We start from the raw sequence: 55104 nt of genomic DNA, 5'->3' as shown, positions 1-55104 counted from the left end.
CCGGCTCGGCGTATTCCTTGCCCTGGCTGAAGCCCAGGACGTAGGAGAGCGCCGCCAGCACGATGAAGATGTTGTAGTTCCAGAAGATGAACTTCGACAGCCCCTCGCCGCCGAACAGGAACTGCCGGCTGGTGCGCTGCACCGAATACAGCGACGTCGCGAACAGGACGTTGCCGCCGAAGGCGAAGATCACGGCCGAGGTGTGCACCGGCCGCAGACGGCCGAAGCTGGTCCACTCCAGACCGAGGTTGAGGGCCGGAAACGCGAGCTGGAGCGCGATGAACACACCGGCGAGGAAGCCGATGACGCCCCAGAACACAGCCGCGATGACGAAGAGCCGAATGACGTCTTCGTAGTAACGGACGTCTTCCGACACCCGCTGGCTGCCCAGGGCGGCCCCTGGGGTCAGAGTCGCTGATGCCATACAATCTCTCCCGTTTGCCCCGGGCGGCTCGGGCGACGCCCGTGAGGATGCACTACCGCTGGGTCTTCGTTGAGGAGGGTGGAAGCCGCGCAAACGGCCGCGCACGCACGCGCCGAAACCCGGCTGCCACCAATGCGGGCACACTATGGAAGGCAATGGTTAAGAACATTGATCTACGTCAACGACCGGTTCGGCGTACCCGGCCATCGTTCGGCCTATGCTCCAGGTCTCGGAAGTGGGAATGGACGACGGATTCATCGCCAAACCCCTGGGAAAGCGCCAGATCGACCAGGCATTTCCCGTCGTGCGGGCGGTCCTCCCCGACCTCGGGGTGGAGCGATGGCGCGCTTTTGCCGCAGCCGTACTTGACCAAACTCAAGGCACGGCCGGCGCCGGTATGCCACGCACGGGCATCATGACCGTGCAGAACGAGCGCGGCTACATCCATGGGCTGTTCTCCTACGCCACCGAGGAGAACCTGCATCACGGCCGAATTCTCACGGTTGATAACTTCACCGTCCACGACCTGTTCAATCTTCAGGGCGCCGCGGCCGCGCTGCTGCGCGCCATGGACGGCATCGCCCGCGGTCTCGGCTGCGCGGCCATTCACACGAATCTGCCGCAGGCGTACTCGACCTCGGTGAATTACTGCAACCCGGTGCTGAATTGCTTCCGTGAGGAAGGGCACGCACTGGAAACACTGCGCCTGTGCAAGCCGCTGGACGGCGCCAACGACAACCGGTCCGCCCCGCTGCCGACCGCCCATGATGGTGAATGACGGGGCGTCCTTGACCCTGTGAGCCTACCGGGTGCGGCATTTTGCCCAGGGGCTTGAAGAACGCCCGCGCGACTCCGATTGCGCGCGGCGGCGGAGTCGCTAGGATGCGGCGCCATGACCGATACCGTGAAACTTCCGACCATCCGCCTGCACGCCGGCCGCCAGAAGCGCGTGCAGCACGGCCACCCCTGGATCTATTCCAACGAGGTCCAGATGGACCAGCCGGCCAAGGCCGTGCCGCCCGGCAGCGCCGTGCGGCTGGTCGACGCCGGCGGCACGCCGCTGGGGATCGCCACCTTCAACCCGCACACGCTGATCGCGGCGCGGCTGCTGACCCCCGACGCCGGCGCCGTCATCGACAGCGCCTGGCTGGCCGAGCGGCTGGCGCGCGCGGTGAAGCTGCGCGAGCGGCTGTTCGACCGCCCGTTCTACCGCGTCGTGCACGCCGAGGCCGACGGGCTGCCGGGGCTGATCGTCGACCGCTACGGCGACGTGGTGACGGTGCAGGCCAATTCGGTCTTCATGGACCGGCGCATCGACGACATCCTGGCCGCGCTCGACGCGGTGATCGCGCCCCGCGCCGTCATCCTGCGCAACGACAGCACCCAGCGCGCGCTGGAGGGGCTGGCCGAGGAGACGCGGCTGGCCAAGGGCGAGCTGGACGGCCCGCTGCGGCTGGAGGAGAACGGCAACGCCTTCTTCTGCGACCCGCTGGGCGGCCAGAAGACCGGCTGGTTCTACGACCAGCGCGACAACCGCGCGTACATCGCCGCGCTGTGCCAGGGCGCGCGGGTCATCGACTTCTTCAGCTACAACGGCGGCTTCGCGGTGACCTGCGCGACCAGGGGCGCGGCGTCGGTGGTGGCGGTGGACCGCTCGCAGCCGGCGCTCGACAACGCGACGCGGGCGGCCGAGGCCAACGGCGTCGCCGGCATCTTCGAGGCGCGCCGGGCCGAGGCGTTCCAGGAACTGGAGCGGCTGGCCAACGCCGGCGAGACCTTCGACGTGGTGATCGTCGATCCGCCGGCCTTCGTGAAGTCGAAGAAGGACTTGGCGGTCGGCTGCCGCGCCTACCGCAAGATGACGCGTCTGGCGGCGCGCATCACCGCGCCGGGCGGCTTCCTGCTGGCGGCGTCGTGCAGCCACAACGTGGACCCGCCGACCTTCGCCGAGCAGGTGGCCCGCGGCCTGGTGGACGCTAAGCGGACGGGGCGCATCCTGCGCTCGTCCGGCGCCGGGGCGGACCACCCGGTGCACCCGCACCTGCCGGAATCGGCGTACCTGAAGGCGATCACGTTGCAGCTGGATTGAGGTGGCCGAGGTACCCCCACCCTAACCCTCCCCCGCTGTCGCAGGGGAGGGAACTCCGTCGCCTTTCCCCCTCCCCTGCGAAGCGGGGGAGGGGTAGGGTGGGGGCAAGCGACACCCATCAGGCGGTCGCCAGCACCACGTGCGCCTGAAGCCGTCCCTCGATCGGCCCGCTCCCGAACCGCCGGGCCACCGCGTCGGTGACCCGCTCCGTCACCTCGTCCAGCCGGGCGGCATCGCGCGCCTCGATCTCGTGGCGGAGCGGCGAGCCCTGGCAGAAGCCGATCGCCGGGTCGGCCGCCGACGGCGCGCGGCCGGGAAGCGCCACCGTCTCGACCTCGACCCGCTCGAACCCGCCGGCGCGCAGGTCGTCGCGGATCCGCTCCACGTCATGATAGCCGTGCGGCGCGCGGGGCATGAATCCGGGCGGATCGTCCGGGAAGAACGCGGCCACCGCCTCGTGCACCGTCGCCGCGATGTCGTTCTCCGCCAGCCGGTCCCACGCGTTGAACAGGAAGCGGCCACCCGGCTTCAGCACCCGGCGCGCCTCGGCGAAGGCGGCGGACTTGTCGGGAAAGAACATCACGCCGAACTGGCAGACGACCGCGTCGAACCCGTCGTCCTCGAACGGCAGGTCGAGGGCGTTGGCCGGGCGCCACGCCACCCGCGGCGAGTCCAGACGCTGCGCCGCGAGGTCGAGCATCGGCTGGTTCAGGTCGGTGGCGGTGATCGCCGCGTCCGGCAGCGCGCCGGCCAGGGCGCGCGTGACGATGCCGGTGCCGGCCGCCGTCTCCAGCACCCGCTCCGCCGCGCCGAGGCGCCGCACCAGATCGGCGGCGTAGGGCGCGAACAGCATCGGCCCGAGGTGGCGGTCGTACAGGGCGGGGATCGACCCCGCGAAGGCCTTGTCGGCGCTGGTCATGGCACGTCCCCCGTGTGGTGACACGGTCAGCGTAGCCGTCGCCGACGACGCCCGGCGGCGCGCTTCGGAGGGGGCGGCGCACTCTTCCGATCACGGCCGCGCGAACACCCCGACCACCTCCACGTGCGCCGACCAGAGGAACTGGTCCACCGGGTAAACGCGCTTAAACGCATACCCCCCGTCCGCCAGGGTCCGCGCGTCGCGGGCGAAGCTGGCGGGGTTGCAGGACACCGCGACCACCAGCGGCACCTTGGACCCGGCCAGCGCCTTCGCCTGCTCGGCCGCTCCGGCGCGCGGCGGATCGAAGACGACGGCGTCGAAGCGCGCCAGCTCCTTGGGCGTCAGCGGGTCCTCGAACAGGTTGCGGCGCTCGGTGGTCAGGCGCAGGCCCTGCACGGCGCGGCCCAACGCCGCCACCGCCGCGGCGTCGCCCTCCACCGCGTGCACCGCCGCCGTCTGCGCCAGCGGGAGCGAGAAGGTGCCGAGGCCGGCGAACAGGTCGGCCACCTTGCCGGCCGAACCGACGTTCTCCAGCACCGCGGCGACCAGCGCGGCCTCGCCGGCGGCACTGGCCTGAAGGAAGGCCCCGGGCGGCGGCACGACGGGCACGCCGGCGAAGCGGACGACCACCGGGGCGCGGTGCGCCACCGGCTCCGCCGTGCCGCGGTCGTCCGGCTGCCAGGACAGGCGCGCCACCCCAGCCGATTCGGCAAACGCCACCAAACGCTCGCGCGCCGCGAGGTCGATCGTCCTGGGCCCGACCAGCAGCAGGTCCACCCCGCCCTCCAGGTCGGCGAGCACGGCGTCGCAGCCCTGCCCGTCCGGCAACACCTCGGCCAGCACGGCGCGCAGCGGGGCGAGCAGCGCCTCCAGCCGCGGCACCAGCACCGGGCAGGCGGCGACGTCGACCAGCCGGTGGCTGAGCCGCTCGTTGAAGCCGAGCCAGACCCTCTTCCCGCGCCGCAACGCCGCCAAACGCGCCCGGCGGCGGGCGGCGGGCGCGGTGCGGGCGAGCGGCGCGAAGGGCACCTCGTCCAGCTTCACCCGCGCCAGCGCGCCGCGCACCAGCCCGACCTTCCAGGCGGCGTAGGCGTCGTCGGCCATGTGCTGGAGCGTGCAGCCGCCGCAGGTGCCGAAGTGGCCGCAGGCCGGATCGCCTCGGCCGGGGCCGGGCTCCAGCACCTCCAGCAGTTCGCCGCGCACGCCGTCGCCCTTCGCCTCGCCGAGGCGGACGCGCACGCGCACGCGGTCGCCGGGCACGGTCAGCGGCACGAAGACGCGGGTACCCCCCGCCACGGCGAGGCCGTCGCCGCGGGCGCCGACCTCGGTGATGGTGAGGTCCACGGTGCGCGGGGGCCCCTGGGGCTTGGAGCGGCGGGGCTTCACGACACCCTCAGCACGGCCATCATGCCGGCCTCCTGGTGCTCCAGCACGTGGCAGTGGAGCATCCAGTCGCCGGCCTCCTCAGCGACGAAGGCGATCTCGGCGGTGCCCTGCGGCGGCAGCAGCTCGGTGTCGCGCCATTCGGCGCGGGCGACGGGTTCGCCGTTGCGCTTCAGCACCCGGAACGGGAACCCGTGCAGGTGCATGGGGTGCCACCACGCGGTGTCGTTGACGAACTGCATGGCCACCGTTTGGCCGCGTTTGACGGTGATGAGCGGCTTCATGGCATGCCCCAAAGGAGCCTCGCCGTTCAAGGCCCAGAACGGTCCCTCCGGCGTCATGCGCATGCCGTTGGGCAGCCGCCCCATGGCGCCGCCCTCGATCACCACGTCCTGGCGCACCGCGGCGGACAGGTCGGGCGCCGGCAGCGGGTTGGGCGCCAGCCGGATCGGCGCGTCGAGCGGCGACTCGCGCAGCGGCGCCTCCGCGCCATACACCAGCCGGGTCAGGCGGTAAGTCTGACGCGGGTAGAAGGAGTCCACCACGTCGAACCGCTCGCCGGGCTTGCCGGCCATGTCGAGGATCAGGTCGGCGCGCTGACCGGGTGCCAGCACCAGCTTGCCCGCCACCGGGTGCGGCTCGACCGGCTGGCCGTCCAGCGCGATCACCTGCGGCGTGTGGCCCTGGAAATCCAGGCCGAAGACCCGCGCGTTGGCGGTGTTGACGAGGCGCAGCCGCAGCCGCTCGCCGGCGCGCACCGGCACCTCCTCGACGATGGCGCCGTTCAGCGTCGGCGTGTTGCCGAGGCGGCCGGCGTGGCTGCCGTCCATCGGGTGGCCGAAGTCGCCGGTAAGCCTCGCCTGCTTGTCCAGCCGCCAGTCGCCGAGCACCCACAGCAGGTCGCGGTCGACGCGGGGCGGCTCGCGCTCCTCGACCACGAAGGCGCCGGACAGGCCGCGCGCCAGCTGCTGCGCGCTGTTCTGGTGCGGGTGGTACCAGAAGGTGCCGGCGTCCTTGAGGGCGAACTCGTAATGAAAGGTGCCGCCGGGCGGCACCACGGCCTGCGACAGGTGCGGCACGCCGTCCATGGCGTTGGGCACGCGCAGCCCGTGCCAGTGGATGGTGGTCGGCTCCGGCAGGCGGTTGGTGAAGGCGATGCGCGCGGTGTCGCCCTGGCGGAAGCGCAGCGCCGGCCCCGGCACCGTGCCGCCGTAGGCCCAGACGTCGGTCTCCGGATAGCCCTTGCCGACCAGCGCCAGCCGCGCCGGGGCGGCGGCCAGAGTCACCGCATTCCCGGCGCGCACCCCTCGCGGCAGCGCGGCGCAGGCGCCCAGCGCGGCGGTACCGGCCAGCAGGCGGCGGCGGGTGAGGATCATACCGGGACCAGATGTTCGGACAGCCCGGCGCGCAGCGCGGGCGGCAGCGGGGTGGGGCGGTGGGTGGCGGCGTCGACGATGACGCACACCGCCTCCTGCGTGGCGACGACGGCGTCGCCGTTGAACACCGCCGAGCCCAGCGTCACCGAGCTGTTGCCCAGACGCAGCACGCGCACGCCGATGCGGGCGGTGGCGGGGTACAGCAGTTCCGCCTTGTACTCGATGAGGCTGCGGGCGAGCACGACGCTCCATGGCGACTCGGAGCGGAAGCCGCCGCAGGATTCCATCAGGGCGACGCGGCCGCTCTCGAAATAGACGCCGATGGCGTTGTTGTTGACGTGGCCCAGCGCGTCGAGGTCGGCGAAGCGCACGCGCTCCTCGATCCAGAAACGGTAGGCGGCGGGGTCGGTGAGGACGGGGCTGGCGGTCATGCGGCCAATGTGGCGGGGCGGGTGGGCGCGCACAAGACCGGATCTCGGCCATGCGGGGGATCCCCTGAGAATTCGCGCGCCAACCCCGGTTTGGCGGTGTTATAGGGAGGGTGTCCACCACTCCCAACGGACCGATCCATGAGCAACGACAGCAACCAGACCGCCGAAGCCCTGTTCGACAAGGCGCTGAGCGTCGCCGAGAAGCACCTCGAGGCGGCGATCAAGGAGGGCGGTCCGCTCGGCCCCTACGTGGCCGTGGCGATGATCGAGGCGGCCGTCAACGCCGCGGTCGACGAGACCAGCCACGAGGACGTGGTCGACATGCTGCGCGACCTCGCCTCGCAGATCGAGCAGGACGCCGACGCGGACGACGACGAGTAACGTTTAGCGGCGTTTAGGTTCGGGGGTACTGCCCCCACCCCTGACCCCTCCCCCGCTTCGCAGGGGAGGGGAAAAAAACGGCGACAGCCCCCCTCCCCTGCGAAGCGGGGGAGGGATGGGGTGGGGGCAACAGCTCCCCTCAGTTCTCCAGCATGCGCCGCAGCAGCTCGACGTCCTCGGCGAAGGTCGAGTCGGTGGCGCGCAGCTCCTCCACCTTCTTCACCGCGTGCATCACCGTGGTGTGGTCGCGGCCGCCGAACTTGCGGCCGATCTCCGGCAGCGAGCGGGCGGTCAGCTGCTTGGCCAGGTACATCGCCACCTGACGCGGGCGCGCCACCGCGCGGGCGCGGCGGGCCGAGTGCATGTCGGCGACGCGGATGTTGAAGTGCTCCGCCACCCGCTTCTGGATCTCGTCGATGGTGACGCGGCGGTCGTTGGCGCGCAGCAGGTCGTGCAGCACCTCCTGCGTCGTCTCCAGCGTGATGGCGCGCCCGACCAGCTCGGAATGGGCGACGATGCGGTTCAGCGCCCCCTCCAGCTCGCGGACGTTGGAGGTGATCTTGTGCGCCAGGAACTCGCGCACCTTCAGCGGGATGTCGGCGCCCAGCGCGTCGGCCTTCGATTCGAGGATGCTCAGGCGCAGCTCGTAGGTGGTCGGGTGGATGTCGGCCACCAGCCCCCAGCCGAGGCGCGAGCGCAGCCGCTCCTCCATGCCCTCCAGGTCGGACGGGCTCTTGTCGGCCGAGACGATGACCTGCCGGTTCTGGTCCACCAGCGCGTTGAAGGTGTGGAAGAACTCCTCCTGCGTGGAGTCCTTGCCGCTGATGAACTGCACGTCGTCGATCATCAGCACGTCCACCGAGCGGAACTGCTGCTTGAAGGCCATGGTGTCCTTGAAGCGCAACGCGCGGATGAACTGGTACATGAACTTCTCGGCCGACAGGTAGATCACCTTGCGGCCCGGATCCTTCTTGCGGATCGCCCAGGCGATGGCGTGCATCAGGTGCGTCTTGCCCAAGCCGACGCCGCCGTAGAGGAACAGCGGGTTGAAGGGCACCGTGCTCGACTCGGCGACGCGCCGGGCGGCGGCGTAGGCCAGTTCGTTCGGCTTGCCGGGGACGAAGTTCTCGAAGGTGAAGCGCGGGTCGAGCAGCGCCGAGACGCCGTCGTCGGTGGCCACCAACTCGTCGGCCCCGGAATCGGCCCCGGCGTCGCCCATCGACTCGGAGACCGGCTCCGCCGGCACCCGCCCGAGCCGCGGGCGCAGCGGCGAGGAAGGGGCGGTGGCCACCAGCGCGGGAGCCGGAGCCACGGCAACCGGCTGCTCGTCGTTGTCGGCGGTGAGCACGGCGGGCACGGCGGCGGCGGCGACCACCACGTCGATGGACTGGACGGCCGGGTTCTCGCCCGACCACAGGGCGCGGATGCGGTCGGCGTAATGGGTGTTCACCCAGTCGCGCATGAAGCGGGTGGGCACGAGGATGCGCACCTCGCCCTCCTTGAGGCCGGCGACGGTCAGCGGCTGCAGCCAGCTGCGGTACGCGATCTCACCCACCTCGTCCTTGAGTCGGCCACGGATGCGAACCCACTGCTGATCCAAAGACGCGCCGACCGACATGCTTCCCAACTCCCGCTCCTGCCCCAAACCCCGGGCACACAGGCCCCGGGGTGACATCCACCAGACGGGAAAACGCCACCGCACCCCAGGCGATCGGCGCGCACCGGCACCCCCGGTCACACGCAAATCGACCCGCACCCGCGGGTGCGGGCGAGCGTCGTCATCCCGAACGTGGGTCTTCGCGACCCCGCCTGCGCCTCTCCGGAAGACTCCCGCAGATGGGCGCCCCCGAATCGACAGGCATGGCTAACCCCTCAGGCGAAATCATTTTCGCCAAGGACCTGCCCAATTTTTAAGTAAAAAACCGACTTTGGTGTGAGTCCTGACCCGCGTTACTTGTGCAACCTGCGTTTCAGCAGACTCTGCAACCACGAATTGACCGACAATTATCTGTATTCGATAACATCGCCCGATCCGGCTTGCTCATAAAGTCTACCCTCGCTGCCGCGCCCCCTGCAACTGGGACATAAGGTTAACGATCAAAAAGCAAAGATCGTGCGTGGAGGGGTTCACTAGACTTTATCAAGTTTTGAATCGAATATTCGCATATCGCGAACATTCGAGCCCATGCAAAAAGCCGCGCCCCATTCCGGGCGCGGCTTTTTGGGATCTTGGACCTCAGAGGGCCTTGATGCGGGCCGAGAGGCGGGAGATCTTGCGGGCGACCGTGTTGGCGTGCAGCACGCCCTTGGAGGTGCCGCGCATCATCTCGGGCTGGGCAGCCTTCAGGGCCTCGGCCGCGGCGGTCTTGTCGCCGGACTCGATGGCGCTCTCGACCTTCTTGACGAAGGTGCGGATGCGGCTGACGCGGGCACCGTTGATTTCGGTGCGGCGCGCGGTTTGACGGATGCGCTTCTCAGCGGACTTGTGGTTGGCCATAACGAACCTTGTTTCGAGACCCCGGACCCAAATGCGAGGGGGCCTTATATGATAACGAAGACCCTGAGTCAAGGCGCCGGCCCGGGGTTTTTCCACAGGCCGGCAATTGCCAAGACTCAGGCTTGACTCCCAATCGAAGGCGTTTGATGGGCTCCATCAAGCGCCTTCGATCCAACCCGGCAGCGCTTTGCCACAGGCAAAGTGCGAGAGGGTGATACGGACAAAGCCTTCAGGCGTCGTCCGTATCAGCGGTTCTTCCACACCGGCTTCCGCTTCTCGGCGAAGGCCGCCATGCCTTCCTTCTGATCCTCGACGGCGAAGGTGGAGTGGAACACGCGGCGCTCCAGCTTCACGCCCTCGGCCAGCGTGGTCTCGTAGGCGGCGTTGACCATGTCCTTGGCCATCATGACCACCGGGCGCGACAGCTCGGCGATCTTGGTGGCGGCCTTGACCGCCTCCTCGACCAGCTCGGCGGCCGGCACGACGCGGCTGACGAGGCCGCTGCGCTCCGCCTCGGCGGCGTCGATCATGCGGCCGGTCAGGACCATCTCCATGGCCTTCGACTTGCCGACGAAGCGGGTCAGGCGCTGCGTGCCGCCGGCGCCCGGGATGGTGCCGATGGTGATCTCCGGCTGGCCGAACTTGGCGGTGTCGGCGGCCAGGATGAAGTCGGCCATCATCGCCATCTCGCAGCCGCCGCCCAGCGCGAAGCCGGCCACCGCGGCGATGGTGGGCTTGCGGCACTTGGCCAGGCGCTCCCACTTCGCGGTGATGAAGTTGGAGGTGTAGACGTCCATGTAGCCGAAGCCGGCCATCTCCTTGATGTCGGCGCCGGCGGCGAAGGCCTTCTCGGAGCCGGTCACCACGATGGCGCCGATGGCGTCGTCGGCCTCCAGCGCGTCGAGCGCCTGCCCCAGCTCGGTCACCAGCTGGTCGTTCAGCGCGTTCAGCGCCTTCGGACGGTTCAGGGTGATCAGCCCGACGGGGCCGCGGGTTTCGACGAGAATCGTTTCGTAGGCCATGGTCCTGCTAGCTCCCGGAAATCTTTATGGTTGAGGATTATTTCGGCTTGAGAACGAACCGGACGGTCGTAAGGCCGGCCTTGGCCTCGCCGCCGGGGAACTCGAGGCGCAGTTCCTCGCCGTCGCGCACGAAGCGGCTGTTGCCGACCGGCTTCCAGCCGAGCTGCGGCATGGTCTGGGCGTAGAAGCCCAGCACCGCCTTGCGATCCACCGCGCCGTGCATCACCGATTCGACGATCCGCCCGCCGGGCTTGTCGAAGACCAGCGCGCCGTTCTCGGCCGAGGTCAGGCCGGGCATCGCCGGCACGTCGCCCATCCCGGTGACGAAGGAGGCGGGCTCCGCCGCCGCAGCCACGGCTGGGGCGGAGAGGAGGAGGGCGGCGGCGAGCGCCGCGCGCGCAAGGGCGGAATGGGCCGTCATGGGCGTCAGGTATATCAGCGTTGGCGGTGCGAACAATAGAAAGTGGAACGCCCGGACTGGACGATCCGCTGGATCCCCCCGGTCTTGGCGAGGTTGCAGGTGCAGCCCGGGCAGGGCTCGCCTTCGCGGTCGTAGACCGAGAACTGGTGCTGGAAGTAGCCGAGTTCCCCCGTCGCCTGCCGGTGGTCGCGCAGGGTCGAGCCGCCGGCCTCGATGGCGCGCGCCAGCACGTCGCGGATGCAGCGCGCGAGTCGCTCGGCCTTGGCGCCGGTCACCGTGGCGGCCATGCGGGTCGGGCTGAGGCCGGCGCAGAACAGCGCCTCCGACACGTAGATGTTGCCGAGGCCGGCGACGACGGTCTGGTCAAGCAGCACCGCCTTGATCGGGCTCATGCGGCCCGCCAGCCGCTCGGCCAGCACCGGACCGGAGAAGTCGTTGCCGAGCGGTTCCGGCCCCAGCGAGCGCAGCATCGGGTGCTCGGCCAGCGCGCCTTCCTCGGTGAGGTCCATCATGCCGAATCGGCGGGCGTCGTTGAAGGTGACGACGGTGCCCTCGTCGGTCTCGAAGATGACGTGGTCGTGGGTGGCGGGCTCCGGCGCCGGGGCGGGGCTGATGACCATGCGGCCCGACATGCCCAGATGCGCCAGCAGCACCGTGCCGTCGTCCAGGTGCATCAGGATGTACTTGGCCCGCCGCCGCACCGCCGCCACCCGGCGGCCGGTCAGCCGCTCGCAGAACTTCGGCGGAAAGGGAAAGCGCAGGTCCGGCCGGCGCTGCACCACGCGCGTCAGCACCCGCCCCTCCAGGTGGGGGGCAAGGCCGCGGCAGACGGTTTCCACTTCGGGCAGTTCCGGCATGGCCGATACGGTGGAGTATGCCGCGGCGCGGCGCAAGGGGGCTGATGAGGTACCGGCCGCCGTGGCCGTCAGGCGCTCCGCACCCGTCGGACTCAGGTGCTGCGCCCCCTATCGGACTCAGGTGCTGCGCACCTGCCGGACTCAGGTGCTCCGCACCTGCCGGATGAAGCGGTCCACCTCCGACGACAGCGTCTCGGAGTCGCGGAACAGCTCGCGGGCGGCCTCCAGCACCTCGCAGGCCGCCTTGCCGGTGCCCTCGGCGGCGTGCTGCACGCCGGCGATGTTGGTCGAGATCTCGTGCGTGCCGGCCGCCGCCTGCTGGACGTTGCGGGCGATCTCGCGGGTGGCGGCGTCCTGCTCCTCGATGGCCGCGGCGATGGCGGCGGCGATCTGGTTGATGTCGGCGATGGTGTGGGTGATCGCGCCGATCGCCCCCACCGCGTTGCCGGTCGCCTGCTGCATGGCCGCGATCTGCGCCGCGATCTCCTCCGTCGCCTTGCCGGTCTGATTGGCCAACGACTTCACCTCGCTCGCCACCACGGCGAAGCCCTTGCCCATCTCGCCGGCCCGCGCCGCCTCGATGGTGGCGTTGAGGGCCAGCAGGTTGGTCTGCCCGGCGATGGAGTTGATCAGCTGCACCACCTCGCCGATCCGCTGGGCCTGCTCGGCCAGCGCCTGGATGGTCCCGTTGGTGGTCTCGGCGTGCTCGGCGGCGCGGCGGGCGATGGTCGCCGATTCGTTGACCTGCCGGGTGATCTCGCCGATGGAGCTGGCCATCTGCTCGGACGAGGCGGCGACGGTCTGCACGTTGGCCGAGGTCTGCTCGGTGGCGGTCGCGACCGCGGTGGCCTGCGCCCGGCTTTCCTCGGCCATGGACGAGAGCGCCTGCGCGTTGCCCTGCATCTGCGTCGCCGCCGAGGACACCTGCGTCACCACGCCCCGAACCGTCGTTTCGAACTGGTCGGCGAGCCGTTCCATCGCCCGGTGCTTCTCGGCCTCCGTGTCGGCCTTGAGGCGGTCCTGCTCCGCCTCGATCCGCTGCTTCTCGATGGCGCTGTCCTTGAAGACCTGCACGGCGGCGGCCATCTGCCCGATCTCGTCCCGCTTGGCGAGCGCCGGGATGGCGACCGTCAGGTCGCCTTCGGCCAGCCGCCGCATGGTGGCCGTCATGCCGCGCACCGGCCCGACGACGCTCGACGCCGTCATCCAGGCGAGCAGCGCGCCCAGCAGCAGGGCACCCGCCGACAGCAGGATCTGGACGTTCCGGTTGGAGTCGGCGGTCGCCGCGACCTCCTGCTCGATCGCCGCCACGCTGCGCTTGCCGGCCGTCTTGATGATCTCCAGCGCGTCGGTCATCCGCTGGCCGTGGCCGGCGACCACCGTGGACACGGTGGCGTTCAGCTCGGCCTTCCGCTCGGCGAGGCGGCCGAACGCGGCGACGTATGTGCCGAGGATCTGCTGGATCTCCGCCGCCTCGGCGGTCTGCGCGGTCGCCTCCGCCGCCAGGACGGTCAGCGCCCGCTGCACCTCGGCCAGATCGTTCTGCAGCGTCAGCGCCGTGCGGGCGACGTCGCCGAAGTCGGCGACGAAGGATTCGATGGCGACGCGCACGCCAAGGAAGCGGTGCATGGCGGCCACCGACAGGAACACGATGTCCGCCTGCCCCTCGTCGGCGGCGTGCCGCACGAAGAACTCCAGCCGCTTGCCGAGGTCCGCGGCACCGGGGCGGATCTCGTCGGCCAGCACCGCATCGAAGGCGCGCCGCTGCCCGACCAGCGTCTCGAAGCCCTCCCGGTAGCGCCGGAAGGCGTCGGCCATGTCGCGCATCGCCCTGGCCGACTCCGGCTCGTCGATGCCGTCGAGGGCCTTCTGGACCTTGCCCTGCGCGGCGTTCAGGCCGGTGCGGACCTCGCCGATCCGCTTCTCCTCGCCGGTGAGGGCGAACTCGCGCGCGTGCCGGCTGATCCGCCCGATGTCGCCGTCGAGGTCGAGGGTGTTCACGGTCTCGGCCGCCTCGCGCGCCATCCGCCCCACATCGTTCCGGGCGCTTTGCAGCGCGCGGACGCCGAGGGCTGAGGTCACAAGGATCAGCGCGAGGACCAGGGCGAAACCCGCGTACACGCGCGTGCCGACCTTGAGGGAGGCGAGGGAGGGCAGCATGGGGGAGACCCGGCTCGTTCGGATTTATTAATATACTAATATGACAAATGCCCGAGCGGAACCGTATGCACAAGTACGAATTGTCGCAGGGCTCGTGACAAGCGCGCACCGCTACGCCCCCGCTGGCGGAAGCCGGAGCCCCGCGCTATGGTGCGCGCCATGAGCGAAACCACCCCACCCGACAAGCCCGGTGCTGGCCCCATTGTTTCTGGAAACGAAGGCCAGTGGTTCGGCTTCCGCCCCGTCGATCCGGACGCCAAGTCCGGCCTCGTGCGCGCCGTCTTCGGCAGCGTGGCGGGCAAGTACGACCTGATGAACGACCTGATGTCGGGCGGCATCCACCGGCTGTGGAAGGACACGCTCATCTCGCTGGTCGATCCGAAGCCGCACCAGACCCTGCTGGACGTGGCCGGCGGCACCGGCGACATCGCCTTCCGCTTCCTGGAGCGCGGCGGCGGGCGCGTGGTGGTCTGCGACATCACCGAGGCGATGCTGCGCGTCGGGCGCGACCGCTCGGTGGACCGCGGGCTGTTGTCGGGGCTGAGCTGGGTGGTCGGCGACGCCATGAAGCTGCCGGTCGCCCCGCGCTCGGTGGACAGCTACACCATCGCCTTCGGCCTGCGGAACGTCACCCACATCGACGAAGCCATCGCCGAGGCGCACCGCGTGCTGAAGCCCGGCGGCAAGTTCTTCGTGCTGGAGTTCAGCACCGTGGTGCTGCCGGTGCTGAAGGAGATCTACGACGTCTACTCCTTCCAGCTGCTGCCCCGGCTGGGCAAGCTGGTGGCGGGCGACGCCGAGTCGTACCAGTACCTCGTCGAGAGCATCCGCCGCTTCCCCGACCAGGCGTCGCTGGCCAGGCGCATCGAGGCGGCCGGCTTCGCGTCGGTGCGGGTGCGCAACCTGTCGGGCGGCATCGCGGCGATCCATTCCGGCTGGCGGGTCTAGGCGTTGTTCCGGCTGATCCGCAATCTGCTCCGCCTCTTGGTGATCGCGCGCACGCTGGCGCGCCACAACGCGATCCCCGAGGCATTCTCCGACATCGCGCCCGGCTTCACCTTCCTGTGGCGCGTCGTCGCGAGGAAGAACGTGCACGGCCGCGAGGGCCAGCGGCTGGCCGCCGCGCTGGCGGAGCTGGGGCCGACCTTCATCAAGCTGGGGCAGATGCTGTCCACCCGCTCCGACGTGGTGGGCGAGCGGATGGCGGCCGACCTCGCCGAGCTGCAGGACAAGCTGCCGCCCTTCCCCGGCGCCCAGGCCCGCGCCATCGTCGAGGCCGAGCTGGAGCAGCCCATCGCGGCGCTGTTCGCCAGCTTCGACGAGGTGCCGGTGGCCGCCGCCTCGATCGCGCAGGTGCACTTCGCCGTCACCACCGAAGGCGAGCCGGTGGCGGTCAAGGTGCTGCGCCCGAACATCGAGCGCGCCTTCGAGCGCGACATCGACCTGTTCTTCTGGCTGGCCGAGTGGGCCCAGCGCGTGCTGCCGAAGCTGAAGCGGCTGAAGCCGGTGGAGGTGGTGGACACCTTCGCCCGCACGTCCCGCCTGGAGATGGACCTGCGCATGGAGGCCGCCGCGGCGTCCGAGCTGCGCGACAACTTCGCCGGCGACCAGACCTTCCTCATCCCCAAGGTCAACTGGGACCGCACCGCCCAGCGCGTGCTGACGCTCCAGCGCATCGTCGGCTTCAAGGTGGACGAGGTGGAGAAGATCATCGCCGCCGGCTACGACCGCGACGAGATCCTGGCCAAGGCCTCGGCCTCCTTCTTCAATCAGGTGTTCCGCGACGGCTTCTTCCACGCCGACCTGCACCCGGGCAACCTGTTCGTGATCGAGGACGGCAACATCGCCGCCGTCGACTTCGGCATCATGGGGCGTCTGGACCGGGCGACGCGCACCTACCTCGCCGACATGCTGATCGGCTTCCTGACCGGCGATTACCGCCGGGTGGCGATGGTGCATTTCCAGGCCGGCTACGTGCCGGCGCACCAGTCCATCGAGCTGTTCACCCAGGCCTGCCGCGCCATCGGCGAGCCGTTGCAGGACAAGCCGCTGAACGAGATCTCGGTCGGCCGGCTGCTGGCCCAGCTGTTCGCGGTGACCGAGCAGTTCGACATGGAGACGCAGCCGCAGCTGCTGCTGCTTCAGAAGAGCATGCTGACCGCCGAGGGCGTCGGGCGCATCCTGAACCCCAGCATCAACATGTGGGAGCTGGCGCGCCCGTTGATCGAGGACTGGATGCGCGAGAACCGCGGCCCGGAGGCGCAGATCCTCGACGCCGGCGAGGCGGCGGTGCGCACCATCCGCCGCCTGCCCATGCTGGTCCGCGACGCCGAGCGGGTGGCCACGCAGATCGCCGACGCCGGCCTGCGCCTGCACCCGCAGACCACGCGCCACCTGATCGAGTCCTGGAACCGCCGCCGCACCTCCGACCGCGTCGCGCTGTGGGCCATCGTCGCGCTGCTGGCCTTCCTGGCGGTGGAACTGGCGCGGCTGTAGCGCCTCACTTGCCCGCGCCCTTGACCCTCCCCCTGCCCGGGGGCAGAGTCGAGGTTCCATCCGGGATCCCGCAGGGGCGGCCATGGCCTACGACATCCTCAACGCGATGCTGACCGCCAAGCACGTGGACGACTATCAGGCGTCCCGCACGGTGGAGCGCACACCGCCGCCGGTGGTCACCCTGGCGCGCGACCACGGCGCCGGCGGCGAGGAGATCGCCGCCAGGGTGGCCGGGCAACTGGGCGTGCGCGCCTACGACAAGGAAATCCTGGAGGCGGTCGTCAAGCAGGCGACCAGCGACCCGCAGCTGATGCGCCAGCTCGACGAGAAGCTGCCAGAGCGGGCCGGCATGTTCCTCTACGCCAGCCTGATGGGCCTGACCGACCCGCTGAACGAGTACCAGCGGCTGCTGACCCGCGTGGTCAACGGCGTGGCGTTCCAGGGCGGGGTGATCCTCGGCCGCGGCGCGCATCTGCTGCTGCGCGGCCAGCTGCGCTTCCGCGTGCGCGTCGTCGGGTCGGAGGACGTGTGCGCGCTGCGGCTGGCCGGCGGCGATCCCGCCGCCGTCCCGGCGAAGCTGGAGGAGGTGCGCACGGTCAACGCCGCGCGCGAGCGCTTCTTCAAGGAGACGTTCCAGCTCTCCAACCACGACGCCCTGCAGTACGACCTGATCGTCAACACCGACCGCTTCACCGACCTGGACGAGGTCGCCGACCTGATCGTCCAGGCCTACAGGGCGCACCGGCGTTAGGCGGCCGCCGTAACCACCTGTTCACGATGATCCGCTAAACATGCGAATCCGCCGCCACGGCGGGCACCGTGTGACCGGGTTGGGAATCGAACGGATGGAACGCCGTCAGATCGGTTTGAGGGCGATGGTGGCGCTGACCTGCGCCGCCCTGGTGATCGGCGTGTCGGTGATCCTCGCCGCGCTCACCGAGGTCCGCTCGCGCGAACGCCTGGAGGACGAGGTCGGCCGCTCCCTGGCCGAGATCGCCGGGCAGCTCGCCGACAAGCTCGACCGCTCCATGTGGGCGCGCTCCAGCGAGGTCGGGGTGCTGACGCAGCTCGTCGCCCGGCGCGAGGCGGCGAACCCGGTCGAGATGCGCCGGCTGCTGGACGAGTTCCAGGCGGCGTTCCCCACCGTGTCGTGGATGGGCTTCACCGATCCGAAGGGCCGCGTGCTGGCCGCCACCGGCGGCATCCTGCAGGGCGAGGACATCTCCCGCCGCCCGGTCTACATGAACGCGCGCGACGGCATGTTCATCGGCGACGTGCACGACGCCGTGCTGCTGGCCAAGCTGCTGCCGAATCCCAGCGGCGAGCCCATGAAGTTCGTCGACATCTCGGCGCCGGTGCACGACGCCGACGGCCGCCTGCTCGGCGTGCTCGCCGCGCACCTGAGCTGGGAGTGGATGCAGGACACCGAGCGCTCGCTGATGGAGGCGCTGCGCGGGCGCGAGGAGCTGACCCTGCACGTGGTCGCCGCCGACAGGACCGCCCTGGTCGGCCCCAAGGCAACGATCGGCTCCCGCCTCGACCTCGAGTCGGTCCGCCGCGCGCAGGCCGGCCGCGGCAGCGGCTGGCTGGTCGAGACCTGGCCGGACGGCCGGAGCGCGCTGACCGGCTACGCCTTCGGCAAGGGGGTGAACGACTACAAGGGGCTGGGCTGGACGGTGCTCGCCCGCCAGCCGCTCGACGTCGCCTTCGCCGCCGCCGACGCGCAGACCCGCGAGACGGTGGCGGCCGGCGCGGTCATGGCCCTGGTGTTCAGCGCTCTGGGCTGGGTCGCCGCGCGCCGGATCACCCGGCCGCTGCACCGCATCGCCAAGGCGGCCGAGCGCATCCGCGACGGCGAATGGAGCCACCGCATCCCGACGCTCGGCGGCACCCGCGAGATCCGCTCGCTGGCCGCCTCGCTGAACGACCTGGTGGAGAGCCTGACCAACCAGCGCACGGCGCTGACGCGGATGGAGGACATCGCCTACCAGGACCGCCTGACCACCCTGCCCAACCGCCGCTTCTTCGAGCAGTACCTGGAGGCCGCCACGGTGAGCGGCGGCGCCGGAGGCAGCGCGCTGACCTTCCTGTACATCGACCTGGACGGCTTCAAGCCGGTGAACGACCGCCTCGGCCACGACGCCGGGGACGCGGTGCTGCGGCAGGTCGGCGTGCGGCTCGCCGCGTGCTTCCGCGGCGACGACGTGGTGGCGCGGCTGGGCGGCGACGAGTTCGCCGCGGTGCTGGTCGGCGCGCCCGGCGACTCCGCCGCGCCGGACGCGGAGGCGCTGGCCGCGCGCATCATCGCCGCCGTCAACGAGCCGATCGCCGTGCCCGGCGACCGCGTGCGGGTGGGCTGCTCCATCGGCATCGCGCGCTGGCCGGCCGACGGCAAGGACCTGGCGAGCGCCATGCGGTGCGCCGACGAGGCGCTCTACGCCGCCAAGCGCGCCGGCAAGAACCGCGCGGTGGTCTGGGGTGCCGACGCCGCCGCGGAATGACGGGAGCTACTCCCGCCACCACGTCTCGGTCATCGCGCCGTACACCGGGGTGAGCGGCGGGCGCTGCACGCCGCTCCAGCGGGCGATGCGGTCGACGGGGGAGTGGAACAGCGGCACCATGTAGAAGCCCCACAGCAGCACCCGGTCCAGCGCCTTGACGCGCGCCTCCAGCTCCGGCCGGGTGCGGGCCGAGGCGATGGAGGCGGCAAGCGCGTCCACCGCCGGGTCCTTGATGCCGGCGTAGTTGCGGGTGCCCGGCGTGTCCGCCGCCTTGGAGCCGTAGTAGTAGACCTGTTCGTTGCCCGGCGACAGCGTCGACGACCACCAGCGCGACACCACGTCGTAGTCGTACTCGTCCAGCCGCGCCTGGAACTGCGCGCTGTCCACCGTGCGCACCTTGGCGGTGATCCCCAGCCGCTCCAGCCCGCGGGCGAACTCCAGCGCCGGGCGCTCGTCGGCCGGGTCGCCGAGCAGGATCTCGAAGACGAAGGGCCGCCCGGCGCCGTTCAGCAGCTTGCCGTTCTGGATCGTCCAGCCGGCCTCGGCGAGCAGGCGCAGCGCCTCGCGCTGGTTGGCGCGGCTGGCGTAGGGGCCGCTGCCGTCGGTCTGCGGCAGGGTGAAGGCGGTGGTGAACACCTCCGGCGGCAGGATCGGGCGGAACGGTTCCAGCACCTTCAGCTCGTCCGGCCCGGGCAGCCCGGTCGCCGCCAGCGCCGAGTTCGGGTAGAAGCTCGCCGTCCGCTTCAGCGCGCCGTGGTAGTGGGTGCGGTTGATCCACGCGAAGTCCACCGCGTAGCCCAGCGCCTGCCGCACCTTGCGGTCGCGGAACAGCGGCCGGCGGGCGTTGAGGATGAAGCCGCGCGCGTACTCCGGCCGGCCGGTCGCCAGCTCCTCCAGGACGATCTTCCCCGCGCGCAGCGCCGGCCCCTCGTAGCCGGTGGCCCACTTGCCGGGCTCCGACTCGCGCCGCACGTCGGCTTGGCCCGCCTTGAACGCCTCCAGCGCCACCGTGTCGTCGCGGTAGTAGTCGTAGACCAGCGCGTCGAAATTGTTCTGCCCGCGCCGCACCGGCAGATCGCGGCCCCAGTAGTCGGCCGCCCGCTCATAGACGATGCGGCGCCCCGGCTCGACCTGCCTGATGCGGTACGGGCCGCTGCCCGGCGGCGGGTCCAGCGTCGTGCGGTCGAAGGTGCGGCCCTGCCACCATGCCTTCTGCTGCACGCCCAAGAGGCCCATCAGCATGGGCATCTCGCGGTCGATGCCGCCGTCCGGCTCGCGCAGGAAGGCGAAGCGGACGGTGCGCCCGTCCAGCTTCTCGGCCAGCGCCACCTTGGCGTAGAACAGCCGGCGGTTCGGCGTGCCGTACTGCCGCTGCACCTCGTAGGAGAACAGCACGTCGTCGGCGGTCACCGGCGTGCCGTCGTGCCAGCGCGCCTTCGGGTTCAGGCGGAACACCACCGAGGAGCGGTCGTCCGGCACCTCCACGCTCTCCGCCAGCAGGCCGTAGAGCGAGAACGGCTCGTCCTGCGCGCGGGCCAGCAGCGTCTCGTACACGGCGCTCAGGCCCGAGGGCGGGATGCCCTTGACGATGTACGGGTTCAGCGTGTCGAAGGTGCCGACCACCGCCTGGCGCAGCGTGCCGCCGCGCGACGCGTCGGGGTTGACGTAGTCGTAGTGCTTGAAGCCCGCCGGGTACTTGAGATCGCCGTGCATGGCGATGCCGTGGGCGGGCTCGGCCGCGGCCGGCAGGGCGGAGGCGACGAGGATCAGGGCGGCAAGGATAGTTCGCATGGCACACCGACTGTCGCAGTGCAGCAAAATTTGCGCAAGCACCTTGGACTCCGCGGATGATCCGCCTAAACTCCGCCGCCATGGGCGCCGGGGACATAGGCCTTTCGGCCGGTCATCCCGGGCAATACAAAGACAAGGGACCGTTCTATGGATCTGAGCAAGGTTCCGGCGGGCAAGGCGCCGCCGTGGGACGTGAACGTGGTCATCGAGATCCCGTTGCGCGGTGAGCCGGTCAAGTACGAAGTCGACAAGGATTCGGGTGCCGTCTTCGTCGACCGCTTCATGCACACGGCGATGTACTACCCCTGCAACTACGGCTTCATCCCGCACACGCTGTCGGGCGACGGCGACCCGGTGGACGTCTGCGTCATCGGCCGCCACTCGGTGATCCCCGGCGCGGTCCTGCGCTCGCGCCCGATCGGCGTGCTGATCATGGAGGACGAGGCCGGCCTGGACGAGAAGCTGCTTGCCGTTCCGGTGGACAAGCTGCACCCGTTCTACAGCGACGTGAAGAACTACTCCGACCTGCCGTCGATCCTGACCGAGCAGATCGCCCACTTCTTCCAGCACTACAAGGACCTGGAGAAGGGCAAGTGGGTGAAGATCATCCGCTGGGGCGACGCCGAGGAGGCCGCGCGTCTGGTCGTCGAGGGGCTGGAGCGCGCCGTCGCCGAGAACAAGGGCAAGCCGGGGCCCGTGGTCTGATGAGCCCCGCGGCGACCCGGGTGAGCGTCGTCGAAGGCGACCTCACGCGGGTCGCCGTGGACGCGGTCGTCAACGCCGCCAACAGCGCCCTGAAGCGCGGCGGCGGCGTCGACGGCGCGATCCACGCCGCCGCCGGCCCCGGGCTGCAGGCCGAGCTGGACCAGATCGGCGGCTGCCCGACCGGCGAGTGCCGGATCACCCGCGGCCACCGCCTGCCCGCCCCGTGGATCATCCACGCCGTCGGCCCAGTGTGGCGCGGCGGCGCGGCGAACGAGGATTCCCTGCTGGAATCCTGCTACCGCACCGCCTTCGCGCTCGCCCGCCGGCACGGCCTGGCGAGCCTCGCCTTCCCGGCGATCAGCACGGGCATCTACGGCTTTCCCAAGGACCGCGCGGTGCGCATCGCCGTGGCCGCGGCGCTGGACGAGCTGTCCAGGGACGACGCGGTCGCCGACGTGCGCTTCGTCTGCTTCGACGCGGAGACGGCGGCGCTGTACCGGGCGGAGCTGGCCGGGCGCTGAACCCCCGCGCTCAGTGCGTCTGCTGCACCCGGCTGAGATCCTCGGTGAGGGTGTCGAGACAGCGGATCAGCTTGGCTTCGTCCTTGCGCTCGATCTGCCCCCGGCGCTGGGCGAGATGCAGGGCCGCTTGCGCCTCTTCCAGGCAGTCCAGCGTGTGGCGCAGGTAGTCGTGATCCATCCGTCGATCCCCCTTTGCTATATGCCTTCAGGGCGCAAACAGGGGACGTGGGAGAAGCGTTCCACGAAAAACCTTTGCGATTCATCCATTCCGCTTGAACAACAATTGCTTTGGATCAAGGCTTTCCGCAACGGATTGCGACTGATTCACACTGTCGCACCCGGCCGCAAAAACGGCTAGGATTCGTGTGCAGCGCAACATGAGCGGCGTTTGGTCGCGTTTACGGGGGTATGGTATCGGGTCCACCCCTGTTGCCGCATCCGTCAACCCGCTTACCCACGCCAGATCGGAACCGGTCATGACCGTTCGCAACCTCGACCGCATGTTCAAGCCCGCCTCCATCGCGCTGGTCGGGGCCAGCCGCAAGGCGGGCACGATCGGCGCGCTGGTGGCGCGCAACCTGTTCCACGCCGGCTTCGACGGCCCGATCATGCCGGTGAGCCCCACCGAACGCGCGGTCGAGGGGGTGCTGACCTACAAGACCATCGCCGACCTGCCGATCACCCCCGACCTCGCGGTGATCTGCAACCCGGCCGACCAGGTGCCCGGCATCCTGGAGCAGCTCGGCCAGAAGGGCACCAAGGCGGCGATGGTGCTCTCCGGCGGCTTCACGCCGGAGCAGATGCGGAAGGTCTACGAGGCGGCCAGCCCGCACCTGATCCGCCTGCTCGGCCCCAACAGCCTGGGCGCCATGGTGCCGGGGCGCGGGCTGAACGCCAGCTTCGGCCCGGTGTCGCCGAAGAAGGGCGACGTGGCGCTGGTGGCGCAGTCGTCGATGGTGGTGACCTCCATCGTCGATTGGGCGACGGCGCGCGGCATCGGCTTCTCGCACCTGATCTCGCTGGGCGAGAAGGCGGACGTCGATTTCGGCGACCTGCTGGACTATCTGGCCGCCGACGGCGGGGTGCGGGCCATCCTGCTGTACATCGAATCGATCAACGACGCGCGCAAGTTCATGTCGGCCGCCCGCTCGGCCGCCCGCCAGAAGCCGGTCATCGTCATCAAGGCCGGCCGCTCGGAGGAGGCGATCGAGGCCGCCAGCTCACACACCGGGGCGCTCGCGGTGTCGGACGCCGTCTACGACGCCGCCTTCCGCCGCGCCGGCCTGCTGCGCGTCGATGAGCTGGACGAGCTGTTCGACGCGGTGAACACGCTGGCCACCGGCGTGCCGGCGATCTCCGGCGACCGGCTGATGATCCTGACCAACGGCGGCGGCATGGGCGTGATGGCCACCGACAGCCTGGTCAAGGCCGGCGGCCGGCTGGCCGCGCTGTCGGAGGAGACGCAGGCCAAGCTGGACGCGGCGCTCGGCGCCTCCACGGCGCCGCGCGGCAACCCGCTGCGCATCGGCGCCGACGCGCCGCCCAAGCGTTACGCCGACGCGCTGGAGGCGCTGCTCGCCGACACCGGCAACGACGCCATCCTGGTGCTGAACTGCCCGAACGCCACCACCGATTCGACGGCGGTGGCGCAGGCCGTCGTCGAGACGATCCACAAGGCGACCGGCCGCCGCCACCCGGTGCTGACCAGCTGGCTGGGCGACACCTCGGCCGCCGAGGCGCGCCGGCGCTTCGCCGGCAACCGCGTCCCCACCTACGACACGCCGAGCCACGCGGTGAAGGCGTTCATGCACCTGGTCGAGTACCGGCGGAACCAGGAACTGCTGATGGAGACGCCGCCGTCGGTGCCGAACGACTTCGCGCCGGACGGCATCATGGTGCGCAAGATCATCGCCCGCGCCATCGCCGAGAAGCGCGACTGGCTGACCGAGTACGAGGCCAAGCGCGTGCTCGCCGCCTACAACATCCCGGTGGTCGACACCCGCCGCGCCGAGACGCCGGAGGAGGCCGCGCGCTGCGCCGAGGCGATCGGCGGCCCGGTGGCGCTGAAGATCCTGTCGCCGGACATCTCGCACAAGTCGGACGTCGGCGGGGTGGCGCTGCACCTGACCGACGGTTCGGAAGTGCGCGTCGAGGCCGAGGCGATGCTGGCCCGCGTGCGCGCGCTCGCCCCCGACGCCGCCATCGAGGGCTTCACCGTGCAGGAGATGGCGGTCCGCCCCGACGCCTACGAACTCATCGTCGGCATGACCGAGAACGAGCTGTTCGGCCCGGTCCTGCTGTTCGGCGAGGGCGGCATCGGGGTGGAGGTGGTGGAGGACTACGCGCTGGCGCTGCCGCCCCTGAACATGCGCCTCGCCACCGAGCTGATGGGGCGCACGCGCATCTGGCGGCGGCTGCAGGGCTACCGCTCGATGAAGGCGGTGGACATCGACGCGGTGGCGCTGACGCTCAACAAGATCTCGCAGCTGATCGTCGATTTCCCGGAGATCGCCGAGCTGGACGTCAACCCGCTGCTCGCCGACCACGAGGGGGTGCTGGCGCTCGACGCCGCGATCCGCATCGCGGTGCCGGAGCTGCCGGGCGCCAAGCGCCTCGCCATCCGCCCCTACCCGAAGTCGCTGGAGGGCGACATCCGGATCAAGGACGGCCGGCAGTTCTTCGTCCGCCCGATCCTGCCGGAGGACGAGCCGCTGGTGCACCACATGGTCGCCAACCAGACGCCGGAGGATCTGCGGCTGCGCTTCTTCGCGCCTCTCAAACGGCTGTCGCATCAGGCGGCGGCGCGGCTGACGCAGATCGACTACGACCGCGAGATGGGCCTGGTCGCCGTCGGCCCCGACCCGGAGACCGGCAAGACCATCATGTACGGCGTGGTCCGCATCACCGCCGACCCCGACAACCAGCGCGCCGAGTACGCGGTGATGGTGCGCTCGGACATGAAGGGCCAGGGGCTGGGATTCCTGCTGATGAGCAAGATCCTCGACTACGCCCGCTCGCGCGGCATCAAGGAGGTGTACGGCGAGGTGCTGCGCGAGAACACCAACATGCTCGGCATGTGCCGGGCGCTGGGCTTCGTGCGCAAGGAGAACCTCGACGAGCCGGGCGTGGTGGAGGTGAAGATCGACCTGGAGAAGGCGCGGGCGGCGGTGTGAGGTATTGCCCCCACCCCAACCCTCTCCCGCTTCGCAGGGGAGGGAGCCTTATTCCCCTCCCCTGCGAAGCGGGAGAGGGGTCAGGGGTGGGGGCACGTGTCCCGCGGAAAGCGCTTCCACCCGCCGCTTGAACTCCTCCCACACGTGCGCCGGCGGCCCCTCGGCCGGGCCGGAGCCGCTCTCCGGCATCGGCTGCTCGAACGCCGCGAGCTGGCGGTCGAAGGAGTTTCCCGGCCGCCACATGTAGACCACCGTCTCGTTCTCGACATACCAGCCGGTCAGGAAGCGGTCGGCGAGACGGCGGTAGACCACGTCCTCATAGAAGCGGAACGGCGGGAAGCCCCCCAGCCGCTCATGCGCCGCCTTGCGGATGCCGAGCGTCAGGGACGAGGCCGCGGAGACGCCGGGGATCCAGCTCGGGTGGATCGGCCGGCTGGTCTGGAAGCGGGTGCTGACGAAGTCGATCTCCGGCCGCTGCGCGAAGGCGGCGGCGACCGCCGCGAGGTGCGGCGCCAGGTACACGTCGTCGGAATCGAGGAAACACAGGATATCGTGCACCGCCGCGTCCACACCGGTGTTGCGCGCCGCTCCGGCCCCCTGGTTCGCGGCGTGGCGGACGACGCGCACCGGACAGTCGGGGGTGGCGAACGCCTCGGCCAGAACCGCCGTGGCGTCGCTGGAGGCGTCGTCCACGACGACCACCTCGGCCGTCACCGGCCACTCCGTCCCCGCCGCGAAGGCCACCGCCAGCCGGACGCTGGCGATCGCCTTGCCGATGCAGGACGCCGCGTCGTAGGCGGGGATGATGACGGAGATGGCGGTGCCGGATGTCAGACCAAGCCCTCCAGCACCCGATCCGGCGGCTTGTGGCCGTCGATGAAGGTCTTGATGTTGACGATGACCTTCTCGCCCATGTCGATGCGGCCCTCGATGGTGGCCGAGCCCATGTGCGGCAGCAGCACCACGTTGTCGAGCTTGATCAGCTTCGGGTTCACCGCCGGCTCGTGCTCGAACACGTCCAGCCCGGCGCCGGCCAGCTCGCCCTTCGCCAGCATGCGGGTCAGCGCGTTCTCGTCGATCACCTCGCCGCGCGAGGTGTTGACGATGTAGCAGTGCGGCCGCAGCAGCTTCAGCCGGCGCTCGGACAGCAGGTGGTAGGTGGCCGGCGTGTGCGGGCAGTTGATCGAGATGACGTCCATCCGCGAGAGCATCTGGTCCAGGCTCTCCCAGTAGGTCGCCTCCAGCTCGTTCTCGATGTCCGGGTGCAGGCGGCGGCGGTTGTGGTAATGGATCGACATGCCGAAGGCGCGCGCGCGCCGCGCCACCGCCTGGCCGATGCGGCCCATGCCCAGGATGCCCAGCCGCTTGCCCCAGATGCGGTGGCCGAGCATGGTTGTCGGCCCCCAGCCCTTCCACTGGCCGGAGCGCACCAGACGCTCGCCCTCGGCGAGGCGCCGCGCCACGGCGAGGATCAGCGCCATGGTCATGTCGGCGGTGTCCTCGGTGAGGACCCCCGGCGTGTTGGTGACGACGATGCCGCGCTCGCGCGCCGCCTTGTTGTCGATGTGGTCGACGCCGGTGCCGAAGGAGGCGATCAATTTCAACTGAGGCCCCGCCGCCTCGATGACGGCGCGGTCGATGCGGTCGGTCACCGTCGGCACCAGCACGTCGGCCAGCCTGACGGCGTCGATGAGCTGCTGCTGCGTCATCGGGTCGTCGTCGGGGCTCAACCGGGTGTCGAACAGCTCCATCATCCGGGTCTCGATGACGTCCGGCAGCTTGCGCGTGACGACGACCAGCGGCTTCTTGTGTTCGGGCATCGAACGGACGCTCCCCCCTGATTCTGTGTCTGGCATAGCAGGCCCCGCGCCGCGCTGTCCAGACGCGCCGCCGTCGCAGTCGCCTGTGACGAACGCACGTGCGGCCCGCGGTGGCCTTGCCCCGACGAGTTACCCCTAACTATAGTGGCCCCCGAAACAGCCACCGACCCGCTTTTCCCGCCCCTGCCGAGGCCCGCCCGATGCCGTCCGGACGTCTGCTGCCCACCGCCGCGCTGCTGCTGGCCATGCTGGCCGGCGGTCTGCCCGCACCGGCGCAGGCGCGCGAGAAGAACCCGACGCAGGTCACCGGCCTGCCGGTGCCGCGCTTCGTCACGCTGCGCTCCGGCGAGGTGAACCTGCGCACCGGCCCCGGCGTGCGCTACCCGGTGGAGTGGGTGTTCACCCGCAAGGAAATGCCGGTGGAGATCACCGCGGAATTCGACACCTGGCGCCGCATCCGCGACTGGGAGGGCAGCGAGGGCTGGGTGCACCAGAGCATGCTCTCCGGCAAGCGCGGCGTGATCATCAAGGGCGAGCAGCGCGCCGTCCGCAAGGAGCCCGCCACCGACGCCGCCACCGTGGCCCGCGCCCAGCCCGGCGTGATGGGCTGGCTGTCCAAGTGCAAGGGCGAGTGGTGCCAGGTCGACCTCAAGGGCTACAAGGGCTGGCTGAAGCGCGGCGACGTCTGGGGCGTCTACCCGGACGAGAAGTTCGAGTAGCGGCCCCCTCGCATTCCGTGAATCTTTCATGACGCCCGCCCCGCCGCCCGCGGGATGGTGTAGAGGTACGTCATGACCCCGCCGCTGCCGCTCCGCTCCCGCCTCGCCGCCACGCTGGCGCTGCTGCCGGCCGCCGTCTGGCTGGCGGCTGCGGCGCTGACCGACCAGCCGCTGCTTCCCCTCGGCCTCGTCGCCCTGCTCGCCGCCGTGGCCGGCGTCGGGCTGCTGCTGCGCCAGCACCGCCGCGACCTCACGGTTCTCGCCGACAGCGTCGCCCAAGGCGCCGAGGACGAGGAGGAGCTCGCCTCCCCCGCCGCGCACGAGCTGGCCACCGCGATCTCCAGCCTGCGCCGCACGCTGAGCGACGACGCGGCCGAGGCGCAGGCCCAGCTGGAAGCCGACGAGGCGATCCTGGAGGCGCTGCACGATCCGCTGGTGCTGATCGACGCCGAGCGTCAGGTGGCGCGCGCCAACGCCGCCGCCCGCGCCCTGTTCGGCGACAAGGTGGCCGGCCGCGACCTCGCCGCCAGCGTGCGCAACCCCACCGTCCTGGAGGCGGTGGACGCCGTGCTGGCCGGCGGCGCCTCCCGCATCGTCGAGTTCGCGCAGCCGGTGCCGGTGGAGCGCACCTTCGAGGTGCGCGTCACCCCCTTCCAGCGCCGCGCCCCCGGTTCGCCGCGCATGGCGATCCTGACGCTGCACGACATCACGACGATCCGCCGCACCGAGCAGATGCGGGCCGACTTCATCGCCAACGCCAGCCACGAGCTGCGCACGCCGCTGTCCTCGCTGCTGGGCTTCATCGAGACGCTGCGCGGGCCGGCGCGCGACGACCTGGAGGCGCACGAGCGCTTCCTCGGCATCATGCACGACCAGGCGAGCCGGATGAGCCGGCTGGTCAACGACCTGCTCTCGCTCTCGCGCATCGAGCTGGACGAGCACATGCCGCCCGCCGGCCAGGTGGACGTGCCGGCCTGCATCCAGGGCGTCCTCGACTCGCTGGAGCTGAAGGCCGCCGCGCGCCGCATCGCGCTGCGGCTGGAGACGCCGGACGGCCTGCCCGCGGCGGTCGGCGACGAGGATCAGCTGACCCAGGTGTTCAGCAACCTGATCAGCAACGCGGTCAAGTACACCCGCCCCGACACCGAGATCACCGTGACCATCGCGCTGTCCGACACCGCGGCGGCCGGCCCGGCCCCGGCCGCGCCGGCCCGCCGGGCGCCGCCCGGCCGCTCGCTGGCGGTGGCGGTGATCGACCGCGGCGAAGGCATCCCGCGCCAGCACCTGCCCCGCCTGACCGAGCGCTTCTACCGCGTCGACGCCGCCCGCTCGCGCGCCATGGGCGGCACCGGGCTGGGGCTGGCGATCGTCAAGCACATCGTCAACCGCCACCGCGGTCGCCTGACCATCGACAGCGAAGTCGGCACGGGCACCACCTTCACCGTCTATCTGCCGGTCGCGGCCCCCGTTGGCGTTGCGGCGGCGCAGCCGGCGAAGCAGCGCCGGGCGGGGGATGCGGCCTGACCCCTCCCCCAGCCCCGCTGGGGGAGGAAGGGGCCCGCGCCGCAGGCGTGGGAAGGTGGGGGCAACGGCGTAAGCGGCAAGCGTCGATTCTCGTGCACGCCGCTGCCCCCACCCACCCCTCCCCCGCCGGAGGCGGGGGAGGGCATCACCATGACAACTCCATGTCGGTCGTCACAAAACAGTCATCAAACCGCAATACTCCGGTCTCCGTCCCCCGCTAACGTCCCGCCCGACCGCATCGAGGCGTGAAAGCAGGGCCCATGTCCGGTGAGCACATCGTCCGCTCCTTCGAGCAGGAGCTTCAGCGCATTTCCAACCTCGTCACCCAGATGGGCGGCGTGGCCGAGGCGCAGGTCGCCGCCGCCGTCAAGGCGGTCGCCAAGCGCGACGTCGCCCTGGCCGCACAGGTGACCCAGGCCGACCAGCGCCTCGACGAGTACGAGCGCGAGATCGACGCCGAGGCGTTCCGCCTGCTGGCGCTGCGCCAGCCGATGGCGCAGGACCTGCGCGAGATCGTCTCGGCGCTCAAGATCGCCGCCGACCTGGAGCGCATCGGCGACTACGCCGCCAACATCGCCAAGCGCTCGCTGGCGCTGGCGCAGGTGCCGGTGGTGCGGCCGGTGGTCGGCATCCCGCGCATGGGCAAGCTGGTCGAGGGCATCCTGAAGGACGTGCTGGACGCCTACACCGAGCGCGACGTCGCCAAGGCGGTCTCCGCCTGGGAGCGCGACCAGGAACTGGACGACCTTTACACCAGCCTGTTCCGCGAGGTCCTCACCGACATGATGGAGGACCCGCGCAACATCACCCCGTGCACGCACCTTCTGTTCATGGCAAAGAATCTGGAGCGCATCGGCGATCACGCGACCAACGTGGCGGAGACCATCCACTTCCTGGTGGTGGGCGAGCCGCTGGCGGGTGAGCGCCCGAAGAGCGACACCTCGAGCGTCACCGTCGTGGGCGCCGGGGAGACACCGCAGGAGATGGGGAATCCATGAATTCGGCGCTGAAGCCGCTCGTCCTGGTCGTCGAGGACGAAGCCGACATCGTCACCCTGCTGAAGTACAACCTGGAGAAGGAAGGCTTCCGCGTGGTCGCCGCCGGTGACGGCGAGGAGGCCCTGCTGCTGGCCGGCGAGCAGACGCCGCACATCGTGCTGCTGGACTGGATGCTGCCGCTGATGTCGGGCCTGGAGGTCTGCCGCCAGCTGCGCCGCAACCCGAAGACCCGCGACATCCCCATCATCATGCTGACCGCCCGCGGCGAGGAGGGCGACCGCGTGCGCGGCCTCAACTCCGGCGCCGACGACTACCTGACCAAGCCGTTCTCGCCGACCGAACTGGTGGCCCGCATGCGCGCCGTGCTGCGCCGCGCCGCCCCGGCGCTGAACGACGAGACGCTGCGCTTCGGCGACGTGGAGATGGACCTCGCCTCGCACCGGGTGCGCCGCCAGGGCCGCGACGTGCACCTGGGGCCGACCGAGTTCCGCCTGCTGCGCCATTTCCTGCAGCACCCGGGCCGCGTCTTCTCGCGCGAGCAGCTGCTGGACATGGTCTGGGGCCACGACGTCTACGTCGAGCCGCGCACCGTGGACGTGCACATCCGCCGCCTGCGCAAGGCGCTGAACGAGGAGACCGAGGTGGACATCATCCGCACGGTCCGCTCGGCAGGGTATGCGCTGGACGAGAAAGCGGCCTAGATAAGGGGAGTCCCTCCCCTCGTCCCGTGGCCCGGATGATCCGACTCTTCGTAGCGCTCGATTTCCCCGCCGACGTCCGCGCGCGTCTGGCCGGCCTGGCCGGCGGCGTCCCCGGCGCGCGCTGGACCGAATCCGACAACCTCCACCTCACCCTGCGCTTCATCGGCGAGGTGCCGGACGACACCGCGCACGACATCGACGCCGCCCTGGCGGAGATCGCGGCGCCGGGCTTCGACCTCGTGCTCGACGGGGTGGGGATGTACGGCTCCGGCCGCAACGCCCGCGTCCTGTGGGCCGGGGTGGAGCGCAGCGAGGCGCTGTCCCACCTGCAGAGCAAGGTGGAATCCGCGCTGGTGCGCTGCGGCCTGGCCCCGGAGGAGCGCAAGTTCTCTCCGCACGTGACGCTGGCGCGGCTGAAGGACGCGCCCAAGGACCGCCTCGGCCGCTTCCTGGAGGACCGCGGCCTGTTCCGCGCCGGGCCGATGCGCATCGGCCACTTCACGCTGTACCGCAGCCACCTGGGCAAAGGCGGCGCGGTGTATGAGGCGTTGCGGGAGTATGGGTTGGGCTAATCAAGCCCTCCCCCGCCTCCGGCGGGGGCGTGGAGCCGATGCCAAAGGCAACAAGCGCCGAAGGCGGTTGTAGGCGACGCGCGGTCGCCCGACTTGCGGGCGACCGGTGGAGGGGACCCAGGCGAAGCCTGGGGAGGGTGAGGGCTGCGGCTTCGCGGAAACAACTTGCCCCCACCCAACCCTCCCCCTGCGGAGCAGGGGGAGGGCTTTGACGGCACTCACGCCGACCGCGCGATCGACTTGATCGGTCCGCGCGGGTTGCCGGACATCTCGGCGATCTTGCGGTCCTGCTCCTCGATGAAGCCGCGGATCGGGCCGTCGCCGTCCAGGCTGTTCACCAGCTCCGCCGGGACCTTGCGGTTGGAGGTGCGCGCCCCGTCCTCATAGAGGACGTCGAACAGCACGAAGCCGGTGTCGGCGCGCAGGGGTTTCTTCTTGGCCATGGGACCCTCGGAACTCAGGTGTTTTCGGACTCGGCATCGACAACAGGGTCGGTGCCGTCCTGTTCGGCCTTGCGCTTGGCGGCCTCTTCCTCGCGACGCTGGAGCTTTTCCTGCTTCTTCGCCTCTTTGGCGCGGTTGCGCTCGGCGCGCTGTTGATTGTAGTTGGGCTTGAACGCCATGGGACCTTCTCCGGTACGCGGGCAAACGAAAAAGGGGCACCGGACGCCCGGTGCCCCCCTTACCAAGATACACCCGGCTGGGTCAGACGGCCTTAAGGTTCTCGGCCGAGGTCTTGCCACGCTTCGGGTCGCGCTGTTCCTCGTAGGAGACCTTCTGTCCCTCGTTGAGGCCGCGCATGCCGGCGCGCTCGACGGCGGAGATGTGGACGAAGACGTCCGGGCCGCCGTTGTCGGGCTGGATGAAACCATAGCCCTTCGTGCCGTTGAACCACTTCACGGTGCCAGTGGGCATCGCTGTCCTCCAATGATGCGGGGTAGCACCCCACCACCGGCGGGGCGCATCATCTGTATTCCAGGAATCGCAGCGGTCGCAGTGCCCAATGGGCGTAACAGGCCGAACGTCCGAAGCAGAATGACCCGACCAACGTGGGCCTCGCCGACGGCGAAAACAAGCCGAATCCGGCGACCCTGGACTTCCGTTAGAGCGGCACCCCCCGAATCATCCTAGGCAGATCCCCCACAATCCCCATGGCGTGCCGCATCAAAAAACGCTTCACCGGCGGCAGCCGGTTGACCACCGCCATGCCGACGTCGCGCGCCAGCTTGACCGGCCCGAAATTGTTGGAGAACAGGTGCACCAGCCCGTCGCACACCGCCGCCAGCAGCACCGTGTCGAAGCGCCGCCAGCGCTGGTAGCGCGCCAGCACGTTCTCGCCGCCGACGTCCAGCCCCAGCCGGTGCGCATCCACGATCACCTCGGCCAGCGCCGCCACGTCGCGCAGGCCCAGGTTCAGCCCCTGCCCGGCGATCGGGTGGATGGCGTGCGCCGACTCGCCGACCAGGGCCAGCCGTTGCGCCACGAAGTCCTCGGCCAGCAGAACCGACAGCGGCCACGCCTCGCGCCGGGTCAGCAGCTCGATCTCGCCCAGGTAGTCGCCGGAGCGGCGGCGCAGCTCCCCGACGAACTCCGCGTCCGACAGCCCGAGGTACATCGGCACCAGCTCGGTCTTCTCGCTCCACACGATCGAGGAGCGGTCACCGGTCATCGGCAGCACGGCGAACGGGCCGTTGGGCAGGAAGTGCTCCACCGCCACGCCGCCATGAGGTTCGGAATGGCGAATGGTGCAGATGATGGCGCTCTGGTCGTAGGCCCAGCGCCGCACCTTGATCCTCGCGCCCTCGCGCGCCAGCGACTTGCGCCCGTCGGCGCCGACCACGAGGCGCGCCTTCACCGTCCGCCCGTCGGCGAGCCGGACCCGCGCTCCGGCGCGGTCGCGCTCCACCGCCACCGCCCGCGCCGGGGCGAGGTGCAGCAGCTCCGGCAATTCGTGCACGCGGGCGAACAGGGCGCGGCGGATGTCCTTGTTGTCGAGGATCCAGCCGAACGGCCGGTTCTCGCCGTCCACCGCGATCTCCCGATGGTCGTAGTGCACGAACAGCGGCGAGAACTGGTCGGCGACGCGGATGTCGAGGATCGGCCCGGCCTGCTCCGCCATGTGGCGCCACACGCCCGCCCCCTCCAGCACCTTCATGGAGGCGTAGGCGATGGCGGTGGTGCGGATGTCGAAGTCGTCGCGCTGGTGGTTCTCCGGGCTGTCCTGGTCGATGCAGACCACCGGCACCTTCGCCGTGGCGAGCGCCGCCGCCATGGTCAGGCCGGCGAGCCCGCCGCCCAGCACCACGACCTCCGTGCTGATCTCCGATTCCGTACCGCGCGCCGAGTCGGTCATGACCGGTGCCGTCCTTCCCTGGCTTGAGACTGTCCGGACGCAACAATCGGCGCTGGGCGCCTGCTTGTCCAGAGGGGGTAGCGACGACGAGTCGCCACTGCACAGAATATGGGCAGACGCCTTGGAATGTGGCAGGCTTGACGCGTGCGGAAGGCGGATTCCCCGGCGCAGAACCTCCGGCACGATTCTTGTAAACGTTGCTTTTTGCGGCCGGGGCGAACACGCTCGGGCTGAATTCGGCACGCGCCGGATCCAGCCGGGCGGGACCGGGCCGGACCATTTTGCTTCAAGGGGAGCCACATGAAACTCGTCATGGCCATCATCAAGCCGTTCAAGCTCGACGAAGTGCGCGAAGCGCTGACGTCGCTCGGCATCCAGGGGCTCACCGTCAGCGAGGTCAAGGGCTTCGGCCGGCAGAAGGGCCAGACCGAGATCTACCGCGGCGCCGAGTATTCGGTGAGCTTCCTGCCCAAGGTGAAGATCGAGGTGGCGGTGTCCGACGACCAGGCCGAGCAGGTCGTCGAGTCGATCCAGAAGGCGGCCAACACCGGCCGCATCGGCGACGGCAAGATCTTCGTCCTGGAGATCGCCCAGGCCGTCCGCATCCGCACCGGCGAGACCAACGCCGAGGCCCTGTAAGGGTTGATGGCCCCCGAAGCGCGCCCTGGGCCCGTGTCCCGTCGTTGCTGACGAGGTTCCGGGGATCCGCTTCGGCCCGGCACCCCTGCCTGAGCACCCGCGGCCCGCTCCGGGCTCGCGGGGCTTTTTGTTTGCTCGAAGGAGCGTTGCGCCTCCACCGCAGGCGCTCTTTTCCGTCATCCCCGCGAAGGCGGGGATCCAGTGCTCGCGTCCGCGAGCCATATGACTCATATCGCCGCTGTCGCGGCTCACGCTGGATCCCCGCCTTCGCGGGGATGACGGCTTGCAAAGATGATGGCCTGCCGCCCAAGCCCAGCCCCACCGTTGTCCCCACCCCTGGCGCCCCCGCCGCCCTTGTACCGCCTTTGTGCCGCCGGTAAACTCCGCGCCCGATCCCCCTTTCGCGCGGACCATCATGACCACGGCCCTTGCCAACGACCGTCTGGACCGGCTGACCGACTACCCGTTCACCCGGCTGGCGGCCCTGCTGTCCGGCATCACGCCGCGCGCCAACGTCGAGCCGACGGTCATGTCCATCGGCGAGCCGCAGCACCAGCCCCCGGCCCTGATCGACGAGGTGCTGCGCGCCAACGCGCATCTCTGGGGCAAGTACCCGCCGGTCGCCGGCACCCCCGACTGGCGCGCCGCCGCCGCCGGCTGGCTGAACCGCCGCTACGCCCTGCCCGCCGGCCTGTTCGACCCGGAGACCTCGGTGCTGCCCGCCGCCGGCACCCGCGAGGCGCTGTTCCAGACCGCGCTGCTCGCCGTGCCGGAGCGCAAGAACGGCCAGATCCCCGCCGTGCTGATGCCCAACCCGTTCTACGCGGTGTACGAGGGCGCCGGGCTGCTGGCCGGCGGCGAGCCGGTGTTCCTGCCCGCGACGCGCGAGACCGGCTTCCTGCCCGACCTGGACGCGCTCGATCCAGAGCTGCTGGCCCGCACCGCGCTGTTCTACCTGTGCACGCCGGCCAACCCGCAGGGGGCCGCCGCCGACGCCGCCTACCTGACGCGCGCCATCACCCTCGCCCGCCGGTACGGCTTCGTCCTGGCGGTGGACGAGTGCTACGCCGAGATCTACCTGGACACGCCGCCGACCGGCGTGCTGGAGGTCGCCGCCACGCTCGACCACGGCGGCGAGCCGTGGGCCAACCTTTTGGTCTTTCACTCCCTGTCCAAGCGCTCGAACGCCGCCGGCCTGCGCTCCGGCTTCGTCGCCGGTGATCCGAACCTGATCGCCAAGTTCAGCCGGCTGCGCAGCTATTCCAACGCCGGCACGCCGCTGCCGCTGCTCGCCGCCTCGGCCGCGCTGTGGCGCGACGAGGCGCACGTGGTGGAGAACCGCGCCGCCTACCGCGCCAAGTTCGACGCGGCGGAGGAGGCGCTGCAGGGCCGCTACGGCTATTACCGGCCGGCCGGCGGCTTCTTCCTGTGGCTCGACGTCGGCGACGGCGAGGCGGCGACGCGCAAGCTGTGGGCCGAGGGCGGCATCCGCGTGCTGCCCGGCGCCTACCTGACCCGCTCGCAGCCCGGCGAGCCAAACGCCGGCGCCCCCTACATCCGCGTGGCCCTGGTGCACGACACCGAGACGATCGCCCGCGCCTGTTCGGCCTTCCCCCGCATCCTCGGGTAAGCACCCCATGGCCAAGCCCCCCACGGCCAAGCCAATGCCCGGCAGCCGCGCCGCCAAGCCCGCCGGCCGGTCGGAACGGCCGCCGCTGCTGTCGCCGAAGGCGCGCGCCTTCGTCGCCGCCCGCGCCAAGGAGCTGGCCGGCTTCGCGCTGGGCTGCCTGGGCCTGCTGCTGTTCGTCGTGCTGGGCAGCTACAACGCCGCCGACCCGTCCTGGAACACCGCCACCGTCGCCAAGGCGCACAACCTGCTGGGCGTGCCCGGCGCCTGGGTGGCCGACATCCTGCGCCAGACGCTGGGCTGGGCGGCCTGGGTGCTGGCCATCGTGCCGCTGGCCTGGGGCTGGCGGCTGGGCAACCAGAAGAGCATCCGCCACCCGCTGTTCCGCCTGATGCTGGCGCTGTGGGGCGTGCTGCTGGCCGCCGTGGCGTTCGAGGGCTACTTCGACATCCAGGTCGGGGTGCACGGCCAGCCCGGCGGCCTCGCCGGCGCCATGCTGATGCAGGCGACGGCGCGCGCGCTGTTCGCCGGCGGCGGGCGCGAGATGATCGGCACCACCGCGGCGGCGCTGGCCGGCCTCACGCTGTTCTTCGCCTTCGGCTTCTCGCTGCGCGAGTGGCTCGGCGGCTTCCGCACCATGGGCGGCCTCGCCGGCAAGGCCGGCACGCTGGCCCGTAGCGGCGCCGGCGAGTTGGGCAAGCGCGGCGCCGAGGCCGCCCGCGCCGCCCGCACCGCCGCCGGCGACATGATGCGCCGCGAGCCGACCCTCGGCCCCGGGGAGCGCGCCGCCCCCGCCGCGCCCACCTTCGACGCACGGGCGTTCGACGCCCCCTCCTTCGACGCGCCGGTCTTCGACGCCCCCGCGTTTGATTCGTCCGCCGGGGACCCGAACGCGTTGCGCGCGCCGCGCCGCGACCTCGTGGAGGAGCGGCCCGCCGAGCCGCCGCCGCGCGCCGTCCCCGTCGTCACCCCGCCCAAGCCCAAGGCGGAGCCCGCCGCCCGCAGGCCCGACCCGCGCCAGCCGGCGCTGCATCTGGAGGCCGGCGAGGGCGACGGCTACGAGCTGCCGCCGCTCGACCTCCTCCAGATGCCCACCCCCGCCATGCGGGCCGAGCAGTTGGACGAGGCCAGCCTGCGCCGCAACGCCGAGGAGTTGGAGCGCGTGCTGTCCGACTTCGGCGTGCGCGGCGAGGTGCAGAAGGTCCACCCCGGCCCCGTGGTCACGCTCTATGAGCTGGAGCCGGCCCCCGGCACCAAGTCCTCCCGCGTCATCGGGCTGGCCGACGACATCGCGCGCTCGATGAGCGCGGTGTCGGTGCGCGTGGCCGTGGTGCCGGGCCGCAACGTCATCGGCATCGAGATGCCGAACGCCAAGCGCGAGACGGTGCTGCTGCGCGAGATCCTGGCGGCCGAGCACTTCGACCGCAACCAGGGCAAGCTGGTGCTGGCGCTGGGCAAGGACATCGGCGGCCAGCCGGTGGTCGCCGACCTCGCCCGCTTCCCGCACCTGCTGGTGGCCGGCACGACGGGCTCCGGCAAGTCGGTGGCGATCAACACGATGATCCTGTCGCTGCTGTACCGGCTGGCACCGGACCGCTGCCGCTTCATCATGATCGACCCGAAGATGCTGGAGCTGTCGGTCTACGAGGGCATCCCGCACCTGCTGACGCCGGTGGTGACCGACCCGAAGAAGGCGGTGGTGGCGCTCAAGTGGACGGTGCGGGAGATGGAGGACCGCTACCGCAACATGTCCAAGCTGGGCGTGCGCAACATCGAGGGCTACAACGCGCGGCTCCGCGAAGCCCGCACCAACGGCGAGTCGCTGACCCGCCGCGTGCAGACCGGCTTCGACCCGGACACCGGCAAGCCGCTGTTCGAGGAGCAGCCGCTCGACCTCAAGGAACTGCCCTACATCGTCGTGATCGTCGACGAGATGGCCGACCTGATGCTGGTCGCCGGCAAGGACATCGAGGCGGCGATCCAGCGCTTGGCGCAGATGGCGCGCGCCGCCGGCATCCACCTGATCATGGCCACCCAGCGCCCCTCGGTGGACGTCATCACCGGCACCATCAAGGCCAACTTCCCGACCCGCATCAGCTTCGCCGTCACCTCGAAGATCGACAGCCGCACCATCCTGGGCGAGCAGGGGGCGGAACAGCTGCTCGGCCAGGGCGACATGCTCTACATGGCCGGCGGCGGCCGCATCACCCGCGTGCATGGCCCCTTCGTCTCCGACAACGAGGTCGAGCACATCGTCAAGTTCCTCAAGGCGCAGGGCGAGCCCAACTACGTCGATGCCATCACCGAGGAGGACGAGGACGGCGTCTTCGAGGACGAGGGCGGATCCGGCGGCGCCAGCGCGACCGGCGACGAGATGTACGACAAGGCGGTCGCCATCGTCTGCCGCGAGCGCAAGGCCTCCACCAGCTTCATCCAGCGCCAGCTGCGCATCGGCTACAACTCGGCCGCCCGCCTGATCGAGCGCATGGAGCAGGAGGGCGTCGTCTCCAAGCCCAACCACGCCGGCAAGCGCGAGGTGCTGGCGCGGAACATCGACGAGTAGGCGGGGAAGCCTGCCTACTCCGCCGCCAGGAGCACCGGGATCGTGCGGTCGGCCGCCATGTGGTCGAGGATCCACTCGCGGGCGAAGCCGGCGAACGCCTCGCCGCCGTCGGACGGGCCGAGACACTGGTAGAGCGCCTGGGCCACCGCGTCGAAGCGGGCATGCCCCGCCGCATGCGCCGCGGCCTCGTCGCAGCCGGCCGACGTCATCATCCGCTCTTCCCAGGCGAAGTGCTTACGGATGAAATAGATCAGTGAGTCGATGGTGTCGGCGATCATATGCTGCGACGCCCGCGTCTCGATTGCCCGCATCACGTCATTAAATAAAAGGAAGATGGTCAGATGTTGCTCGTCGAGGACGGGGTTTCCGGTTCGGTAGCTCTCGCACCAGTGCAGGCGCGCGCCGCGTTCCTTGCCTGACGATCCCATACGACACTCTTATGCGGTACAATACAGCGGGCTGCTTCGCATCCGTACAGTTTCATTTTATCGGCCAACAATCCACCATCCAAACGGCGTGACCGGCCCGGGTGGCCTACTACTTTGGTTCTGGTGCCGGGCCGCTTGCCGGTTCGCCGCGTTTCCGCCACGAATGTCGGGCAGCTATGGAGACATGACGACCGTGCTTCGCCGAATCCTCGCCCCCCTGCTCCTCCTCGCGGCGCTGGCCGCGCCGGCCGCCGCGGCGCCCAGGAGCCACCCGCTGACGGCCGAGGACCGCGCCGTCGTGTCCGAGGCCGAGCAGTACCTGAACGGCATCCGGACGCTGCAGTCGAAGTTCATCCAGGTCGGCCCGGACGGACGGCAGCTCGGCGGCACCTTCTCGTTGTCGCGGCCTGGGCGGATGCGGCTGGAGTACGACCCACCGGTCAAGGACTTCGTGGTCGCCGACGGCACCATCCTCACCTACTGGGACGGCGAGATGGAGCAGCAGTCGAGCACGCCCATCGGCTCGACGCTGGCCGCCTTCATCCTGCGGCCGGACATCCGGCTGTCCGGCGACGTCACCGTGACCAACGTGTTCCGCGGCCAGGGCGCGGTGGAGGTCACGCTGCTGGAGACCAAGGACCCCGGCAAGGGCACGCTGACCCTGGTGTTCGAGGACCGGCCGTTCCAGCTGCGCAAGTGGCGCGTGGTCGACCCCCAGGGCCTGACCACCGAGGTCGCGCTGCTCAACCCCAAGGCCGGCGTGCAGTTCGCCTCGGACTTCTTCTATTTCCGGGAACCGGCGCGCCGGCGCGATATCTTCAAGTAAGAGTGGCTTCAGGTAACGGCCGTAAGCACCTTTTTTTGCCGTCATCCCCGCGAAGGCGGGGATCCAGGGAGAGCCCCGGCAGGGGCGACATGACTCATGTGGCTCGCGGACGCGAGCACTGGATCCCTGCCTTCGCGGGGATGACGGTTTGGGAAGGCGGTTGAGCGCCGACCGCGCTCCCCCATCCTCGTCACCCCACCCGCACCTTCGCGACGAAGTCGTCCAGCCCGCTGCGCAGCGTGTCGGCCAGCGCCGACAGGCTGGCGGCGGCGTCCAGCACCTCGTCGGCAACGCTGCCAGTCTCGGCGGCGGCGGTGCTGACGCCGTCAGTGCTGCTGGCGATGGTGCCGGTGCCGGCGGCGACCTGCTGGATGCTGGCGGCAATGCGCGCCGTCGCCGCCTCCTGCTGCGCCAGCGCGGCGGCGATGCGGGTGGCGATGCCGTCCATGCCGGCAATGGCCGCCTGGATCCCGGCCACCGCGTCCACCGCCGTGGCGGCGATGCTCTGGATCGCGCGCACCTGCTCGCCCACCCGCTCGGTGGCGCTGGCTGTCTGGTTGGCCAGCGTCTTCACCTCCGAGGCGACCACGGCGAAGCCCCTGCCGGCCTCGCCCGCGCGGGCAGCTTCGATCGTCGCGTTCAACGCCAGCAGATTGGTCTGCGCCGCGATGCCGGTGATCAGCTGCACCACCTCGCCGATCTGCGCCGCCGCCGAGGACAGGCCGCCGACCACGCCCTGCGCGGTGCCGGCGTCGGCGACCGCGGCGCGCGCCGCCACCAGCGACTGGTCGGCCTGCCGGTGGATCTCGCCGACCGCCTCCGACAGCTCGTCCGCCGCCTGCGCCACCGTCTGGATGCCGGCCAAAGACTGATGCGACAGCGCCGCCATGTCCACCGAGCGCCGCCCGGTCTCCGCCGCGATGGCGGCCATGCGCCCGGCGTTGCCGTGCATGGCGCGCGACATCGACAGGATGTCGCCCATCACCGAGTCGGCGGTGGTGTTGAAGGCGTAGACGGCGTCCTCCAGCTCGTCGCGGCGGCGCTGCTCGGCCCGGCGCTCGGCGCGCTGCTGCGCCGCCAGCGCCCCGCCCTCCCCGGTCCCCGCGGTGTAGAGCCGCAGCGCCTCGCGCACCACCGGCGCCGCCGGGTCGCCCGCGCCGCCCAGCGCCAGCGCGCCCATCGCTTCCGCCATGCGGTCGGCAGCCCGCGCCTCGGCCCGCAGCCCGCGCCGCACCCAGGCGAGGCGCAGCCGGGCGAACGGCGGCAGCTCCCCAAGGTCGCCCTCGAACGCCCGGCGCGCCTCGGCCAGCGCCGCGCCGCAGCCGGTCCGCAGGGCGGCGGCCAGCCGGTTCTCGACCCCGCGCAGCGCCTCGATGCGCGCCGTCGCCGTCTCGAACCACGCCGCGCTGGCGATGCCCTGGAGGTCGCCGGCCAGCCCGCCGTCGCGCGCCGCCGCCCGCATCCGCTCGAACTCGGCCCGCCCCTTCAGCGCGTCCGCCAGCACCGCCGCCTGGTCCGGCGTGGCGGCGGCGGCAAAGGCGTCGAACGAGCGCTGCTGCGCGGCGATCAACTGAAGCAAGCGGCGGTGCTGCGCCGTGTCGAACCGCCCGGCGGCGAAGCCGGCCGCCGCCGCCGCGCGCTCCTGCCCGGCGAACTCCTTGCCCTGCACGAGGTTGACGTAGGCCACCAGCGCCCGCTGGATGCCGGGATCCGCCACGTCGGTCAGCCCGGACACCACCAGCAGCAGGTCGGCGATCAGGTCGGAGAAGACCGCTGCACAGTCCTTGGGCGCCACCGTCCGCTCGCGCACCCGGCGCCGATGGTCCGGCAGCCCGCCCAGCGCCGCCTGCACCGCCGCGATGTCGGCGAACAGCGTCGGCCGGCCGCTCAGGCGGTCGATGCGGGCGAAGCCGGCGCGCACCGTCTGTTCGTATACGGGGCAATTGCCCGCCTGCTGGGCAAGTTCCGCGGCGAAGGCGCCGCCCTGGCTGCCCAGGAAGACGTTGGACATCCCCCGCTCCTTCTGGAGCTCGTGGATCAGCGCGCCGATGTCGGAGACCAGGTCGGCGATGGCCGCCAGCCTTTGCAGATCGCGCATCCGCTGGTACCGCGTCGCCAGCAGGAACCGTCCGGCCGCGTAGGCCGGCGTGCCGTTTCCGTGCATGCCCGTCTCTCCCTCGTGTCTCGGCAGCCGACGCACCGCAGCAATTCGCATGCCGACGGTGCGCCCGCCCGGCGGAACGGGCATAGTGGCGGCATGACACGGACGCACCCCACGCCGCTGGTCGGCATCCCCGCCTGCGCCCGCCTGATGGGCGACCACCCGTTCCACGTGACGGGCGACAAGTACATCCGCGCGGTGTCCGACGGCGCCGGCGCGCTGCCGCTGCTGATCCCGGCGCTCGGCGATTCGCTGGACCTCGCCGGTCTGCTGGACCGGCTGGACGGCCTGCTGATCACCGGCAGCGCGTCGAACGTGGCGCCGCAGCTCTATGGCGGCCCGCCCAGCGCCGAGGGCACGCTGCACGACCCGGCGCGCGACGCCACCACGCTGCCGCTGATCCGGCTGGCGCTGGAGAAGGGGATGCCGCTGCTCGGCATCTGCCGCGGCTGCCAGGAGCTGAACGTGGCCTTGGGCGGCACGCTGCACCAGCGGGTGCACGAGGTGCCCGGCCTGTCCGACCACCGCGAGGACGACACCGCCCCGGTGGAGGTGCAGTACGGCCCGGCCCATCCGGTGCGGCTGACGCCCGGCGGCCTGCTGGCGCGCCTCGCCGGCCGTGGCGAGGTGACGGTGAATTCGGTGCACGGCCAGGGGATCGACCGCCTGGCGCCCGGCCTGGCGGTGGAGGCGACGGCGCCCGACGGCCTGGTCGAGGCGGTGCGCGTCGAGGGTGCGCCGGCTTTTGCCGCCGCGGTGCAGTGGCACCCGGAGTGGCGCTTCTGGGAAGACCCGTTCTCGGCCGCGCTGTTCGCGGCCTTCGGGAAAGCCGCCGCCGGGCGCGCCCGGCGGCGGTAGATCCTTAGCCGGCCCGCGCGACCTTGCGCAGCAGGTCGATGAGCTGGGCCTGCTCCGCCGGGGAGAGGTCCTTCATCATCCCCTGGTCGTGCGCCTTGATGCGCGGCACCAGATCGCCGAGCAGCTTCTCGCCCTCGTCCGACAGCTTCAGCGCGTAGGAACGGCGGTCGTTCGGCGACGGCGCGCGGACCACGAGGCCGCGCGACTCGAGCCGGTCGATCACCGCCACCATGGTGGAGCGGTCAATGCCCACCGCGGCGCCCAGGTCGGACTGGCTGAGGCCCTCGTTCTCGTGGATCATGATCAGCACGCCGAACTGGCCGGGCGTGATGTCGTGCGGGGCGACGGCGTTCTGGAAGCTCTGGAACACGGCGACCTGCGCCTTGCGCAGGTTGTAGCCGACCAGCTCCGGCAGGGGGCCGAGGCCCAGCTTGCCGTTGCGGCCCGGACGGGCGCGGGTGCGCCGCTCGGCGGGCGCGTTGCCTTCGGTATCGCTCAAGGGGAGGACCACTTATTTTCTATAGGACTCATGTCAGCCGGTAAAATGCAGGCAACGGCTTCATTTGTCAGCAAGAACAGTGCGTACCACCTGCATTGCATAGCGCATATTCGTGATGCGCATTGGTCCGCGGTCGCCGCTCACCCAACCTGATTGCTCAAGAAGTGGCCGTCTCCTCCCCCGGGAGCGGTCGCCCGACCCGCGGTTTCCCCTGCCGCGCCCGGGCTCCCCCACGGAGCTTCCGACGCCCGGTCTCCCCCAGGCCGGGCGTCCTCGTTTCCGGGGTTTGCTTTGGGGTCTTTGCGGCCTTGGCAAGCGGCGGCCGGCCCGGTACCTCTTGGGACCGCAGTTCCGCATGAGGAGAGCCGCCATGGCCTACGCCGTTCCCCTGTGGCCCCAGCCGACGGTCGCCGTCGCCGGCGGCGACCCGTTCCCGGTGCGCCGCATCTACTGCGTCGGCCGCAACTACGCCGCCCACGCCCGCGAGATGGGCGCCGATCCCGACCGCGAGCCGCCGTTCTTCTTCGCCAAGCCGGCCGACGCCGTGGTCGCCGACGGCGCCACCGTGCCCTACCCGCCGCAGACCAAGAACCTGCACCACGAGATCGAGCTGGTCGTCGCCATCGGCAAGGCCGGCGCCGACATCCCGGTGGAGAGCGCGCTGGAGCACGTCTACGGCTACGCCGTCGGCCTCGACCTGACGCGCCGCGACCTGCAGAACGCCGCCAAGAAGGAAGGCAAGCCCTGGGACATGGGCAAGGGCTTCGACGCCTCCGCCCCGTGCGGCACCATCCGCCGCGCCGCCGACATCGGCCACCCCGACAAGGGCGCGGTGACGCTGACCGTCAACGGCGAGCTGCGCCAGAAGGGCGACCTCAACGACCTGATCTGGTCGGTCGCCGAGACGATCTCGTACCTCTCCGGCCTCGTCGAGCTGAAGCCCGGCGACCTGATCTACACCGGCACGCCCGAGGGCGTCGGCCCGGTGGTCACGGGCGACCGGCTGGAGGGCGCCGTCGAGGGCGTCGGCACCCTCGCCATCACCATCGGCTGAGCCGCCCCGGGAAAAGAAAATCAATGCGCATCGCCACCTGGAACATCAACTCCGTCCGCCTGCGGATGGAGCTGCTGCTGCGCCTGATCGACGAGGCCAACCCCGACGTCATCTGCCTGCAGGAGACCAAGTGCGTGGACCAGGAGTTCCCGCACAAGCCCCTGGAGGAGCGCGGCTTCGTGCACAACCACGTGCACGGGATGAAGAGCTACAACGGCGTCGCCATCCTCTCCAGGCTGCCGCTGGAGACCCGCGACATCCAGCACTGGTGCAGGAAGGAGGATTGCCGCCACGTGCTGGCGACGCTTCCCAATGGCATCGAGATCCACAGCGTCTACATCCCCTCCGGCGGAGACATTCCGGATCCGGAACAAAATGACAAGTTCGCCCACAAGCTTCGTTTCGTTGACGAAATGACCGAGTGGTGGGCCGCCAAGCGCAACGCCGACACGCCGATGGTGGTGGTCGGCGACTTCAACATCGCGCCCCTGGAGCAAGATGTGTGGAGTCACAAGGAGTTGCTGGACGTCGTCTCGCACACGCCGGTTGAGGTGGAGAAGCTGACGGCCATGCAGAACTCTATCGGCTGGGTGGATGCGGTTCGTCATTTCGTTCCCGAAACTGAAAAGCTCTACACGTGGTGGAGCTACCGCGCGCGGGACTGGGCGGCCTCCAACCGCGGCCGCCGCCTGGATCACATCTGGGTGACCAAGCCGCTGGAATCCCTTCTGAAAAGCCACCGCGTGCTGAAGGATGCCCGCGGCTGGGAACCGAAGCCGTCCGACCATGTGCCGGTGGTGGTCGAGCTGGCGATCTGAGAATACGTTTCGGAAACGGAACGTTATCTGATGGGAGTCACTCCCCCGCCGGAGGCGGGGGAGTGACCGTTTACAATCCGGAACGAATCAGCTCCGGCAGCCGCGCCTTCTGCCGCCCGGCCTCGTCGAAGTTCGCCGGGTCGAGCCAGCGGTCGAACGCCGCGCGCAGGGTCGGCCATTCCCGGTCGAGGATCGAGAACCACGCCGTGTCCCGGTTGCGCCCCTTGGTGACCAGCGCCTGCCGGAACAGCCCTTCGTACCGGAAGCCCAGCCGCTCCGCCGCGGCGCGCGACGGCTCGTTCAGCGAGTCGCACTTCCACTCGTAGCGGCGGTAGCCCAGCTCGTCGAAGGCGCGGCGCATCATCAGCGCCATCGCCTCGGTGGCGGCGCGGGTGCGCTGCAGGCGCGGGCTGTAGTTGATGTGCCCCACCTCGACCACCCCGTTCGCCGGGTCGATGCGCATGAAGGCGGCCACCCCCACGGCGCGGCCGGTGTCCTTGGACACGATGGCGTGCATCATCGGATCCTCGCCGGCGGCCATGCTCTCGGTCCAGGCGCGGTAGGCCTCGCGCGTTGCCGGCGGCTCGACGGACAGGTAGGTCCAGTTGCGCCCGCCCACGTCCTCGGCGTTGGCGGCGAACAGGTCGTCGGCGTGGCGGGCAGGGTCGAGCGGCTCAACGCGGCAGTACCGTCCCTCCATGGCGGTGCGCGGCGGCCGGGGCCGCGGCGTCCAGCCGGGCACGGGAAAGCCGATGGGCTGGCCGAATCCGTTCTGCCCTGATCCGTTGTTCTGAGTGGTCATGCTGGTCCGATCCTGGTGGGGCGTACCGCCCATGGTAGCGCATCGCCCGCGACCCGGGGACGCGTTGCGAAACTGGTCAGCAGGCTATACACTTTGTTTTATAACCGACACATGATCCGCTCCACCCTTTCCATGCACCCGCCGCTCGCGCCGGACCCGCCGGCCGCCCTCGACTTCTTCGATCCGGACGATGGTGCCGACGCGGTCCTCACCAGCCGCGAACTCTCGGTCACCCGCTCGAAGCTGGGCGACCTGCTGGACCTGCTGCCGGCCGGGTTGCTGATCCACCAGGAGCAGGGCATCGTCTACGCCAACGTCGAGGCGTCACGGGTCCTCGGGTTGAGCCGTGAGGCGCTGGTCGGCCGCCATTTCCTCGACTTCGTCGCCGACGCCGACCTGGAGGCGCAGCACGCCCTGTTCGCCGGCTGCCTGCACGAGGGCACGCTGGTGCGCACGCAGGACTGCGTGCTGATCGGCGCCGACACCCGGCAGACCAGCGTGCAGGTCAGCATGTCGCCGCTGCCCTGGGAGGGGCTGCCGGTGCTCTACGTGCTGATCAACGACGTCACCGCGCTGAAGCAGACCGAGGCGATGCTGCGCGTGCTGTCGAACACCGACTCGCTGACCGGCGCCTGGAACCGCCGCCACTTCATCGACCTCGCCGAGGCCGAGGTGGAGCGCAGCCGCCGCTACGCCCGCCCGTTCAGCCTGCTGGCGCTCGACATCGACCACTTCAAGCGGATCAACGACGCGCACGGCCACGCCATCGGCGACGAGGCGCTGAGGGCCTTCACCGCCGCCTGCCGGGCGACGTTGCGCACCAACGACGTGCTCGGCCGCATGGGCGGCGAGGAGTTCGCCGTGCTGCTGCCGGAGACCGACGGCAAGGGCGCGCGCCGGGTCGCCGAGCGCATCCGCGCCCGCGTCCGCGGCCTGACGGTGCCGGCCGGGACCGAGTCGGTGCACCTCACCGTCAGCATCGGCTGGGCCTCCAGCCACGGCGACGGGCGCGACCTCGACGCCATGCTGTCCTGCGCCGACGAGGCGCTGTACCGCGCCAAGGACCAGGGCCGCGACCGGGTGGTCGGAGCCGTGGACATCATGTTCGTGTAAGCCGCTTGTGGCCGCCGCGCCTCACCGCACCGCCGTCGGCCGCCGGCTCTTCGCCTCGGCGTCCTGCGCCGCCAAGTTGACCAGCATGTAGCGCAGCCTCTGCGCATCGGCCTCGTTGACACCGCCCGGCGGCTTGGCCGCCGCCAGCACCGGACCGTCGGGGACGCGGACCTCGGCGGGCTTCGGCGCCGGCTTGGCGGCCTCCACCACCTCGACCGGAGCCGGTTTCGCCCGCGGCGGCGCCTTCGCCTCCAGGATGCCGTCCTGGCGGTTGTCGGGGGTCTTCGGCGTCCAGGTGCGGTACGGGCCGGTGTCGACGTGCACGTGGCCGGTGTGCGGGTACAGCGCGTAGCCGCCGCGCCGCATCTCCGCCGCCGCCGCGGCGACGCGCTCCGGCGCCACGCCGGGGATGCGGATGTCGGCCGCCTGGCCGCGGATGTGGTAGCTGTTCTCGGCGACGTTGGGGTTGCTCCTGGCCAGCGACGCGTTGGTCGCCGCCGAGCGGTAGCCGGAGGTCAGGTGGATCGGTGCGCTCTCCGGCAGGCCGACGCGCTGGCGCAGCTCGGTCAGCGTGTCGATCAGCGTCGGGTCGACCGGCGCCGTCAGCCCGGTGCGGCGGTCGCGGAACAGGCTGGACAGCTCGGCCATGGCCTGCGGGTCGTAGCCGCCGGGCGAACGCCAGTAGGTGGTTGCAACGGATTCGCCGCTCGCCGGGTGCACCAGCACGATGGAGCGGCCCCCCTCGCCCATCGGCCCGGAACTCGCGCAGCCCGTCAGCAGGGCGCCGGCCAACGCCAGCAGCGCAGCGATACGCAGGAAAGACGGCACGGCGACCTCCGGTTCCCCTCGAGGTTGCGACCGGCCTTCATACCATAAATGTCACAATCGCTTACAGGGCGGACTTAGCACGGCACGCGAGATACACCGGCTCTGTGGGATTTCTGCGTCAGTCCGCCGCGCCAATTCGCCTTACAGGGACTCGCCTTATCGGGCGTCCAGCACCAGGTCCAGCCCCTCGCGCGCCACCAGCGTGCCGGGGCGGCGGCGCGCCGCCTCCGCCTCGATGGCGTCGAGCGCGTCGTCGGTGCGCGCCGGGTCGTGGTGGAAGATCACCGCCCGCCCCACCCCGGCGGCCTCGGCGATGCGCAGACACTCCTCCCAGGTCGAGTGGCCCCAGCCGACGTGGCGCGGGAACTCGGCGTCGGTGTAGGTGCTGTCGTAGATCATCACGTCGGCGCCGCGCACCAGGTCCAGCACCTCCGGGTCGAGCGTGCCCGGCGTGTGCTCGGTGTCGGTGATGAAGCACAGGCTGCGCCCGGCGTACTCGACGCGGTAGCCGACGGCGCCGTTGGGGTGGTTCAGCTCGGCCGTGCGCACGCGGATGCCGGGCGCCGGGTCGATCACAGCACCACGGTCGAACTCGCGGAAGCTGAGGTCGGCGCGGAAGGTCTCGATGGGGATCGGGTAGAGCGGCGGCTTCATCATCGAGCACACCACCTCGCGCATGCTCTGCCCCGGCGGCAGGTGGCCGGACCACACGCGCACCCGGCTGGCCGGGTCGAAGATCGGCACGAAGAACGGCAGGCCGCAGATGTGGTCGAGGTGGCTGTGCGTCAGGAACAGGTCGAGGTCGGCCGGCCCCCCGGCGCGCAGCGCCTCGCCCAGCCCGCGCAGGCCGGTGCCGGCGTCGAACACCAGGAGCGCGTCGCCGCAACGCACCTCCAGGCAGGCGGTGTTGCCGCCGGCGCGCACGGTGTCGGGACCGGGAGAGGCGATGCTGCCGCGCACGCCCCAGAAGCGCGCACGCAAGGATCGCGACGGATTGGTGGATGAACCGGACATCATCGTGTCGCATGGTTGCCCGGACCCGATACCCAAGTCGAGTGAAAACTATCCGTCCGGACGGGGAGCGGCGCAGCCGGAGAGCCCCTATATCTGGGATGTCCAAACCCATAAGATGTGGTAGGTTGCCCGCGCACCTCTTCTTTGCCGCCCGTAGGACGGCGCCGGGATCGTCACGGATGGACCCTGACAAGCTCGCCAAAGTCCTCGCCATGGCCGAGTCGGAGCACCAGGGCGAGGCTCTGTCCGCGTTGCGCGCCGCGCGCATCATGCTGTCGCGCGCCGGGATGAACTTCCGCGACCTCGCCGACGGCGCCCGCCCGCGCCCGGCCGCGCCCAGCGCCCCACCCGTCGAGCCCCCGCCCCCGCCCGCCAAGGCCCCGCCGCCCGACGAGCTGGTTCTCGGCCTGCGCCGTCAGGTCGGCGACCTGGAGCGCGAGGTGGCGTCGCTGAAGCGCGCGCTCGACAAGGCGACCGGCGAGTTGGACAAGCAGAAGGAGGAAGTCGACCGCTGGCGCTCGCTCGCCCGCGAGACGGCGGAGAAGCTGTGGGACCTCGGCAAGGCGCTGGAGCGCCGGCGTGTCCGCCACACCTCGGCCGACAAGCGCCGCGCCATCCTCGACCATCTGCAGGACCCCGGCAGCGCCATGCTGTCCGACCAGGAGATCGCGCGTCGCGTCGGCGCCTCGGTGCAGGTGGTGGCGCATTGGCGCCGCCGGCTGGCCATCGTCGGCCGCAAGGTGCGGCTGATCCCGGTGCAGCCGCGCGGCCGCGGCCTGTGGCGCCCGCAGGGCGCGCGCATCGCGCCGCTCGACCTGCCGCGCCGCCGCTGGGCCGGCTACGCCGCCGGCGTCACCATCGCCGGGCGTTTCCTGAAGTAGGCGCGGTCAGGGCACCAGCCGGTAGCCGCCGGGCTCGGTCACCAGGATCTCGGCGTTGGAGGGGTCGCGCTCGATCTTCTGGCGCAGGCGGTAGACGTGGGTCTCCAGGGTGTGCGTCGTGACCCCGGCGTTGTAGCCCCACACCTCGCCCAGCAGGGTGTCGCGGCCGACCACGGCGTCGCCGGCGCGGTACAGATACTTGAGGATCGCCGTTTCCTTCTCGGTCAGGCGGACCTTGCGGTTCTTCTCCTCCAGCAGCAGCAGCTTGGCGGCCGGACGGAACAGGTAGGGACCGATGGTGAAGGTGGCATCCTCGCTCTGCTCGAACTGGCGCAGCTGCGCGCGCAGCCGGGCCAGCAGCACACCCAGGCGGAACGGCTTGACGATGTAGTCGTTGGCGCCGGAATCGAGGCCGAGGATGGTGTCGGCGTCGGTGCTGGCGCCGGTCAGCATGATGATCGGGCAGCGCACGCCCTCGCGCCGCATCAGCCGGCACAGGTCGCGCCCGTCCATGTCCGGCAGCCCGACGTCGAGCAGCACCGCGGCGAATCCGCCCTCGCGCGCCGCCGCCAGCCCGGACGCGCCGTCCGCCGCCTCCGCGGTCTCGAACTCCTCGTGCAGCTGCAGCTGTTCGGCGAGCGACTGGCGCAGCGCCTCGTCGTCGTCGACCAGAAGAATGCGTTTGGCCGAAGTCATGCGCTCAGGTCTTTGCCGTCTCGTCCCACGGCGCGGACCTTAGCACGCGCGGATGGCCTTGTCGTCAGGGCACGGTCTGACCACTGGGGGCGGGGAACAGGATTCCGTTAGGCGCCGAGGAGGGAATTGCACTAGCCTCGCCCGGCGGCAGGATTCCGGGAGCCCCATGCACGAACTGGTTCAATCGCTGTTCGACGACATCCTCGGGCGGATCCGGCGCGACAAGGCCGTCGTCTACTTCCTCCCCCAACCCTGCCGCATCGGCCAGCTGGTGATGGAGATGTTCTGGCTGGCCTCGGTCTACCCGCCGGAGGACCAACAGCTCATCGTCGTCGTGCCGGACACGCCGGACACCGACGCCGCCATCAACCCGGCCGCCTTCCGCGCCGCCATGCGCCACGTCGACGTGCTGATGCCGGATTCCCTGGACAAGCGGCGGCTCGCCGTCACGCTCGCCTGGAGCGGCATCGACGGCCGCTTCATCGAGGACTTCAGCCTGTCCGGCGCCACCGTCAAGGTGATCTTCGGCCTCGGCGCCCTGGTGATCCGGCAGCAGTTCCTGCACTGGTACGTCGACACGCGGCAATGCCGCTTCTTCACCCTGGACGGGGAGGAGGAGGCGGAGGGACGGCGCCTGATGCAGGCGCTGCGCATCGACCCGGACGCCGAGATCGTCGCGCTGCATGCCCGCGACAGCGGCTACATCAACGCGCAGCATCTGGACTTCCGCAACGCTGCGATCGGCAACTACGTCCCCGCCGTCGAGTTCCTGCTGCGCGAGGGCTACACCGTCGTGCGCATGGGCGATCCGTCCATGCGGCCGCTGCCGCTCAGCCACCCGCGTCTGATCGACGCCCCGTTCAACACCGCGTACGAGCGGCATGGCGACGTGTACTTCACGGCGCGCTCGGCCTTCATGGTGCACACGCTGTCCGGTCCGACGAGCCTCGCCTTCGCGTACGGCCGGCCGGGTCTCGCCTCCAACGCCACGCCCTATTACTGTGGGTTGAGCGTGGACGACCTGCTGTTGCCCAAGCGCGTCCGCCGGCTGGACGACCATCGTCCCTTGTCGCTGCAGGAACTGGCGCAAACCGGATTGATCAAGTCCGGCCAGGCCAAGGTCTTTGAAAACGCCGGCGTCTACCTGGAGGAGTGCAGCCCCGACGCGCTCCTGGCCGGGGTGGAGGAAATGCACCGCCGCCATCGCGGCGCCTTCGCGCCGTCGCTGGCATGCGCGCTGGCGAACGCCCGGTTTCGGACCGCCGCCACCCTCATCGACACGGAGTTCCGACGGAACGCCCATCTGGAGAGAAACTGGGAGAACTTCTACGGGGCGGCCGCCGGCATCGACCTGGCCGAAGCGTTCCTCCAGCAGCAGCCGGACTTCATTTAGGACGCCGGCACGCCGCCCGTCACCGTTGCATGCCGCGCGACGGACTGGCGCGGCGGCGCCAGGAAGGCAGGCTCCCAGCACGCCTCGGGGTGCAGGCCGAAGCGCCGGTCGAACGCGAAATAGGTCAGGTCGGCGACGCACTGGAACGCGTTCGCCAAGACCGCCACGCCCTCCCCGCGCGCTGGAGAGATCGCCAGATTGGCCGAGAAGCCGGCGGTGAGCCCACCCTTCTGCACGAAGACGTCCGGCGGAAAGCCGCGCAGGACGTCCCATCCCAGGCCCCGCTCCTCTGAATCTCCGGCGTGCCGGCGCGGCCGTTGCGCGGTGGCCAGGGCCCGTCCCACCGGGGTGTCGGGCGGCGAAACGCTCGCGGCGGCGAGGCGCAGCAGATCGCCGACTGGCCCGCGGAGACCGCCGGCCGCCTCCATCGCCTCGGGCAGAGTCCAGCCTGGCCGCGGCGCGCCGTCGGGCCCGTGCCCGGCCGCGGTGGCGACATCGAAGCCCGTGGCCAACATGCCCAGCGGTTCCAGCACCCGCTCGCGCAGCAGACGGGCGAAGGGCCGGCCGGCGCGCACCGACAGGCAATGGCCGAGCAGCCCGAAGCCGAGATTGCTGTAGACCGTGCGGCGCCCCGCGCCGGGTGGCGGCGTGAACCCGGACAGAAACCGGTACAGCGCCTCCATCGGATAGTCGGGGTGCGGCGCCTCCAGGTCCACGGTCTGCAACTCCGGCGGCATCATCGGCAGGCCGCTCGCGTGTGTCGCGAGCGCCTCCAACGTCACCACCCCGGCCGGGCAGGTGGGCAGGCGGCCGGCGAGCACGCGGCCCACCGTCTCGTCCAGGCCCGCCTCACCCGCCTCGACCATGAGCGCCAGCAACACCCCGGTCAGCGCCTTGGTGAGCGAGCCCAGCTCGAACGCCGCGTCCGGCTCCACCCCGTGGGCGACGATCTCCGCCCGGCCTTCGTGCCACAGGCCGACGACGAGGCCGGGGCAGCCGCCGGAACGGGTGCGGCGGCGTACGGCGGCCTCGATTTCGCTGGTTGGACGCATCGCGGCAGCATAGGGAGACGCTCCCGGCTTCCACAGACGACAGGGCGTCGCACCGTTGCACGCCGCGCAACGGACTTGCGCGGGGACTCCGCTTGCCTTGCCCGCGCCGGCGTGGGACGGTCGGGGCACCCTTGGAAAGCGGGAACCGGCCGCCCAGATGGTGCGGACGGTTTTGCTTTTCTCCGCCCGGGCCGCTAGGGTTCCGGCCCGGTACCTGGATCCGGTTTTTGACGATGTACGCTGACCTCCGCCCCGAACCCACCCAGCCCTTCGACGAGGCCGCCATGCGCGCCGTCGACCGCGCGCTCGCCGCCCTGCGCCGCGGCGAAGCGGTGGCGATCGCCTGCACCGACGGCCGCGTCGCCCTGGCGCTGGCGGTGGAGACGGTCGGCGCCGACGCGCTGGCCCGGCTGAAGCGCCTGTCGGGGAGCGAGCCGGTGCTCGCCGTCACCCGGCGCCGCGCGCTGGTGCTGGGCGTGATGCCCGACGGCTTCCAGGCGGGCGAGGGCGGCGCCGTGACCCTGGCCGTCGCCGCCGGCCTGACCGCCGGGGACGCGGTGGCGCTGGCCGACGCCGAGCAGCGCCCGGACGGCCCGCTGCCCGCCGGGCTGAGCGCCACCCCGGCCGAGCCCGGCTCGCGCGAGGCCGCCGCGGTCGGCCTGATGAAGCTGGCACGCCTGATCCCCTCCGCCGTGGTGGTCCCGGTGCGCTCCACGCCGGGTGGTCTCGAAGCGTGGGCCAAGCGCAACGACCTGCTGTGGGTGCGCGCCGCCGACGTCGCCGACTACCGCACGCACGTGGTGCGCACGCTGCGCCAGGTGGCCGACGCGCGGGTGCCGCTGGTCGGCGGCGCCGAGAACACCCGCGTCGTCGCCTTCCGCCCGGCCGACGGCGGGCCGGAGTACCTCGCCATCATCATCGGCGACCCGGATCCCGAACAGCCGGTGCTGGCCCGCCTGCATTCCGAGTGCTTCACCGGCGACCTGCTGGGCTCGCTGCGCTGCGACTGCGGCGACCAGCTGCGCGGCGCCATCGCCGAGATCGCCCGGCGCGGCAGCGGCGTGCTGCTCTACCTGGCGCAGGAGGGGCGGGGCATCGGGCTGGTCAACAAGCTGCGCGCCTACCGCATCCAGGACCGCGGCTTCGACACCGTCGATGCCAACGAGATCCTCGGCTTCGAATCCGACGAGCGCGTCTACCTGCCGGCCGCCGAGATGCTGCGCCAGCTGGGTTTCCGCGCGGTGCGGCTGATGACCAACAACCCGGACAAGATGCGCCAGCTCGCCCGCTGGGGCATCGAGGTGGTCGAGCGCGTCCCGCACGTCTTCCCCTCGAACACCCACAACGAAGCCTACCTGCGCACCAAGGCCGAACGCAGCGGGCATATGTTCTGAGTGTTGCGGGGACGGACGGTCCAGGCAGGAATCACCCTCCACCCGGCAGGAGTTGCCGGGGCGCCGTGACCGAAAGCGGACATTGGCGCCTTTTTTGCCGGAATCGGCTGGCACGGCGGTTGCAGTACCCCGAGTGACCCAATCCGCCGGGAGTGCCGACCATGTCCATCGCCGCCGTGCCGCTCGACAGCGCCGCCCCGCGTCCGGCCGGCACGCCCATCGGCGCTTCCGTCAGCAGCATCGTCCGCAGCTCGACCGACGACCCGTACAACGCAACGGCGGACCTGTCGTTCGGCGACTTCCTCGACATGATCAACCCTCTGCAGCACATCCCGGTGGTCGGCACCATCTACCGGGCGGTCACCGGCGACACCATCAAGCCGGCCTCGCAGGTGATCGGCGGCATCGCCTTCGGCGGGCCGATCGGCGGCGCCGCGGCGATCGTCAACGCCATCATCACCCAGGCCAACGGCCGCAGCCTCGAGGACTCCATGCTGGCCGGTCTCGGCATCGGCACCGGCGAGCCGACCGTCGAGGTCGCCGACGCTTCCGCGGCCCAGGCCCCGGCGCCGCAGGCCGCCCCCGCCGCCCCGGCGCCCAGCGCCGCGCCGGCCGCCGCGCCCGC

The 55104-nt window shown here is 70.8% G+C and carries 54 protein-coding genes and 1 pseudogene (1 of these 55 only partly in view); 28 read left to right on the top strand and 27 right to left on the bottom strand.

All coding sequences use genetic code 11. From position 1 onward, the window contains the following. Window positions 1-424 carry the 5' end (the start) of a cytochrome-c oxidase, cbb3-type subunit I gene (gene ccoN, locus TSO221_RS17295; protein ID WP_199229513.1) on the bottom strand. 1073 nt of this gene lie to the left of the window's left edge, so only the first 424 of its 1497 coding nucleotides appear in the window; it begins with the start codon at window positions 422-424; the stop codon falls past the left edge of the window. Window positions 425-665: 241 nt separating this feature from the next. Here ccoN and TSO221_RS17290 point away from each other — a divergent pair, with 241 nt between their 5' ends. Continuing rightward, window positions 666-1202 carry a hypothetical protein gene (locus TSO221_RS17290; RefSeq protein WP_109119758.1) on the top strand — a complete coding sequence of 179 codons (537 nt, stop codon included), beginning with the start codon at window positions 666-668 and terminating at the stop codon, window positions 1200-1202. A 114-nt stretch (window positions 1203-1316) separates the two neighbouring features. Further along, window positions 1317-2513, top strand: coding sequence for a class I SAM-dependent rRNA methyltransferase (locus tag TSO221_RS17285; RefSeq protein WP_109119757.1), 1197 nt, complete (start codon window positions 1317-1319; stop codon window positions 2511-2513). A gap of 118 nt (window positions 2514-2631) precedes the next feature. Here TSO221_RS17285 and TSO221_RS17280 read toward each other — a convergent pair whose 3' ends face one another. From TSO221_RS17280 to TSO221_RS17265, 4 genes are all read right to left on the bottom strand, one after another. Continuing rightward, the gene (locus tag TSO221_RS17280; RefSeq protein ID WP_109119756.1) at window positions 2632-3432 is read right to left on the bottom strand and encodes a methyltransferase domain-containing protein; all 801 of its coding nucleotides are present in this window, start codon (window positions 3430-3432) and stop codon (window positions 2632-2634) included. Window positions 3433-3522: 90 nt separating this feature from the next. Then, on the bottom strand, window positions 3523-4818 hold the full coding sequence (locus TSO221_RS17275) for a methyltransferase (RefSeq protein ID WP_109119755.1): 1296 nt from the start codon (window positions 4816-4818) through the stop codon (window positions 3523-3525). Continuing rightward, a complete protein-coding gene (locus TSO221_RS17270) occupies window positions 4815-6191 on the bottom strand; it encodes a multicopper oxidase family protein (protein ID WP_109119754.1) in 1377 nt (458 codons plus the stop codon). Before TSO221_RS17270 ends, TSO221_RS17275 begins: the two co-directional genes overlap by 4 nt. Continuing rightward, the gene (locus TSO221_RS17265) at window positions 6188-6622 is read right to left on the bottom strand and encodes a thioesterase family protein (RefSeq protein ID WP_109119780.1); all 435 of its coding nucleotides are present in this window, start codon (window positions 6620-6622) and stop codon (window positions 6188-6190) included. The genes TSO221_RS17270 and TSO221_RS17265 overlap by 4 nt, the downstream gene beginning before the upstream one ends. Before the next feature lie 138 nt (window positions 6623-6760). Here TSO221_RS17265 and TSO221_RS17260 point away from each other — a divergent pair, with 138 nt between their 5' ends. Then, window positions 6761-7003 (top strand): hypothetical protein, encoded by a 243-nt coding sequence (locus TSO221_RS17260; RefSeq protein WP_109119753.1) that lies wholly within the window; start codon window positions 6761-6763, stop codon window positions 7001-7003. Window positions 7004-7142: 139 nt separating this feature from the next. Here the strand turns inward: TSO221_RS17260 and dnaA are convergent, their stop codons facing one another. From dnaA to TSO221_RS17230, 6 genes are all read right to left on the bottom strand, one after another. Beyond that, window positions 7143-8621 (bottom strand): chromosomal replication initiator protein DnaA, encoded by a 1479-nt coding sequence (gene dnaA / locus TSO221_RS17255; RefSeq protein WP_109119752.1) that lies wholly within the window; start codon window positions 8619-8621, stop codon window positions 7143-7145. Between the two features lie 618 nt (window positions 8622-9239). After that, window positions 9240-9500 (bottom strand): 30S ribosomal protein S20, encoded by a 261-nt coding sequence (gene rpsT / locus TSO221_RS17250; RefSeq protein WP_109119751.1) that lies wholly within the window; start codon window positions 9498-9500, stop codon window positions 9240-9242. A 245-nt stretch (window positions 9501-9745) separates the two neighbouring features. Further along, a complete protein-coding gene (locus TSO221_RS17245) occupies window positions 9746-10522 on the bottom strand; it encodes an enoyl-CoA hydratase (protein ID WP_109119750.1) in 777 nt (258 codons plus the stop codon). A gap of 37 nt (window positions 10523-10559) precedes the next feature. Next, the gene (locus TSO221_RS17240) at window positions 10560-10943 is read right to left on the bottom strand and encodes a hypothetical protein (protein WP_109119749.1); all 384 of its coding nucleotides are present in this window, start codon (window positions 10941-10943) and stop codon (window positions 10560-10562) included. A 14-nt stretch (window positions 10944-10957) separates the two neighbouring features. Next, window positions 10958-11800, bottom strand: a complete 843-nt coding sequence (mutM, locus tag TSO221_RS17235; RefSeq protein WP_109119748.1) for a bifunctional DNA-formamidopyrimidine glycosylase/DNA-(apurinic or apyrimidinic site) lyase — start codon at window positions 11798-11800, stop codon at window positions 10958-10960. Window positions 11801-11941: 141 nt separating this feature from the next. Next, window positions 11942-13960, bottom strand: coding sequence for a HAMP domain-containing methyl-accepting chemotaxis protein (locus TSO221_RS17230; protein WP_109119747.1), 2019 nt, complete (start codon window positions 13958-13960; stop codon window positions 11942-11944). A gap of 159 nt (window positions 13961-14119) precedes the next feature. Here TSO221_RS17230 and TSO221_RS17225 point away from each other — a divergent pair, with 159 nt between their 5' ends. From TSO221_RS17225 to TSO221_RS17210, 4 genes are all read left to right on the top strand, one after another. Beyond that, window positions 14120-14908 (top strand): class I SAM-dependent methyltransferase, encoded by a 789-nt coding sequence (locus TSO221_RS17225; protein ID WP_247878098.1) that lies wholly within the window; start codon window positions 14120-14122, stop codon window positions 14906-14908. Between the two features lie 3 nt (window positions 14909-14911). Next, window positions 14912-16456, top strand: a complete 1545-nt coding sequence (ubiB, locus tag TSO221_RS17220) for a 2-polyprenylphenol 6-hydroxylase (protein WP_109119745.1) — start codon at window positions 14912-14914, stop codon at window positions 16454-16456. A gap of 82 nt (window positions 16457-16538) precedes the next feature. Then, complete coding sequence (locus TSO221_RS17215) at window positions 16539-17207, top strand: cytidylate kinase-like family protein (RefSeq protein ID WP_109119744.1); 669 nt, start codon at window positions 16539-16541, stop codon at window positions 17205-17207. Window positions 17208-17301: 94 nt separating this feature from the next. Continuing rightward, complete coding sequence (locus TSO221_RS17210) at window positions 17302-18957, top strand: diguanylate cyclase (protein WP_109119743.1); 1656 nt, start codon at window positions 17302-17304, stop codon at window positions 18955-18957. 6 nt (window positions 18958-18963) lie between these two features. On the opposite strand, the gene TSO221_RS17205 is transcribed toward TSO221_RS17210, so the two are convergent. Then, the gene (locus TSO221_RS17205) at window positions 18964-20748 is read right to left on the bottom strand and encodes an extracellular solute-binding protein (protein WP_109119742.1); all 1785 of its coding nucleotides are present in this window, start codon (window positions 20746-20748) and stop codon (window positions 18964-18966) included. 147 nt (window positions 20749-20895) lie between these two features. Between TSO221_RS17205 and ppa the strand changes: the two genes are divergently transcribed. After that, the gene (gene ppa, locus TSO221_RS17200) at window positions 20896-21453 is read left to right on the top strand and encodes an inorganic diphosphatase (protein WP_109119741.1); all 558 of its coding nucleotides are present in this window, start codon (window positions 20896-20898) and stop codon (window positions 21451-21453) included. 20 nt (window positions 21454-21473) lie between these two features. Continuing rightward, entirely contained in the window at window positions 21474-21974 is a 501-nt protein-coding gene (locus TSO221_RS17195) for an O-acetyl-ADP-ribose deacetylase (protein WP_247878097.1), read from the top strand. Window positions 21975-21984: 10 nt separating this feature from the next. On the opposite strand, the gene TSO221_RS35985 is transcribed toward TSO221_RS17195, so the two are convergent. Further along, window positions 21985-22152: a hypothetical protein gene (locus tag TSO221_RS35985; RefSeq protein WP_199229512.1), complete on the bottom strand. Its 168-nt coding sequence runs from the start codon at window positions 22150-22152 to the stop codon at window positions 21985-21987. A 298-nt stretch (window positions 22153-22450) separates the two neighbouring features. Here TSO221_RS35985 and TSO221_RS17190 point away from each other — a divergent pair, with 298 nt between their 5' ends. Further along, window positions 22451-25147, top strand: coding sequence for a bifunctional acetate--CoA ligase family protein/GNAT family N-acetyltransferase (locus TSO221_RS17190; protein ID WP_109119739.1), 2697 nt, complete (start codon window positions 22451-22453; stop codon window positions 25145-25147). Window positions 25148-25195: 48 nt separating this feature from the next. Here TSO221_RS17190 and TSO221_RS17185 read toward each other — a convergent pair whose 3' ends face one another. Both TSO221_RS17185 and TSO221_RS17180 read right to left on the bottom strand, forming a co-directional pair. Beyond that, window positions 25196-25951, bottom strand: a complete 756-nt coding sequence (locus TSO221_RS17185) for a glycosyltransferase family A protein (RefSeq protein WP_282187779.1) — start codon at window positions 25949-25951, stop codon at window positions 25196-25198. 26 nt (window positions 25952-25977) lie between these two features. Beyond that, window positions 25978-26967, bottom strand: coding sequence for a D-glycerate dehydrogenase (locus TSO221_RS17180; RefSeq protein WP_109119738.1), 990 nt, complete (start codon window positions 26965-26967; stop codon window positions 25978-25980). Window positions 26968-27167: 200 nt separating this feature from the next. Here TSO221_RS17180 and TSO221_RS17175 point away from each other — a divergent pair, with 200 nt between their 5' ends. The 5 genes from TSO221_RS17175 to thpR all read left to right on the top strand — a co-directional run bounded on the left by TSO221_RS17175 (window position 27168) and on the right by thpR (window position 31481). Next, a complete protein-coding gene (locus tag TSO221_RS17175) occupies window positions 27168-27686 on the top strand; it encodes an SH3 domain-containing protein (RefSeq protein ID WP_348770272.1) in 519 nt (172 codons plus the stop codon). Between the two features lie 72 nt (window positions 27687-27758). After that, window positions 27759-29210 carry an ATP-binding protein gene (locus tag TSO221_RS17170; RefSeq protein ID WP_109119737.1) on the top strand — a complete coding sequence of 484 codons (1452 nt, stop codon included), beginning with the start codon at window positions 27759-27761 and terminating at the stop codon, window positions 29208-29210. Window positions 29211-29470: 260 nt separating this feature from the next. Next, entirely contained in the window at window positions 29471-30208 is a 738-nt protein-coding gene (gene phoU, locus TSO221_RS17165; RefSeq protein ID WP_109119736.1) for a phosphate signaling complex protein PhoU, read from the top strand. Further along, the gene (gene phoB, locus TSO221_RS17160) at window positions 30205-30909 is read left to right on the top strand and encodes a phosphate regulon transcriptional regulator PhoB (protein WP_109119735.1); all 705 of its coding nucleotides are present in this window, start codon (window positions 30205-30207) and stop codon (window positions 30907-30909) included. Before phoU ends, phoB begins: the two co-directional genes overlap by 4 nt. Window positions 30910-30944: 35 nt before the next feature. Then, on the top strand, window positions 30945-31481 hold the full coding sequence (gene thpR / locus TSO221_RS17155) for an RNA 2',3'-cyclic phosphodiesterase (protein ID WP_109119734.1): 537 nt from the start codon (window positions 30945-30947) through the stop codon (window positions 31479-31481). A gap of 218 nt (window positions 31482-31699) precedes the next feature. Here the strand turns inward: thpR and TSO221_RS17150 are convergent, their stop codons facing one another. The 4 genes from TSO221_RS17150 to TSO221_RS17140 form a co-directional block, all read right to left on the bottom strand. Then, complete coding sequence (locus tag TSO221_RS17150) at window positions 31700-31924, bottom strand: hypothetical protein (protein ID WP_109119733.1); 225 nt, start codon at window positions 31922-31924, stop codon at window positions 31700-31702. Window positions 31925-31938: 14 nt separating this feature from the next. Continuing rightward, window positions 31939-32103 (bottom strand): hypothetical protein, encoded by a 165-nt coding sequence (locus TSO221_RS35980; protein ID WP_199229511.1) that lies wholly within the window; start codon window positions 32101-32103, stop codon window positions 31939-31941. A gap of 82 nt (window positions 32104-32185) precedes the next feature. After that, entirely contained in the window at window positions 32186-32395 is a 210-nt protein-coding gene (locus TSO221_RS17145; protein WP_109119732.1) for a cold-shock protein, read from the bottom strand. A 187-nt stretch (window positions 32396-32582) separates the two neighbouring features. Continuing rightward, window positions 32583-33833 (bottom strand): UbiH/UbiF/VisC/COQ6 family ubiquinone biosynthesis hydroxylase, encoded by a 1251-nt coding sequence (locus TSO221_RS17140; protein WP_109119731.1) that lies wholly within the window; start codon window positions 33831-33833, stop codon window positions 32583-32585. A gap of 300 nt (window positions 33834-34133) precedes the next feature. Here TSO221_RS17140 and glnK point away from each other — a divergent pair, with 300 nt between their 5' ends. The 3 genes from glnK to TSO221_RS17125 all read left to right on the top strand — a co-directional run bounded on the left by glnK (window position 34134) and on the right by TSO221_RS17125 (window position 38662). Then, window positions 34134-34472, top strand: coding sequence for a P-II family nitrogen regulator (gene glnK / locus TSO221_RS17135; RefSeq protein WP_109119730.1), 339 nt, complete (start codon window positions 34134-34136; stop codon window positions 34470-34472). 415 nt (window positions 34473-34887) lie between these two features. Next, window positions 34888-36102: an aminotransferase class I/II-fold pyridoxal phosphate-dependent enzyme gene (locus TSO221_RS17130; RefSeq protein WP_109119729.1), complete on the top strand. Its 1215-nt coding sequence runs from the start codon at window positions 34888-34890 to the stop codon at window positions 36100-36102. A 7-nt stretch (window positions 36103-36109) separates the two neighbouring features. Next, a complete protein-coding gene (locus TSO221_RS17125; protein ID WP_109119728.1) occupies window positions 36110-38662 on the top strand; it encodes a DNA translocase FtsK in 2553 nt (850 codons plus the stop codon). Between the two features lie 14 nt (window positions 38663-38676). On the opposite strand, the gene TSO221_RS17120 is transcribed toward TSO221_RS17125, so the two are convergent. Further along, entirely contained in the window at window positions 38677-39090 is a 414-nt protein-coding gene (locus tag TSO221_RS17120; RefSeq protein ID WP_109119727.1) for a hemerythrin domain-containing protein, read from the bottom strand. 184 nt (window positions 39091-39274) lie between these two features. Between TSO221_RS17120 and TSO221_RS17115 the strand changes: the two genes are divergently transcribed. Continuing rightward, window positions 39275-39916 (top strand): outer membrane lipoprotein carrier protein LolA, encoded by a 642-nt coding sequence (locus TSO221_RS17115; RefSeq protein WP_109119726.1) that lies wholly within the window; start codon window positions 39275-39277, stop codon window positions 39914-39916. Between the two features lie 190 nt (window positions 39917-40106). Here the strand turns inward: TSO221_RS17115 and TSO221_RS17110 are convergent, their stop codons facing one another. Further along, window positions 40107-42080 carry a nitrate- and nitrite sensing domain-containing protein gene (locus tag TSO221_RS17110; RefSeq protein WP_158284121.1) on the bottom strand — a complete coding sequence of 658 codons (1974 nt, stop codon included), beginning with the start codon at window positions 42078-42080 and terminating at the stop codon, window positions 40107-40109. 93 nt (window positions 42081-42173) lie between these two features. Here TSO221_RS17110 and TSO221_RS17105 point away from each other — a divergent pair, with 93 nt between their 5' ends. After that, window positions 42174-42935 (top strand): gamma-glutamyl-gamma-aminobutyrate hydrolase family protein, encoded by a 762-nt coding sequence (locus TSO221_RS17105; protein WP_109119724.1) that lies wholly within the window; start codon window positions 42174-42176, stop codon window positions 42933-42935. A 4-nt stretch (window positions 42936-42939) separates the two neighbouring features. Here TSO221_RS17105 and TSO221_RS17100 read toward each other — a convergent pair whose 3' ends face one another. Then, window positions 42940-43434, bottom strand: a complete 495-nt coding sequence (locus TSO221_RS17100; RefSeq protein ID WP_247878096.1) for a MarR family transcriptional regulator — start codon at window positions 43432-43434, stop codon at window positions 42940-42942. A gap of 370 nt (window positions 43435-43804) precedes the next feature. On the opposite strand from TSO221_RS17100, the gene TSO221_RS17095 reads away from it, so the two are divergent. Both TSO221_RS17095 and xth read left to right on the top strand, forming a co-directional pair. After that, on the top strand, window positions 43805-44488 hold the full coding sequence (locus TSO221_RS17095) for a fumarylacetoacetate hydrolase family protein (RefSeq protein ID WP_109119722.1): 684 nt from the start codon (window positions 43805-43807) through the stop codon (window positions 44486-44488). 23 nt (window positions 44489-44511) lie between these two features. Next, window positions 44512-45306: an exodeoxyribonuclease III gene (gene xth / locus TSO221_RS17090; protein ID WP_109119721.1), complete on the top strand. Its 795-nt coding sequence runs from the start codon at window positions 44512-44514 to the stop codon at window positions 45304-45306. A 70-nt stretch (window positions 45307-45376) separates the two neighbouring features. On the opposite strand, the gene TSO221_RS17085 is transcribed toward xth, so the two are convergent. Next, window positions 45377-46108: a GNAT family protein gene (locus TSO221_RS17085; RefSeq protein WP_199229510.1), complete on the bottom strand. Its 732-nt coding sequence runs from the start codon at window positions 46106-46108 to the stop codon at window positions 45377-45379. 111 nt (window positions 46109-46219) lie between these two features. Here TSO221_RS17085 and TSO221_RS17080 point away from each other — a divergent pair, with 111 nt between their 5' ends. Next, window positions 46220-47221, top strand: a complete 1002-nt coding sequence (locus TSO221_RS17080) for a sensor domain-containing diguanylate cyclase (protein WP_109119719.1) — start codon at window positions 46220-46222, stop codon at window positions 47219-47221. A 21-nt stretch (window positions 47222-47242) separates the two neighbouring features. Here TSO221_RS17080 and TSO221_RS17075 read toward each other — a convergent pair whose 3' ends face one another. Continuing rightward, a complete protein-coding gene (locus tag TSO221_RS17075) occupies window positions 47243-48049 on the bottom strand; it encodes a DUF882 domain-containing protein (protein WP_247878095.1) in 807 nt (268 codons plus the stop codon). A 156-nt stretch (window positions 48050-48205) separates the two neighbouring features. Then, on the bottom strand, window positions 48206-49009 hold the full coding sequence (locus TSO221_RS17070) for an MBL fold metallo-hydrolase (RefSeq protein WP_348770271.1): 804 nt from the start codon (window positions 49007-49009) through the stop codon (window positions 48206-48208). Here TSO221_RS17070 and TSO221_RS35975 point away from each other — a divergent pair. Both TSO221_RS35975 and TSO221_RS17065 read left to right on the top strand, forming a co-directional pair. Further along, a complete protein-coding gene (locus TSO221_RS35975; RefSeq protein WP_199229515.1) occupies window positions 48996-49187 on the top strand; it encodes a hypothetical protein in 192 nt (63 codons plus the stop codon). The two genes, TSO221_RS17070 and TSO221_RS35975, sit on opposite strands and share 14 nt — an antisense overlap. Window positions 49188-49242: 55 nt before the next feature. Beyond that, complete coding sequence (locus TSO221_RS17065) at window positions 49243-49944, top strand: hypothetical protein (protein WP_109119717.1); 702 nt, start codon at window positions 49243-49245, stop codon at window positions 49942-49944. 6 nt (window positions 49945-49950) lie between these two features. Here the strand turns inward: TSO221_RS17065 and TSO221_RS17060 are convergent, their stop codons facing one another. Beyond that, window positions 49951-50640 (bottom strand): response regulator transcription factor, encoded by a 690-nt coding sequence (locus TSO221_RS17060; protein WP_109119716.1) that lies wholly within the window; start codon window positions 50638-50640, stop codon window positions 49951-49953. A gap of 166 nt (window positions 50641-50806) precedes the next feature. On the opposite strand from TSO221_RS17060, the gene TSO221_RS17055 reads away from it, so the two are divergent. Continuing rightward, entirely contained in the window at window positions 50807-52033 is a 1227-nt protein-coding gene (locus TSO221_RS17055; RefSeq protein ID WP_158284120.1) for a TIGR04372 family glycosyltransferase, read from the top strand. On the opposite strand, the gene TSO221_RS17050 is transcribed toward TSO221_RS17055, so the two are convergent. After that, entirely contained in the window at window positions 52030-53085 is a 1056-nt protein-coding gene (locus tag TSO221_RS17050) for a serine hydrolase domain-containing protein (RefSeq protein ID WP_109119714.1), read from the bottom strand. The two genes, TSO221_RS17055 and TSO221_RS17050, sit on opposite strands and share 4 nt — an antisense overlap. Before the next feature lie 233 nt (window positions 53086-53318). On the opposite strand from TSO221_RS17050, the gene ribA reads away from it, so the two are divergent. Both ribA and TSO221_RS35480 read left to right on the top strand, forming a co-directional pair. After that, entirely contained in the window at window positions 53319-54479 is a 1161-nt protein-coding gene (gene ribA / locus TSO221_RS17045) for a GTP cyclohydrolase II (protein ID WP_109119713.1), read from the top strand. Between the two features lie 161 nt (window positions 54480-54640). After that, window positions 54641-55104, top strand: a pseudogene (locus TSO221_RS35480) (hypothetical protein); the annotation flags it as partial.

It is taken from the genome of Azospirillum sp. TSO22-1 (assembly GCF_003116015.1).
Taxonomy (GTDB): Bacteria; Pseudomonadota; Alphaproteobacteria; order Azospirillales; family Azospirillaceae; genus Azospirillum.
Note: the sequence above shows the minus strand (reverse complement) of the source record. Positions and strands in the feature narration are given on the sequence as shown.

Coding starts and splice junctions, on each gene's coding strand:
- TSO221_RS17080 (WP_109119719.1), top strand. CDS start 46,220: ATGATCCGCTCCACCCTTTCCATGCACCCGCCGCTCGCGCCGGACCCG.
- TSO221_RS17290 (WP_109119758.1), top strand. CDS start 666: ATGGACGACGGATTCATCGCCAAACCCCTGGGAAAGCGCCAGATCGAC.
- TSO221_RS17110 (WP_158284121.1), bottom strand. CDS start 42,080: ATGCACGGAAACGGCACGCCGGCCTACGCGGCCGGACGGTTCCTGCTG.
- TSO221_RS17150 (WP_109119733.1), bottom strand. CDS start 31,924: ATGGCCAAGAAGAAACCCCTGCGCGCCGACACCGGCTTCGTGCTGTTC.
- phoB (WP_109119735.1), top strand. CDS start 30,205: ATGAATTCGGCGCTGAAGCCGCTCGTCCTGGTCGTCGAGGACGAAGCC.
- ribA (WP_109119713.1), top strand. CDS start 53,319: ATGTACGCTGACCTCCGCCCCGAACCCACCCAGCCCTTCGACGAGGCC.
- TSO221_RS17265 (WP_109119780.1), bottom strand. CDS start 6,622: ATGACCGCCAGCCCCGTCCTCACCGACCCCGCCGCCTACCGTTTCTGG.
- TSO221_RS17120 (WP_109119727.1), bottom strand. CDS start 39,090: ATGGGATCGTCAGGCAAGGAACGCGGCGCGCGCCTGCACTGGTGCGAG.
- TSO221_RS17190 (WP_109119739.1), top strand. CDS start 22,451: ATGACCGTTCGCAACCTCGACCGCATGTTCAAGCCCGCCTCCATCGCG.
- ppa (WP_109119741.1), top strand. CDS start 20,896: ATGGATCTGAGCAAGGTTCCGGCGGGCAAGGCGCCGCCGTGGGACGTG.
- TSO221_RS17145 (WP_109119732.1), bottom strand. CDS start 32,395: ATGCCCACTGGCACCGTGAAGTGGTTCAACGGCACGAAGGGCTATGGT.
- TSO221_RS17085 (WP_199229510.1), bottom strand. CDS start 46,108: ATGACCACTCAGAACAACGGATCAGGGCAGAACGGATTCGGCCAGCCC.
- mutM (WP_109119748.1), bottom strand. CDS start 11,800: ATGCCGGAACTGCCCGAAGTGGAAACCGTCTGCCGCGGCCTTGCCCCC.
- phoU (WP_109119736.1), top strand. CDS start 29,471: ATGTCCGGTGAGCACATCGTCCGCTCCTTCGAGCAGGAGCTTCAGCGC.
- TSO221_RS35980 (WP_199229511.1), bottom strand. CDS start 32,103: ATGGCGTTCAAGCCCAACTACAATCAACAGCGCGCCGAGCGCAACCGC.
- TSO221_RS17230 (WP_109119747.1), bottom strand. CDS start 13,960: ATGCTGCCCTCCCTCGCCTCCCTCAAGGTCGGCACGCGCGTGTACGCG.
- dnaA (WP_109119752.1), bottom strand. CDS start 8,621: ATGTCGGTCGGCGCGTCTTTGGATCAGCAGTGGGTTCGCATCCGTGGC.
- TSO221_RS17260 (WP_109119753.1), top strand. CDS start 6,761: ATGAGCAACGACAGCAACCAGACCGCCGAAGCCCTGTTCGACAAGGCG.
- TSO221_RS35985 (WP_199229512.1), bottom strand. CDS start 22,152: ATGGATCACGACTACCTGCGCCACACGCTGGACTGCCTGGAAGAGGCG.
- TSO221_RS17225 (WP_247878098.1), top strand. CDS start 14,120: ATGAGCGAAACCACCCCACCCGACAAGCCCGGTGCTGGCCCCATTGTT.
- TSO221_RS17210 (WP_109119743.1), top strand. CDS start 17,302: ATGGAACGCCGTCAGATCGGTTTGAGGGCGATGGTGGCGCTGACCTGC.
- TSO221_RS17240 (WP_109119749.1), bottom strand. CDS start 10,943: ATGACGGCCCATTCCGCCCTTGCGCGCGCGGCGCTCGCCGCCGCCCTC.
- TSO221_RS17140 (WP_109119731.1), bottom strand. CDS start 33,833: ATGACCGACTCGGCGCGCGGTACGGAATCGGAGATCAGCACGGAGGTC.
- TSO221_RS17125 (WP_109119728.1), top strand. CDS start 36,110: ATGGCCAAGCCCCCCACGGCCAAGCCAATGCCCGGCAGCCGCGCCGCC.
- thpR (WP_109119734.1), top strand. CDS start 30,945: ATGATCCGACTCTTCGTAGCGCTCGATTTCCCCGCCGACGTCCGCGCG.
- TSO221_RS17270 (WP_109119754.1), bottom strand. CDS start 6,191: ATGATCCTCACCCGCCGCCGCCTGCTGGCCGGTACCGCCGCGCTGGGC.
- xth (WP_109119721.1), top strand. CDS start 44,512: ATGCGCATCGCCACCTGGAACATCAACTCCGTCCGCCTGCGGATGGAG.
- TSO221_RS17280 (WP_109119756.1), bottom strand. CDS start 3,432: ATGACCAGCGCCGACAAGGCCTTCGCGGGGTCGATCCCCGCCCTGTAC.
- TSO221_RS17245 (WP_109119750.1), bottom strand. CDS start 10,522: ATGGCCTACGAAACGATTCTCGTCGAAACCCGCGGCCCCGTCGGGCTG.
- TSO221_RS35975 (WP_199229515.1), top strand. CDS start 48,996: ATGCTGCCGCGCACGCCCCAGAAGCGCGCACGCAAGGATCGCGACGGA.
- glnK (WP_109119730.1), top strand. CDS start 34,134: ATGAAACTCGTCATGGCCATCATCAAGCCGTTCAAGCTCGACGAAGTG.
- TSO221_RS17060 (WP_109119716.1), bottom strand. CDS start 50,640: ATGACTTCGGCCAAACGCATTCTTCTGGTCGACGACGACGAGGCGCTG.
- TSO221_RS17130 (WP_109119729.1), top strand. CDS start 34,888: ATGACCACGGCCCTTGCCAACGACCGTCTGGACCGGCTGACCGACTAC.
- TSO221_RS17170 (WP_109119737.1), top strand. CDS start 27,759: ATGACCCCGCCGCTGCCGCTCCGCTCCCGCCTCGCCGCCACGCTGGCG.
- rpsT (WP_109119751.1), bottom strand. CDS start 9,500: ATGGCCAACCACAAGTCCGCTGAGAAGCGCATCCGTCAAACCGCGCGC.
- TSO221_RS17105 (WP_109119724.1), top strand. CDS start 42,174: ATGACACGGACGCACCCCACGCCGCTGGTCGGCATCCCCGCCTGCGCC.
- TSO221_RS17065 (WP_109119717.1), top strand. CDS start 49,243: ATGGACCCTGACAAGCTCGCCAAAGTCCTCGCCATGGCCGAGTCGGAG.
- TSO221_RS17050 (WP_109119714.1), bottom strand. CDS start 53,085: ATGCGTCCAACCAGCGAAATCGAGGCCGCCGTACGCCGCCGCACCCGT.
- TSO221_RS17055 (WP_158284120.1), top strand. CDS start 50,807: ATGCACGAACTGGTTCAATCGCTGTTCGACGACATCCTCGGGCGGATC.
- TSO221_RS17175 (WP_348770272.1), top strand. CDS start 27,168: ATGCCGTCCGGACGTCTGCTGCCCACCGCCGCGCTGCTGCTGGCCATG.
- TSO221_RS17285 (WP_109119757.1), top strand. CDS start 1,317: ATGACCGATACCGTGAAACTTCCGACCATCCGCCTGCACGCCGGCCGC.
- TSO221_RS17180 (WP_109119738.1), bottom strand. CDS start 26,967: ATGCCCGAACACAAGAAGCCGCTGGTCGTCGTCACGCGCAAGCTGCCG.
- TSO221_RS17215 (WP_109119744.1), top strand. CDS start 16,539: ATGGCCTACGACATCCTCAACGCGATGCTGACCGCCAAGCACGTGGAC.
- TSO221_RS17205 (WP_109119742.1), bottom strand. CDS start 20,748: ATGCGAACTATCCTTGCCGCCCTGATCCTCGTCGCCTCCGCCCTGCCG.
- TSO221_RS17115 (WP_109119726.1), top strand. CDS start 39,275: ATGACGACCGTGCTTCGCCGAATCCTCGCCCCCCTGCTCCTCCTCGCG.
- TSO221_RS17095 (WP_109119722.1), top strand. CDS start 43,805: ATGGCCTACGCCGTTCCCCTGTGGCCCCAGCCGACGGTCGCCGTCGCC.